Annotated in this window: 62 protein-coding genes, 1 tRNA gene and 2 riboswitches (2 of these 65 running past the window's edge); of the genes, 29 read left to right on the top strand and 34 right to left on the bottom strand. The window is 46.5% G+C overall.

The annotated features are described in order from the left end of the window. Both ACQKD4_RS06165 and ACQKD4_RS06160 read right to left on the bottom strand, forming a co-directional pair. On the bottom strand, positions 1–861 hold the 5' portion of the coding sequence (locus ACQKD4_RS06165; protein WP_427372769.1) for a S8 family peptidase. Its footprint begins 588 nt before the window's first position; 861 of the gene's 1,449 nt are visible here — the first part of the coding sequence; it begins with the start codon at positions 859–861; its stop codon lies beyond the left edge, outside the window. A gap of 94 nt (positions 862–955) precedes the next feature. Further along, positions 956–1,363, bottom strand: coding sequence for a hypothetical protein (locus tag ACQKD4_RS06160; protein WP_074034380.1), 408 nt, complete (start codon positions 1,361–1,363; stop codon positions 956–958). A gap of 169 nt (positions 1,364–1,532) precedes the next feature. Here ACQKD4_RS06160 and ACQKD4_RS06155 point away from each other — a divergent pair, with 169 nt between their 5' ends. The 5 genes from ACQKD4_RS06155 to ACQKD4_RS06135 all read left to right on the top strand — a co-directional run bounded on the left by ACQKD4_RS06155 (position 1,533) and on the right by ACQKD4_RS06135 (position 6,221). Beyond that, complete coding sequence (locus tag ACQKD4_RS06155; protein WP_427372768.1) at positions 1,533–2,426, top strand: hypothetical protein; 894 nt, start codon at positions 1,533–1,535, stop codon at positions 2,424–2,426. A gap of 70 nt (positions 2,427–2,496) precedes the next feature. Further along, on the top strand, positions 2,497–3,162 hold the full coding sequence (locus ACQKD4_RS06150) for a response regulator transcription factor (RefSeq protein ID WP_427372767.1): 666 nt from the start codon (positions 2,497–2,499) through the stop codon (positions 3,160–3,162). After that, positions 3,159–4,505, top strand: a complete 1,347-nt coding sequence (locus ACQKD4_RS06145; protein WP_427372766.1) for a sensor histidine kinase — start codon at positions 3,159–3,161, stop codon at positions 4,503–4,505. The genes ACQKD4_RS06150 and ACQKD4_RS06145 overlap by 4 nt, the downstream gene beginning before the upstream one ends. Before the next feature lie 67 nt (positions 4,506–4,572). After that, positions 4,573–5,586, top strand: coding sequence for an ABC transporter permease (locus ACQKD4_RS06140; protein ID WP_427372765.1), 1,014 nt, complete (start codon positions 4,573–4,575; stop codon positions 5,584–5,586). Beyond that, positions 5,583–6,221 carry an ABC transporter ATP-binding protein gene (locus ACQKD4_RS06135; protein ID WP_427372764.1) on the top strand — a complete coding sequence of 213 codons (639 nt, stop codon included), beginning with the start codon at positions 5,583–5,585 and terminating at the stop codon, positions 6,219–6,221. Before ACQKD4_RS06140 ends, ACQKD4_RS06135 begins: the two co-directional genes overlap by 4 nt. Here the strand turns inward: ACQKD4_RS06135 and ACQKD4_RS06130 are convergent. Further along, complete coding sequence (locus ACQKD4_RS06130) at positions 6,211–6,660, bottom strand: hypothetical protein (RefSeq protein WP_427372763.1); 450 nt, start codon at positions 6,658–6,660, stop codon at positions 6,211–6,213. The two genes, ACQKD4_RS06135 and ACQKD4_RS06130, sit on opposite strands and share 11 nt — an antisense overlap. A 140-nt stretch (positions 6,661–6,800) precedes the next feature. On the opposite strand from ACQKD4_RS06130, the gene ACQKD4_RS06125 reads away from it, so the two are divergent. Then, positions 6,801–7,724, top strand: a complete 924-nt coding sequence (locus ACQKD4_RS06125) for an alpha/beta hydrolase (RefSeq protein ID WP_427372762.1) — start codon at positions 6,801–6,803, stop codon at positions 7,722–7,724. Here ACQKD4_RS06125 and ACQKD4_RS06120 read toward each other — a convergent pair. Then, entirely contained in the window at positions 7,657–8,352 is a 696-nt protein-coding gene (locus ACQKD4_RS06120; RefSeq protein ID WP_427372761.1) for a CPBP family intramembrane glutamic endopeptidase, read from the bottom strand. The two genes, ACQKD4_RS06125 and ACQKD4_RS06120, sit on opposite strands and share 68 nt — an antisense overlap. A gap of 86 nt (positions 8,353–8,438) precedes the next feature. On the opposite strand from ACQKD4_RS06120, the gene ACQKD4_RS06115 reads away from it, so the two are divergent. Together ACQKD4_RS06115 and ACQKD4_RS06110 are read left to right on the top strand one after the other, a co-directional pair. After that, a complete protein-coding gene (locus ACQKD4_RS06115) occupies positions 8,439–9,122 on the top strand; it encodes a lytic transglycosylase domain-containing protein (protein WP_427373279.1) in 684 nt (227 codons plus the stop codon). Positions 9,123–9,150: 28 nt separating this feature from the next. Next, positions 9,151–9,741: a DUF1643 domain-containing protein gene (locus tag ACQKD4_RS06110; protein WP_074035263.1), complete on the top strand. Its 591-nt coding sequence runs from the start codon at positions 9,151–9,153 to the stop codon at positions 9,739–9,741. A 14-nt stretch (positions 9,742–9,755) separates the two neighbouring features. Here ACQKD4_RS06110 and ACQKD4_RS06105 read toward each other — a convergent pair whose 3' ends face one another. The 7 genes from ACQKD4_RS06105 to ACQKD4_RS06075 form a co-directional block, all read right to left on the bottom strand. After that, positions 9,756–10,490 carry an energy-coupling factor transporter transmembrane component T family protein gene (locus ACQKD4_RS06105; RefSeq protein ID WP_427372760.1) on the bottom strand — a complete coding sequence of 245 codons (735 nt, stop codon included), beginning with the start codon at positions 10,488–10,490 and terminating at the stop codon, positions 9,756–9,758. Continuing rightward, complete coding sequence (locus ACQKD4_RS06100) at positions 10,472–11,815, bottom strand: ABC transporter ATP-binding protein (protein WP_427372759.1); 1,344 nt, start codon at positions 11,813–11,815, stop codon at positions 10,472–10,474. The genes ACQKD4_RS06105 and ACQKD4_RS06100 overlap by 19 nt, the downstream gene beginning before the upstream one ends. Beyond that, positions 11,808–12,383 (bottom strand): ECF transporter S component, encoded by a 576-nt coding sequence (locus ACQKD4_RS06095; RefSeq protein WP_427372758.1) that lies wholly within the window; start codon positions 12,381–12,383, stop codon positions 11,808–11,810. Before ACQKD4_RS06095 ends, ACQKD4_RS06100 begins: the two co-directional genes overlap by 8 nt. After that, the gene (locus ACQKD4_RS06090; protein WP_427372757.1) at positions 12,376–12,966 is read right to left on the bottom strand and encodes a YkoF family thiamine/hydroxymethylpyrimidine-binding protein; all 591 of its coding nucleotides are present in this window, start codon (positions 12,964–12,966) and stop codon (positions 12,376–12,378) included. The genes ACQKD4_RS06095 and ACQKD4_RS06090 overlap by 8 nt, the downstream gene beginning before the upstream one ends. An 82-nt stretch (positions 12,967–13,048) precedes the next feature. Then, positions 13,049–13,149, bottom strand: a riboswitch (TPP riboswitch). Between the two features lie 59 nt (positions 13,150–13,208). After that, the gene (locus tag ACQKD4_RS06085) at positions 13,209–14,408 is read right to left on the bottom strand and encodes a GTP-binding protein (protein WP_427372756.1); all 1,200 of its coding nucleotides are present in this window, start codon (positions 14,406–14,408) and stop codon (positions 13,209–13,211) included. A 111-nt stretch (positions 14,409–14,519) separates the two neighbouring features. Next, complete coding sequence (locus tag ACQKD4_RS06080) at positions 14,520–14,786, bottom strand: hypothetical protein (RefSeq protein ID WP_427372755.1); 267 nt, start codon at positions 14,784–14,786, stop codon at positions 14,520–14,522. A gap of 12 nt (positions 14,787–14,798) precedes the next feature. Continuing rightward, positions 14,799–15,680: an SMP-30/gluconolactonase/LRE family protein gene (locus ACQKD4_RS06075; RefSeq protein WP_427372754.1), complete on the bottom strand. Its 882-nt coding sequence runs from the start codon at positions 15,678–15,680 to the stop codon at positions 14,799–14,801. Between the two features lie 148 nt (positions 15,681–15,828). Between ACQKD4_RS06075 and ACQKD4_RS06070 the strand changes: the two genes are divergently transcribed. After that, a complete protein-coding gene (locus ACQKD4_RS06070) occupies positions 15,829–16,428 on the top strand; it encodes a methyltransferase domain-containing protein (RefSeq protein WP_427372753.1) in 600 nt (199 codons plus the stop codon). 39 nt (positions 16,429–16,467) lie between these two features. On the opposite strand, the gene rlmN is transcribed toward ACQKD4_RS06070, so the two are convergent. After that, positions 16,468–17,529, bottom strand: a complete 1,062-nt coding sequence (gene rlmN / locus ACQKD4_RS06065) for a 23S rRNA (adenine(2503)-C(2))-methyltransferase RlmN (protein ID WP_224861224.1) — start codon at positions 17,527–17,529, stop codon at positions 16,468–16,470. Positions 17,530–17,594: 65 nt separating this feature from the next. Continuing rightward, complete coding sequence (locus ACQKD4_RS06060) at positions 17,595–19,001, bottom strand: amidase family protein (protein WP_427372752.1); 1,407 nt, start codon at positions 18,999–19,001, stop codon at positions 17,595–17,597. 113 nt (positions 19,002–19,114) lie between these two features. Here ACQKD4_RS06060 and ACQKD4_RS06055 point away from each other — a divergent pair, with 113 nt between their 5' ends. The 4 genes from ACQKD4_RS06055 to ACQKD4_RS06040 all read left to right on the top strand — a co-directional run bounded on the left by ACQKD4_RS06055 (position 19,115) and on the right by ACQKD4_RS06040 (position 21,038). Further along, positions 19,115–19,276, top strand: a complete 162-nt coding sequence (locus ACQKD4_RS06055; RefSeq protein WP_214692576.1) for a hypothetical protein — start codon at positions 19,115–19,117, stop codon at positions 19,274–19,276. 44 nt (positions 19,277–19,320) lie between these two features. Then, positions 19,321–19,420: riboswitch (SAM riboswitch) on the top strand. A 68-nt stretch (positions 19,421–19,488) separates the two neighbouring features. Continuing rightward, positions 19,489–20,013 carry a peptide-methionine (S)-S-oxide reductase MsrA gene (msrA, locus tag ACQKD4_RS06050; RefSeq protein ID WP_427372751.1) on the top strand — a complete coding sequence of 175 codons (525 nt, stop codon included), beginning with the start codon at positions 19,489–19,491 and terminating at the stop codon, positions 20,011–20,013. Positions 20,014–20,113: 100 nt separating this feature from the next. After that, positions 20,114–20,635 carry a DM13 domain-containing protein gene (locus ACQKD4_RS06045; RefSeq protein WP_427372750.1) on the top strand — a complete coding sequence of 174 codons (522 nt, stop codon included), beginning with the start codon at positions 20,114–20,116 and terminating at the stop codon, positions 20,633–20,635. A 145-nt stretch (positions 20,636–20,780) separates the two neighbouring features. Further along, complete coding sequence (locus ACQKD4_RS06040) at positions 20,781–21,038, top strand: hypothetical protein (protein ID WP_427372749.1); 258 nt, start codon at positions 20,781–20,783, stop codon at positions 21,036–21,038. Between the two features lie 117 nt (positions 21,039–21,155). On the opposite strand, the gene tnpB is transcribed toward ACQKD4_RS06040, so the two are convergent. Next, entirely contained in the window at positions 21,156–22,244 is a 1,089-nt protein-coding gene (tnpB, locus tag ACQKD4_RS06035) for an IS200/IS605 family element RNA-guided endonuclease TnpB (protein WP_427372748.1), read from the bottom strand. 127 nt (positions 22,245–22,371) lie between these two features. On the opposite strand from tnpB, the gene ACQKD4_RS06030 reads away from it, so the two are divergent. Further along, a complete protein-coding gene (locus ACQKD4_RS06030) occupies positions 22,372–22,788 on the top strand; it encodes a DUF6678 family protein (RefSeq protein ID WP_427372747.1) in 417 nt (138 codons plus the stop codon). Positions 22,789–23,551: 763 nt separating this feature from the next. On the opposite strand, the gene ACQKD4_RS06025 is transcribed toward ACQKD4_RS06030, so the two are convergent. Both ACQKD4_RS06025 and ACQKD4_RS06020 read right to left on the bottom strand, forming a co-directional pair. Beyond that, positions 23,552–23,974: an SRPBCC family protein gene (locus ACQKD4_RS06025; RefSeq protein WP_427372746.1), complete on the bottom strand. Its 423-nt coding sequence runs from the start codon at positions 23,972–23,974 to the stop codon at positions 23,552–23,554. A 199-nt stretch (positions 23,975–24,173) separates the two neighbouring features. After that, positions 24,174–25,037, bottom strand: coding sequence for a GRP family sugar transporter (locus ACQKD4_RS06020; protein WP_427372745.1), 864 nt, complete (start codon positions 25,035–25,037; stop codon positions 24,174–24,176). Between the two features lie 123 nt (positions 25,038–25,160). Here ACQKD4_RS06020 and ACQKD4_RS06015 point away from each other — a divergent pair. From ACQKD4_RS06015 to ACQKD4_RS06005, 3 genes are all read left to right on the top strand, one after another. Beyond that, positions 25,161–25,233, top strand: a tRNA-Ala gene (locus tag ACQKD4_RS06015). Between the two features lie 112 nt (positions 25,234–25,345). Then, positions 25,346–25,678: a four-helix bundle copper-binding protein gene (locus tag ACQKD4_RS06010; protein WP_427372744.1), complete on the top strand. Its 333-nt coding sequence runs from the start codon at positions 25,346–25,348 to the stop codon at positions 25,676–25,678. 61 nt (positions 25,679–25,739) lie between these two features. Continuing rightward, entirely contained in the window at positions 25,740–26,306 is a 567-nt protein-coding gene (locus tag ACQKD4_RS06005) for a 3'-5' exonuclease (protein ID WP_427372743.1), read from the top strand. Positions 26,307–26,329: 23 nt separating this feature from the next. Here the strand turns inward: ACQKD4_RS06005 and ACQKD4_RS06000 are convergent, their stop codons facing one another. The 5 genes from ACQKD4_RS06000 to ACQKD4_RS05980 form a co-directional block, all read right to left on the bottom strand. Continuing rightward, positions 26,330–27,391, bottom strand: a complete 1,062-nt coding sequence (locus ACQKD4_RS06000; RefSeq protein WP_427372742.1) for a glycosyltransferase — start codon at positions 27,389–27,391, stop codon at positions 26,330–26,332. Positions 27,392–27,482: 91 nt separating this feature from the next. Beyond that, entirely contained in the window at positions 27,483–28,472 is a 990-nt protein-coding gene (locus ACQKD4_RS05995) for a sodium:calcium antiporter (RefSeq protein ID WP_224861247.1), read from the bottom strand. Between the two features lie 187 nt (positions 28,473–28,659). Continuing rightward, positions 28,660–29,508, bottom strand: a complete 849-nt coding sequence (locus ACQKD4_RS05990) for an HD domain-containing protein (protein WP_427372741.1) — start codon at positions 29,506–29,508, stop codon at positions 28,660–28,662. A gap of 100 nt (positions 29,509–29,608) precedes the next feature. Then, complete coding sequence (locus ACQKD4_RS05985) at positions 29,609–30,313, bottom strand: SDR family NAD(P)-dependent oxidoreductase (RefSeq protein ID WP_427372740.1); 705 nt, start codon at positions 30,311–30,313, stop codon at positions 29,609–29,611. Positions 30,314–30,353: 40 nt separating this feature from the next. Further along, positions 30,354–30,899: a glycerol-3-phosphate responsive antiterminator gene (locus tag ACQKD4_RS05980; protein ID WP_427372739.1), complete on the bottom strand. Its 546-nt coding sequence runs from the start codon at positions 30,897–30,899 to the stop codon at positions 30,354–30,356. Positions 30,900–31,014: 115 nt separating this feature from the next. Between ACQKD4_RS05980 and ACQKD4_RS05975 the strand changes: the two genes are divergently transcribed. Both ACQKD4_RS05975 and ACQKD4_RS05970 read left to right on the top strand, forming a co-directional pair. Next, entirely contained in the window at positions 31,015–31,440 is a 426-nt protein-coding gene (locus tag ACQKD4_RS05975) for a GNAT family N-acetyltransferase (RefSeq protein ID WP_427372738.1), read from the top strand. A 25-nt stretch (positions 31,441–31,465) separates the two neighbouring features. Beyond that, positions 31,466–32,635 carry a cation:proton antiporter gene (locus ACQKD4_RS05970; RefSeq protein ID WP_214874462.1) on the top strand — a complete coding sequence of 390 codons (1,170 nt, stop codon included), beginning with the start codon at positions 31,466–31,468 and terminating at the stop codon, positions 32,633–32,635. A 39-nt stretch (positions 32,636–32,674) separates the two neighbouring features. On the opposite strand, the gene ACQKD4_RS05965 is transcribed toward ACQKD4_RS05970, so the two are convergent. Further along, positions 32,675–33,298, bottom strand: coding sequence for a DedA family protein (locus ACQKD4_RS05965; RefSeq protein ID WP_427372737.1), 624 nt, complete (start codon positions 33,296–33,298; stop codon positions 32,675–32,677). A 95-nt stretch (positions 33,299–33,393) separates the two neighbouring features. Between ACQKD4_RS05965 and ACQKD4_RS05960 the strand changes: the two genes are divergently transcribed. The 7 genes from ACQKD4_RS05960 to ACQKD4_RS05930 all read left to right on the top strand — a co-directional run bounded on the left by ACQKD4_RS05960 (position 33,394) and on the right by ACQKD4_RS05930 (position 40,457). After that, on the top strand, positions 33,394–33,951 hold the full coding sequence (locus ACQKD4_RS05960) for a DNA-3-methyladenine glycosylase I (RefSeq protein WP_427372736.1): 558 nt from the start codon (positions 33,394–33,396) through the stop codon (positions 33,949–33,951). A 120-nt stretch (positions 33,952–34,071) separates the two neighbouring features. Next, positions 34,072–35,559: a sodium/proline symporter PutP gene (gene putP / locus ACQKD4_RS05955; RefSeq protein WP_427372735.1), complete on the top strand. Its 1,488-nt coding sequence runs from the start codon at positions 34,072–34,074 to the stop codon at positions 35,557–35,559. 112 nt (positions 35,560–35,671) lie between these two features. Next, positions 35,672–36,814, top strand: a complete 1,143-nt coding sequence (locus ACQKD4_RS05950) for a CapA family protein (RefSeq protein WP_427372734.1) — start codon at positions 35,672–35,674, stop codon at positions 36,812–36,814. A gap of 126 nt (positions 36,815–36,940) precedes the next feature. After that, on the top strand, positions 36,941–38,155 hold the full coding sequence (locus ACQKD4_RS05945; RefSeq protein ID WP_339962847.1) for an argininosuccinate synthase: 1,215 nt from the start codon (positions 36,941–36,943) through the stop codon (positions 38,153–38,155). After that, positions 38,148–39,533: an argininosuccinate lyase gene (argH, locus tag ACQKD4_RS05940; RefSeq protein ID WP_427372733.1), complete on the top strand. Its 1,386-nt coding sequence runs from the start codon at positions 38,148–38,150 to the stop codon at positions 39,531–39,533. Before ACQKD4_RS05945 ends, argH begins: the two co-directional genes overlap by 8 nt. 132 nt (positions 39,534–39,665) lie before the next feature. Further along, a complete protein-coding gene (locus ACQKD4_RS05935) occupies positions 39,666–40,196 on the top strand; it encodes a biotin transporter BioY (RefSeq protein ID WP_214692643.1) in 531 nt (176 codons plus the stop codon). 63 nt (positions 40,197–40,259) lie between these two features. Beyond that, on the top strand, positions 40,260–40,457 hold the full coding sequence (locus tag ACQKD4_RS05930) for a hypothetical protein (protein ID WP_214692645.1): 198 nt from the start codon (positions 40,260–40,262) through the stop codon (positions 40,455–40,457). A gap of 22 nt (positions 40,458–40,479) precedes the next feature. Here ACQKD4_RS05930 and ACQKD4_RS05925 read toward each other — a convergent pair whose 3' ends face one another. The 5 genes from ACQKD4_RS05925 to ACQKD4_RS05905 form a co-directional block, all read right to left on the bottom strand. After that, positions 40,480–41,328 (bottom strand): sulfite exporter TauE/SafE family protein, encoded by an 849-nt coding sequence (locus ACQKD4_RS05925; protein WP_214692647.1) that lies wholly within the window; start codon positions 41,326–41,328, stop codon positions 40,480–40,482. Between the two features lie 69 nt (positions 41,329–41,397). Next, the gene (locus ACQKD4_RS05920) at positions 41,398–42,285 is read right to left on the bottom strand and encodes an alpha/beta hydrolase (protein ID WP_427372732.1); all 888 of its coding nucleotides are present in this window, start codon (positions 42,283–42,285) and stop codon (positions 41,398–41,400) included. 28 nt (positions 42,286–42,313) lie between these two features. Then, positions 42,314–43,096, bottom strand: a complete 783-nt coding sequence (locus ACQKD4_RS05915) for an aminoglycoside N(3)-acetyltransferase (protein WP_427372731.1) — start codon at positions 43,094–43,096, stop codon at positions 42,314–42,316. A 5-nt stretch (positions 43,097–43,101) separates the two neighbouring features. Next, positions 43,102–46,110, bottom strand: coding sequence for an AAA family ATPase (locus ACQKD4_RS05910; RefSeq protein ID WP_427372730.1), 3,009 nt, complete (start codon positions 46,108–46,110; stop codon positions 43,102–43,104). Further along, positions 46,107–47,213: an exonuclease SbcCD subunit D gene (locus ACQKD4_RS05905; RefSeq protein ID WP_427372729.1), complete on the bottom strand. Its 1,107-nt coding sequence runs from the start codon at positions 47,211–47,213 to the stop codon at positions 46,107–46,109. The genes ACQKD4_RS05910 and ACQKD4_RS05905 overlap by 4 nt, the downstream gene beginning before the upstream one ends. A 108-nt stretch (positions 47,214–47,321) precedes the next feature. Here ACQKD4_RS05905 and ACQKD4_RS05900 point away from each other — a divergent pair, with 108 nt between their 5' ends. Genes ACQKD4_RS05900 through ACQKD4_RS05890 form a run of 3 tightly spaced genes read left to right on the top strand, consistent with a single transcriptional unit; the run spans position 47,322 to position 50,194 of the window. After that, positions 47,322–49,052 carry an ABC transporter ATP-binding protein gene (locus ACQKD4_RS05900; protein WP_427372728.1) on the top strand — a complete coding sequence of 577 codons (1,731 nt, stop codon included), beginning with the start codon at positions 47,322–47,324 and terminating at the stop codon, positions 49,050–49,052. Then, positions 49,049–49,921 carry an NAD(P)-dependent oxidoreductase gene (locus tag ACQKD4_RS05895; RefSeq protein WP_427372727.1) on the top strand — a complete coding sequence of 291 codons (873 nt, stop codon included), beginning with the start codon at positions 49,049–49,051 and terminating at the stop codon, positions 49,919–49,921. The genes ACQKD4_RS05900 and ACQKD4_RS05895 overlap by 4 nt, the downstream gene beginning before the upstream one ends. 45 nt (positions 49,922–49,966) lie before the next feature. Next, entirely contained in the window at positions 49,967–50,194 is a 228-nt protein-coding gene (locus tag ACQKD4_RS05890; RefSeq protein ID WP_074033180.1) for a hypothetical protein, read from the top strand. Between the two features lie 19 nt (positions 50,195–50,213). Here ACQKD4_RS05890 and ACQKD4_RS05885 read toward each other — a convergent pair whose 3' ends face one another. The 7 genes from ACQKD4_RS05885 to ACQKD4_RS05855 all read right to left on the bottom strand — a co-directional run. Continuing rightward, positions 50,214–50,858, bottom strand: coding sequence for a DUF975 family protein (locus ACQKD4_RS05885; RefSeq protein WP_427372726.1), 645 nt, complete (start codon positions 50,856–50,858; stop codon positions 50,214–50,216). A 72-nt stretch (positions 50,859–50,930) separates the two neighbouring features. Further along, a complete protein-coding gene (locus tag ACQKD4_RS05880) occupies positions 50,931–51,584 on the bottom strand; it encodes a copper homeostasis protein CutC (RefSeq protein ID WP_427372725.1) in 654 nt (217 codons plus the stop codon). A gap of 13 nt (positions 51,585–51,597) precedes the next feature. Next, positions 51,598–52,368 (bottom strand): DeoR/GlpR family DNA-binding transcription regulator, encoded by a 771-nt coding sequence (locus ACQKD4_RS05875; RefSeq protein ID WP_074033183.1) that lies wholly within the window; start codon positions 52,366–52,368, stop codon positions 51,598–51,600. A 174-nt stretch (positions 52,369–52,542) separates the two neighbouring features. Then, complete coding sequence (plsY, locus tag ACQKD4_RS05870) at positions 52,543–53,163, bottom strand: glycerol-3-phosphate 1-O-acyltransferase PlsY (RefSeq protein ID WP_074033184.1); 621 nt, start codon at positions 53,161–53,163, stop codon at positions 52,543–52,545. A gap of 11 nt (positions 53,164–53,174) precedes the next feature. Beyond that, positions 53,175–54,050, bottom strand: a complete 876-nt coding sequence (locus tag ACQKD4_RS05865) for a M15 family metallopeptidase (protein ID WP_274664342.1) — start codon at positions 54,048–54,050, stop codon at positions 53,175–53,177. 78 nt (positions 54,051–54,128) lie between these two features. Continuing rightward, positions 54,129–54,545 (bottom strand): acyl-CoA thioesterase, encoded by a 417-nt coding sequence (locus ACQKD4_RS05860; RefSeq protein ID WP_074033186.1) that lies wholly within the window; start codon positions 54,543–54,545, stop codon positions 54,129–54,131. Positions 54,546–54,576: 31 nt separating this feature from the next. Continuing rightward, positions 54,577–55,634 carry the 3' end of an AAA family ATPase gene (locus ACQKD4_RS05855; protein ID WP_427372724.1) on the bottom strand. The gene runs 1,201 nt beyond the window's last position, so 1,058 of the gene's 2,259 nt are visible here — the last part of the coding sequence; its start codon lies off the right edge, out of view; it ends in the stop codon at positions 54,577–54,579.

Here is a 55,634-nt window from a genome sequence, read left to right as displayed (position 1 = left end):
AGAACGTGGCATTTTTGCGATCAGGGCATCCACCTCGTCAGGTGTTAAAAATGGATTGATTGATTTGACGAGCGCGAGACTCGCTGTGACCATCGGTGCGGCCATAGAGGTACCATCCATATAAATAAAACGATTATTCACCCCGAGTGAGAGAATATTCACACCAGGAGCAACGATTTTTACACTCGCATCCATGTTGCTGAAGTCAGCAACTTGATGACGAGAGTCAATCGCACCGACAGCAATCACTTCTTTCATATTCGCCGGGAACGACGTTTTAGTCATCCCATCGTTACCTGAAGAAGCAACTACGATTACACCTTTGGCTCTCGCCTGTTTGATGGACGCAGCTAAGCGACGATCATAGTCATCTCCACCAAGTGATAAGTTGATAATCGTGGCACCTTTTGCGACGGCAGTATCTACAGCTTTTGCCACCGTCCATGAGTCTGTATATTCAGAGTTTCTTCCATAGAAAACATTATAAAAATGATATCGCACGTTCGGGGCGAGCCCGGCAATTCCAAAATGATTATGCTTTCCTGCCATGATGCCGGCAGTATGCGTCCCATGGGTATCTGCGCTATAGGGACCTTTCATCGAATTCACGACGCGTGGAACATTTTTTAAATCTGTATGATTACGGTCGGCAGATGAATCGATTAGCGCCACGACGATATCCGAGGCACCTCTCGTTTTACTCCACGCCAAGTCTGTCCCGATTTGTCGTACATAATATTGATTCGTGATTCGTGGCTCTGAGACGACGTAGCCATGTTTTTCAAGCACGACAGGTTTCGCTGCATCCACACCTACAGGCAATAACAGCGCAATCGCTGTCAAAAGGGCAATCTTTTTCATTCCTTCCGCTCCATTCCAAACTGATAAAGTGATTTCATTATCTCAAACTTTGGATTAGATTTCCCTTTTTTTGAATAAAAAGTTGTCGACAAGTTTACCAATAGCTTGGTTCATCAGGATGTAACATCTCATATTCGACAATTCGCCCGATGGTCAAATACGTATAATACCGCGCCAGTTCAACTCGACTTGAGTCAGGACGAAATCCTTCTAAATCTTCTCCGAGCGGAGAGCCGTCGATTGTCTCAAACTGCTGACAAAAAAAAGACTCTGTTTCCGCATCCCAGACGATACGATCCCCGATATATCCACTTCCAAAGCGAATGTAATCGATGATGGACGGGACGATGACTTCAGCTGGTAACCGTTCACTCATCCGTCCGACTAGTTCGTATCTGATCCGGTCTGCCTGATCCGCTTCTTCGAGGGAGACACATTTTAATACTTCTTTATTGATTTCAATCAAGACAACATAATCACCAGGTTCGATGGAAAGCTTCATCGCCTCACCTCACTTTTCATTCCTTCATCCGATTCTCTACACGTTACTATTCGTGATGGGATGTGGAAATCCTGTCCATTCCGTATCATTTTCCAAATCTCAGTTGAATTCGCAACGATCGCTTGGTTTTTGATATACTATTCGTATGAATCTAGAGAGGAAGTGCACCATGGCCAAACGACCGTTGACCCCTCGTGAAAGTGAATTGATTGCGACCGCTTTATATGTCGTCGAGACGATTCCATACGCAGGATATATCGATCGTCTCGAATCTCTCACGCTACGAGACATCGCTGATGACTATTTGAATGGTACACTACCTGCCGCAGACGCGATTGACGCGCTTGACCAATATATTTATGTGCGACGCCATCGTTTCAAAAATGTGACACCCCACAACCTTTGGACGTTGGATGATCGCACCGAACAAGAAGCGCTGAGACACATTTCAAAACGACCTGAGTTGAAAAAAGGACAGACGCTGAATAAGCGGAATCAACCGTTTCAAGTCGGACAAGACATTGAGTTCAAAGTGGACAAACATGTCGACCGGGGGCAGTTCCGAATTTATATTGGAAAACAACAAGGATATACATGTAAAGCACAGTCTAAAGAGCGGGACAAAATGAAATCAATCACGGGATGGGTCACTCATATCGACCCAAAAGACCGATTGGTATTTGTCAACGTCACGGATTTTGGACGCTTGCCGATGGAACAGTCGATGAAGCAGGAGCTCGAATCGATGAGTGGCTCATTACTAGGATGGTTCGCGACGGCGACCCTACCTTCCGAAGAAGAGGCTCTACTTGCAAAACAAATGATTGCCACCCTTCAACGCCGCGATCAACCGTATTGGTTTACGTTGACAACCGCCCTTAATCATCCAAGACCAGAACACGTCAAGCGTTGGGGAACAGTCGTGAATCTGCTCTTAAAAGCATCAACGGGTGATCAAAAAGCGATTCAGACATTAGAGACACAAGAAGACAAGTACTTCAAAGATGCATTCATTCGTGCACTTCGAGCTTTGCACGAGGAAATGACGAAACAATTGAACTGATTCGACTCGAGGTGACGCCGTATGGGTCACCTCGTTTCACGTGTAAGTTTTATAGAAAGGAACGATTGACATGCGTTTACTCATCGTGGAAGATGACCCTTCAATTTTACGTCTTGTGAAAGAGACGTTTGAAGATGCAGGTCACGATGTTTTCATTGCAACAGACGGGAAGTCAGGCGAGCAGCTATATATGACTCAGCCGATTGATGCAGCCATTATCGACATTATGCTACCAGGTATAGATGGTCGGAAATTTTGTCGCCGCCTGAAAACGGAACTTGATATTCCTGTCATCTTATTGACGGCACTCGGCGAATGGGAAGATAAACGTCAAGGGTTTGAGCACGGGGCAGATGACTATATGACAAAACCTTTCATCCCAGAAGAACTACTATTCCGATTACAAGCCGTTTCAAGGCGATACAAGCGCTCATCTGCTTCGCGTATTCAAGCAGGACCGCTACAGTTGGATTTAACCGAATATGAAGTGAAACTCGACGATCAATTGTTCTATCTTCCCAAAAAAGAGTTTGAACTATTGTTTCAGCTCGCTTCATTTCCAGGCAGGGTATATCGTCGCGAAGAGTTGATTGAACTCGTATGGGGATTTGATTTCGAAGGAGATGAACGAACGGTCGATGTGCATATCAAACGACTCCGTCACAGGTTCGACCACCCCGCACTCTCGATTCGGACAGTGCGCGGTGTCGGGTATTCACTCGAGGTATTGAAATGAAGACATTATATACTCGAATCATTCTCACCATGTTTTTCATTTTACTCATTTCTGGAGCCATCTCGTTATTGATTAGTAATGTCGCTTACTATACGTGGTGGCAACCTTCTTATAGTGAGAAGACCGAGACAATCGCAAAACAGGCGTCGACCTATTTCTCAGAACATACAGATGCAGACGAAGACGCATTTTATTCGTTTTTGGCTGCGACAGGTTACCAATTGGTTGTGATTGATTCGACAAATACACAATCGCGCTATGGTGGTTCGTTTAGAGATGAATCGATTCCTGACGAGGTGATTTCATCTGTCCGTGCAGGCACACCTTATCAAGGAATGCGTGATTTCCCATTTCACCTGTTCCTTTTAGGGCTATTTGATAATGAATTGACGAATACGTACGGATGGACACTCGACAACGGAGATGTCGTCTTCATTCGACCTGACCTGAGTGCCCAAATCCGAGAGCTTCACCTTTTTGTTGGCATGTTCTTCGGACTCGTAACCATTCTCGCGTTCAGCTTGATTGCGATGTCGACTCGTTCGCTCGTTCGACCTTTAAAAACGCTCACAGCCGCGACGACTGAAGTGGCCATGAGGCAAGAGCCGAAACATCTGCCTATTGAACGAAAAGATGAAATCGGAACGTTAGCGAGACAGTTCCAAGAGATGACGAATGTAATCAAGCAGACCGAAGCACGACAACGTCGATTCGTCTCGAACGTCTCTCATGAGTTTCAATCACCCTTGACGTCACTCGTCGGCTATGCGGAAAAGTTGGCTGAAGGTACCGACGGTGTATCGAAAGAATATGCACGTGTCATCGAACAAGAAACAAGACGTTTATCTCAATTGACCAAACAACTCTTATTGTTATCGCGTCTAGATGAACATCCACCGACCCTTGCGTCGGATGTGAACGTGTTACAGTCTATCTCAGAGGTCATACAGATGAACGCATTTTTGCTCGACCAAAAAGGGATTGCCGTCATGACCGACATCCAGCCTGATGTCGAATTGAAAAGTGACCCTGTCCTTCTCGCACAAGTGTGGAACAATGTATTAGTCAATGCTATCCATGCCTCACACGATGGTGGGACGATTCGGATCACATGCACCGTCAATCCTCGGATATGTGTCTCCTTTATCGATGAAGGAATTGGAATGGATGAGGAGACGAAATGTCATTTATTTGACCGGTTTTTCAGAGGCGATGCCGCACGAACGACTCAAGGAACCGGGTTAGGCCTCGCCATCACATCAGACATCATCGCTTTGCACGGTGGACAGATTACCCTTGAATCGACTAAAGGAATCGGGACGACGTTCCATCTTCATTTTTGATGCCGTTCATATTCCGTTCATATTGAACGATTACACTTCCTTCATAGAACTTGAAGGAGGTTTTTTTATGCAATTAGGATGGAAAGAAATGTGGCGACAAAAACGAAAGTTTTCGATGCTGTTCGTGATCACCCTCATGATCGTCATGTTAACGACCTTGATCACGGGGCTTGCCGACGGACTAGCATATGACAACGGTTCTGCCTTACACGAATTGAACGTTTCAACGTATAGACTGGACAAAGATTCAGATGGTCAGTTGACGCGTTCCTTCTTGGACGTCCCAGCTGATGCTTCAACTGAAACGATGAGTGTCCGCCCGCTCACGATCACAATTGATGGAAAGAAAGAAGAGGTGACCCTCTTCGCCCTTCCTAGCGGGTCCAAGATTGGACCAGTCGAAGGTCTACGAAAAGGTGAAGTGGTCTTCGATTCGAGCCTTTCGGAGAACGTAAAGATTGGCGATACGCTGACCGACTTCGTGTCAGCGTATGACTTTACAATCGCTGGTGAGGCCCTTGGAAGATACAGCCATGGGCCCGTCCTCTATACGACGAATGAAACGTGGTTCGATTATTTACGTTACTCCGAACAACGTCCATATGTATCTGCCGAGATTGGAGCAAACGCTACGGCATCCGATACACTCACGATGAGTCAACAGGAAATCATCGAATCTGTTCCCGGTTATAGCGCCGAGCAGAGCACATTTACGATGATGCGGGCATTCTTACTGGTGATTGGAACCTTTATTTTGACCGCATTCTTTTATCTGTTCACCTTACAAAAGCTACCGGAACTCGGTATTTTGAAAGCAATCGGTCTCTCCCCACGAATCATCGGACAGGCATTGCTCTTCCAAGTCATCGTCATCGTATCATCCGCTGTCGCGGCGTCCATCGGGATGATGTATATCGCTGATGCCGTGATTCCATCGTCGATGCCATTTATCGTCGACATCGGTCACGTTTCACTATTTGGTTCCATGTTCATCATCTTATCGATTCTTGGTGCATTCCTTCCGCTCTGGAAGCTTCGCCAAATCGACGCGATTGAAATTATAGGAGGGAAAGCATCATGAGACTAGAGCATATATCTCATCAATTCGATGGACAACTCGTTCTAAATGATATTCATTTACACGTGTCACCTGGAGAATGTATCGCCATCGTCGGTCCAAGTGGGAGCGGGAAGAGTACGTTATTATATATTCTCGGTCTGCTCCGAAAACCAGATCAAGGAACATTCTCCATGAATGAACAAGATGTGTTTGATTTGGATGAAGAACAGCGACGGCTTCTCCGATTACATGAAGTCGGGTTCGTATTTCAGCAAGCACATCTGATCCCTTATCTGACAGTGCTTGAACAGCTCGAGCTCATTCAAGAAAATAAGGATGCCGACGCAAAACAACTGCTAGTGAAGCTTGGATTAGAACATCGATTACATCATCTCCCGACGACACTCTCTGGAGGAGAAAAACAACGCGTCGCCGTCGCTAGAGCCTTGATTAATTCGCCACAACTCATTTTGGCGGATGAACCGACGGCGAGTCTGGATTACGAGAACGGACGGCGTGTGATGGAGTTGCTGTCACAACAAGCACATCGTGAAGGACGTAGCGTCGTCGTCATCACGCACGATGAACGTATGCTCGATGTATGTGATCGTATACTGCGCGTCATCGATGGTACGTTGACCGAGGTCAATAGCTGAGCATCGGTTTACGCTGACAGATTTGACGAAGCTGATGCGTAAGCCAGCCACCAAAACGTACGGTGACCCCGATTTCCCCCTGCCGAGAGATTTTGGCACCTTCAATGGTCATGAACCGCTCCGCAATATGATTTGATTCGAGTCGCATACCCGAGAGACAGGCAAACGCACGGACGACCTCTTCTGGTCGACATCCCGTCGACCTTGCGATTTCCTGAACCTCGGTGTGTAGGCTCGTTTTGTTGTGTAGAAAATAACGATCGAGCAACAAATCAAACACGAGACCGACGATTCGTTCGTCACCGTCACATGTCCATTTAAAGGTCACACCGCTTTCGAGTGTTCCATTTGAATTACTCAACACACATTGAATCATTCGATAGCTATCCGCTCGTTCCATCACTGTTCCGATCCCCTTTATAGATTGTTTATCGATCATAGCGTGTATCCTTATGTGATGCGAGAAGAGTATCGTCATACAAACTTTGAGGTTATGGCACGTAAGAGCACAACTTACGTCAGAAAACAGCACGATTTCTCTTCGTTTCGGGTACAATTACGTTGAAAGGAGTCGATCATATGCAACGAAAATGGCAAATCGGATTAGCTTCACTTTTCACTGGTTATTACGCAATCAGCTACTATGCTTTCAAACGGATGACTCGAGGGAAACGGAAAACACCGGAGATGTTACTTGCTCCATACACGGAAGAGGACCGTGCTTTCTATCATGATGTCCCATTTGAACACGTCTCCATACAGTCGAGGGACGATTTTCGACTCTATGGTCGAATTTATCGAAATGACGCTTCGACGAAATGGATTGTGTTTGTACATGGTTATACCGCTTCACATAGCTTCATGGCGCCTCATCTAGCCATGTTCCATCGTCTCGGATATAACTTGCTTGCTGTCGACTTAAGGTCACACGGGGAATCCGAAGGCGTTTATGCCTCTTATGGATATCATGAAAAAATTGATATGATTGATTGGGTCGAATGGTTGAAAACGAATGAAACAGTCGAACAAATCGGTCTTCACGGAGTCTCGATGGGTGCAGCGACGGTCCTTCAAACGACTCCGCTCACAGACGTCGATTTTGTCATCGCAGAATGTCCGTTTGACGATATGGGGCAATTGATGCGATACCAATTGAAGGAATTGCATCGGATACCGGCAGAGCTCTTCCTTCCCGGAATCAATTATTTCTTATGGTCTCGTGCCGGGTTCACCATGAAGCAAGTACAACCAAAAAAGGCCGTCACTGAAACGACGACCCCAATCTTATTCGTACACGGCTCAAAAGATGATTTTGTCCCGACGTGGATGTCAGTCGAGATGAACGCGTTGAACCGCCAAAACGATTTGCTCTTGATTGACGGAGCAGAACATACAGATTGTATGATCAAGGACGCCCCTGCATATGAAGACGCAGTCAATCGCTTTTTGCACCGACATGGATTGGTCCAGCAATCAAGTCAAGCAGTACATGCAAGACCATGACCGGCCATAAGACACCCATGCCTAAATATAGTAGACCGAGACCGAAACCGACAATGCCCGTCGTCAAGATTCCTTTGACGCCTTGATAGGCATGCGCGATGCCAAAGAGTGCTCCACCAATAAGTGCAAGAGTGATGTTCGACCCATCGATATATAGTGTGATCGTATAAAGTAGAACGCCTCTAAAGATGAACTCTTCAGTCACACCTGCTGTGACCGAGACGGCACTCCACTCCTGTTCCTCTTTCTTCGTTCTAGGCAGGAGAAGCTTTTCTAAATCAAGCTCATAGTAAGGACGCAGGACACCTCGTAGTCGGGATGAGGTCTTGACTAACAAATAAAAAACGAGTGTCACTGTGACGAGAATACATGATAGGAAAAAGACTTGCCACGCCTGTTCGTTGCCTGGTTCTGGCGAAAATGTCAAACCTATTTTCGATGGCGGTACTTGAAATAAAAAAATGAGAGCTACAATCAACAAGGTCAGTCCCCATGCTGATTTAACGGTTTGGTCGTATACCCACGTCCGTCCTTTCGTCTCAATCAATGGACGAATCAGTTTTGCGTTAAAGATTTGGACGACCAACATATACCCAATAATGGCTGTAAAAATCAATCGTTCGAGCATCCATATCCACTCCTGTCCTTCCTCTTAGCTATATGCTACACTATTCGGGTATTGTCTAAAAGCTAGGAGGCGGTATCTTGAAACGTATGATGCTGCGACTGACCGGTTTCATCATTGTACTCGTGCTTTTGCTCGGGGCAATTGGCTGGCTCGGTCAACATGATAAAGTAAACAATGGATTGTATCGAACCTATTATGGCGAGCACGGTGTACCGAACGCTAATCTCTCTGTGTATCAGGACGCCGCGGAGGCATATGACGTAGATTGGCGTCTGCTTGCTGCTGTACATCGCGTCGAGACGATCTTCTCACACAGTTCTTCGATGCGCTCCTCTGTTGGCGCAATCGGACCATTTCAATTTATGCCTCGCACTTGGCTAGGTTGGGAATATGATACGGATGATCAAAAAGGCGATGTTCCAGAAGACGAAGTCGATCTGACAGATCTGGCTTTAATCGATCAATACGGAGGTCTCGGGCGTGACGGAAATGGCGATGGCAAGGCAGACCCGCATAGTCTTGTTGATTCTGCCCATACGGCGGCGTATTATTTAAGTGAACACGGCGGGAAAAAGACGGATTCAGTCACATCGATACGGAACGCCATCTTCGAGTACAATCGAAGTGAGCAGTATGTCACTGATGTCATGACATACTATGAGAATTATGAATCAAGTGTGACGGTCATCCCGGATGAACGGAACACCTTCAGCCAACATGTCGCCTATTATACGATTCGATACGTCGAGTGGTTTAAGACACTCGGCTGATGCTTACATGAAAAAGTGAGGAATGGAAATGAATACGCATATAGAAGAAGTAACCATCCGCGTAAAATCGATTTTCAACGAAGACAAAACGAAACGTTATTTGCGAACGTATGAGTTTACGGATGTCGAGGATGGAGTGATTTGTGCCGTCATCATCTATTCACCGCGCATGAGCGATGCCTTTTTATCAGGTACGACAACGCAACGTGCTTATATGTTGATGCAAAATCATTTGTCGCAACCGATTCGAGAGATGCGTGTCATCAGTCTCGTGCCAACACTTGCCATCAATGATAATCTTCCCTACGTGGAATCGCAGCTCGACGAGACGAATTATCACTATGTCGAAGAGACGTTACAAGAGGTGGAGGCGAGCGGCGGGATGATCATCGTCGGTTGGGGCTCGCCTGGTCGATTGATGCACCATGCGACATCCTATAAATCGCTCTTTGCCGATTACGAGTCGAATATGTACTGTATCGGTACGACCGCTAAAGGTGAACCGCAACAAATTCGTATGGCCAACGAGAACACGGTACTCGAGGCGTTCAACAATGAATCGGTAAAACCAAAGTTTCGGATTGTGAAGGAAACGAAAAAGGAAGATGACTCCATGTGAGTCACCTTCCTTTTTTATATGCCCGCCCAGATGGCGATTCCAAATAACGTGAGTAATACACCTGACCAAACAAAATCACTTGATTTGACCTCAACCTTGTCATAAATCGTTCGTTTTCCACTCGTGAACCCTCTCGCTTCCATCGAAAAGGCGATGCGTTCTGCCCGTCGGATCGAACCTGCCAGGAGTGGCAACAGTAATTTTGGAACGTGCCGTAGGCGTCCCCATTTCGTGTTGAGCGAAATTTCTCGCAACTGATGTGCATATTGAAGTTGCTGTAGCTCACGCTGCAACAAAGGGATGAAGCGGAACCCGACAAGGGCACTATAGGCGATTGTTGGCGATAACTTCGCCTGTTGCATCAAACTCATAACGAATCGCTTTGAATCTGTTGTCATCATGAAAAGAAGGGAGAGGACCGTGAACGCCAGGACGCGAAGACTAAGGGCAACGGCGACACGTCTCTCTTCGATTGTGATGTCCTGACCGAGTATGGTCATCCACGTCTCTCCCTCAAGATTTTTCCCAAACACGAGCGTCGTCCAAAACGTGCCGAGCGCCGTGATGAGAAATGGGATTAAGAACAGCCCCCATCTTTTCCACGATACGTCTGTCGCCACCAGCTGAATCAGTAGCGTACCGACAATGATGACAAGCGGGGTCCATGGGTTGTAAAACAGTGCCAGACCGAACATGATGAGCGTTAATGTCACAAACTTAACCGTCGGATTCATGTCATGGAGTGACATCGTTCTCCCCTCCCTTGCAATCGATAATCAAGGAGCATCTCTGTGTTCTGCCATAGTTCATCCCCGAACGGTCCCGAAAGTTCCCCATCCTTCATCAAATAGAACGTATTGGCGATATTGACGAACGATAGGTCATGGGTTACGAACAGGATGGTCTGCCCTTGTTCCGCATGCCGCTTCATCAGCGCCTCGAGTGCATGGAGTGACGCTTCGTCCTGACCTGCAGTCGGTTCATCGAATGCAAGCAATTGCTTATTCGATAGCGACTGGATTCCAACTGCGAGCCTCCGTTTTTGACCATGGCTAAGGGATAACGGATGGAGGAATCTCTGATTATGAAGCTCCATGTCAGATAACACGGTCTCAATTGATGTTTCGTGACCAAACTGCAACTCTTGCTCAACGGAGTTCATAAAAAATAGATGTTCTGGTGATTGTGGCACGAGCCCGACCCGATGATCGTGTTCGGTTAAGCTTCTCAAAAATGTCGACTTCCCGCTCCCATTCGGTCCGAGAACGGCAATCACTTCTCCTGACCTGACATGAAGTAACGTTTCCTTAAGCTGAAACGAATCACGTCTGACCTCTTTAACCTTGTAGCGTTGAATAGCTGAGAGTGACGCGTTCGACTTCACGAATGCAAAATCCTCGACCGGACGGAATGATTCATGCCTAACGATACACCCTCGCTCTAACTCAATATGCCAGTCAAAGTAATCTCCCCATAGATGAGGACGATGCTCGACGACAATGACATTCAGATCTTTCATTTTGTCGAGCCATTTTACAAATTCTTGCGCGGTCACTGGGTCTAGATGCGTCAACGGTTCATCGAGCAGTAGCCACTGAGGCCTTCCGACTAAAGCGCAAGCGACAGCGATCCGCTGTTTCTGTCCGCCTGACAACGAATCAATTTTGCGGTTTCGATAATCACTCAACTGTAACGATTCGAGGATTTCCGTCACGCGTTGTTCGATGTCTGAGACAGGTGTCGACAAGTTCTCAAGTGTGAAAATCAGTTCTTCTTCCACCCGCTCCATGACAAATTGCGTATCCGGGTCTTGAAACACCGTTGCGACCTGCTGATTGATCTCGCCAGGTGCATAGTCGTCGTATGATCGTCCAAGTAGTTCGAGTCTACCATCAAGGATTCCGTCACAATTCTCCGGATAGAGACGGTTGAATAGCGCGAGAAGCGTCGATTTCCCGCTTCCGCTCGCCCCACTAAGAATCGTACGACCTTGACGGATTGAAACGGTCACGTCTTCAAGAATCGCCTCAGAACTCTCTGGGAATCGAAAATGAAGTGACTCTGTCTCAACCATGGACGTTCCCACTTCGTGAAATCGCATAACCGCGAAGTGATCCTGTCTTCAGCAATAGGTCACTGAGCAACTTCCCACCGATTCCAGCGATGACCATCCCACTGACGGCTCTCAGCCCGAACATCGTCGCCACATAGCCTGGCTCTAACATCGCGAACCCACTCATGAAATATGTATAGACGAAACTCGTGACAGCCGACCCAAATCCGGCCAGCATAAGAACCCATGGCTCATAACGTCTATAGCCCGTCATCGCAAAGACGGCTTCTGCCCCTAGACCTTGAACGATGCCGACCAAGATGATGCGTGGCCCAATGGCATTCCCAATCAACATCTCAATCGTTGCGGCCATCACTTCTGAGATGAATGCCGCCCCCGGTTTTCGAATGATGTATGCGGAAATAATCGATACGATAAACCAGATGCCAAAGATCCACTCGTAGGCGATGGGACCGATCAACCCTGCCCACAAGTTACCGATATGAACGAACAATAAATAGACGACCGCGAAGACAACAGATAGTACGGAGACAAGGACGACTTCTTTCAATTTCCACGATTTAAGCATGTCGCCCTCCATGTGACGGACTATTTACGCTGAACGTCACCGTCATGACAACGTGTCGGTTCTTTTCGCGCGTCCGCTTAAAGGCCGCCTCGTAGTATGAGAACACGTCATCTAAGTTCCCATGGATGCCTGATGCATAATGCATCGACTCGTTATAGACACCAGCCTGTTTTGCTTGTTCGATTTCCTCATAGATAAGCTCCATGTAATCGTCAGCACCCATCGGATAGAGTGCGAACTGCGATGACACATACTGGTCTCTTGATGCACCGTTTAATGGTTCGCTCGGAGCCTTGAGCATCTCATCTCCCGCCGAATCCCCTGGACAACCGACAGAGAACGTTCCGCTCATTGAGACATGCTTCCCTTCTTCCGAAGCAAGACTCAAGACCGTTCGAGCGACGTCAAACACATGCTCGACTCGTCCACGGATGACCGTCGACACGTCATCCGTATGTCTCCACACACCTGACAGATCCGTTCGTTTTAGTGCACCTTTGATTGTCCCGACAAAATCGTCTGTCATCGGGCTTAGTGTGAATCGAAACCCGACAATCGGACTCGTACCACATGATTCATTCATTCTATTTCCCCCTCTAAATGTGTTTGCATAAAAAAAGCCGCATTCATGAGAATGCAGCAACAAAATCTATACAAACTTGCATAGAGAAAGTGCCGCACTTCCTCACGCCAGTATTATCTGGATCGAGTTATAAGGGATCGGAGCCGTGCTCTCATCTCAGCCGAAGCACCCCTAGTGCAGTCTTAGATATGCGGTTACTTATGCAGTCACAGTATAGCGATGTTTTAATCTTTTGTAAACGGTCAATCTGAATATGTGACGTATTGACCCGTACCAGGGAGCGGGTCATGGAGCGTGTCCCACGATGTTTCCATCTCCTCATCCGTCAACAAGCAAGCGTCAAGTGAACGCTCTACAGTCTCCCGGTCCATTCGTTGACCGATGAGGACCAATTCGTTCTGTCGGTCTCCGTACGGTTCGATGTAGTCTTCGCGCAGTTCCGGTTCGGTTGCAAACATAGCCTCTCGTTCGCTCTCCGGAAGTGTCGCTAACCAACGCCCCGCATGTTCGAGCGTTGATGCATACCCAGCTTGTGAAAACAGACAAGCAAGGTCGTTTCGTGTCGCAATCCATAAGAAACCTTTGGCACGAACGATTTCTTCAGGGTAATGTTCCATCCAATTCATCAAACGCTCAGGATGGAACGGTCGGCGCCGACGGTAAACGAACGAACTGATGCCATACTCTTCTGTTTCCGGCGTATGTTCTTCCGACTCGAGTTCTTGAATCCAACCTGCAGCGCGCATCGCTTGGTCAAAATCGAACAACTGGACGTCTAGTAAGTCGTCTAACGCCACATTCGAGTAAGTCGACGTCAACAACCTAGCACTCGGGTTGAGCGTTCCCAGTAAGCCCTTCATCTCCTGCAGTTCTTCTTCAGATACCCGGTCCGCCTTGTTCAATACGATGATGTCCGCAAACTCGACTTGGTCGACGAGTAGGTCGACGACTTCACGCACGTCACCTGTATCGACGGCTTGTTGACGTTCCATGAGCGATTCACCGGAATTGAAATCTTTGAAGAAGCGGTACGCATCGACTACGGTGACCATCGCATCGATATAGACATGACTCGACAAATCGATCCCGAGCGCATCGTCGGCATACGTGAATGTCTGCGCAACGGGAATCGGCTCTGAAATCCCAGAAGACTCGATAATGATGCCATCGAGCTCGCGATCTTTCGTTAATTCATAGACAGCTGTCAACAAATCTTCTCGAAGCGTGCAACAGATGCATCCGTTCGAGAGCTCGACTAGCTTTTCATCCGTCCGGGAGAATCCTCCTTGCTCGATCAACTTTTCATCGATATTCAGTTCACTCATATCGTTCACGATGACCGCATATTTTTTGTGATCTCGGTTATGTAAGATGTGATTAAGCAGTGTCGTCTTGCCGCTACCAAGATACCCCGAGAGTACCGTAATTGGAATTCGTTTCATGATATATCCTCCATTTAAATCGTAATGATTACTTTTTATATAATGGAATGGGAACATCTTTTTGTCAACAAAAAAACACGCCACACGGACGTGTTTTCGAAGAAAGTATAATCATTCTTCCAACGCTCTTCGTTCTGCCTCTGAACGCGGGTAAGTATTCGCCTGCCATTCAGCCCGATAAATCGAGTCGAGTTGAGTCAATCCGACTTCATCCTCATCTTTGTCTGAATCGACGCTCGGCACCTCATCCCACTTCGGGTCGAGGTAAGAATGATCTTCTTCACGTGCTCGATTTTCTTGAATCTTTTGAATCCCCATCTTAACTGCTGCAGCAACTGCCAACCCAATACCTGCTCGAACCAACAGTCGTTTCACCATCGTATTTCCTCCTCAGCGACCGAAACGATACAATGGCATTCCTTTCACTTCTGTGTCGATAATAAATACCGATCCCGCATCCGGATATTCGGAAAGTGCCTCTTCATCCATTCCTTCACGAGCCGTCGTGATGGCTAATCGATTAAGCCCATCCCCGATAAAGGCACATGAAGTGACATTCGGCGCAGGAACATGCACTTCCAATAATTTTTTACCTGTCGATGGGTCCCAACGTGACACTCTTCCACCAGCATAATGTGCAATCCATAGACAGCCTTCAGAATCGGACGTCATCCCGTCAGGAAAACCTTCTTCCTCGGAAAAATCAACGACGACCTCTCCGTTCGAGAGCGTTCCTGACTTCAAATCAAAATCATATTTCCGAATTTTTTCAGTCGGTGTATCGATATGATAAAATACGGAATGGTCAGGCGACCATGTCAACCCGTTCGAAAGTGTCAATTCATCCAAGAGTGTTGTCGTCGTTCCATCTCGATCGACTCGATACAATGTCGCTTCGTTTTCTTCATCCTCAAGATGGAGCGTACCTGCAAAAATGCGACCATATGGATCGGCTTTCCCGTCGTTGAAACGTAATCGACCATCAGGGTCATCCAACTCGACAATCTTATTTAGATCTCGATTAATTTCATCCCATTCATAGATTCCATCCTTCAATCCAAGGACGACACCGTCCGTCACTTTTGGTATGACAAAACCGACCTGTTTTCCGACCTCGAATGAAGAAATCTCGTCTTCTCGCTCGTCATACCACCATAATGTATGACCTTCGATATCTACCCAATAAAAACGCTTTAACTCAGCATCCCAACAAGGACCTTCACCAAGCGTATTTCGTACCCGAATCCACAGCGACGCATCTACTCTCTCCATTACTTAGCCTCCACTCTATCCATTAGTTCAGAAATCTATTCCCTTCTCCCATCTGGACTATGCATGAATTCGGAAAATCGTGATGGATTTTCACCGTCACTTGTTCGATTTGCTATAGTGAAAGAAAAGTAGAGAGGAAGTGAATGTCTTGTCAAAATGGGATGAACGATTTAGCTCGGAGGATTATGTGTATGGGACAGAGCCGAACGAGTTTTTACAAAAATGGATCACCTCTCATCAAATCGAAGGAAAACGTGTATTGGCCATCGCTGAGGGGGAAGGTCGAAACGCAGTCTGGCTCGCCACGCTCGGCTTCGACGTCGAGATGTGGGACGCTTCGAAAGTGGGACTCGAAAAAGCGAAGCGCTTGGCGACTTCACGAAACGTCTCCCTTCAGACGAAGCAGATTGACTTGAATGAAGCGGTCTGGTCGCAAGAAACGTATGACCTAGTTATCTGCATCTTCGGCCACTTTCCTCCACATGTCAGAGAAAAGGTGCTCGCCGGTATTCAAAAAACACTGCGACCTGGTGGCGTATTCCTGACCGAGGTGTACTCTACACATCAACTCGCCTACAGGACAGGTGGACCAAAAGACGCCCCACTTCTTTACACTGTAGAGATGTTCCACCAACTCGAAGACAATTTCATTCCTCTCGTTTTAAATGAGAATGTCGTATGGCGAGAAGAAGGAAGACTTCATCACGGTGAATCAGCTGTGATTCAATATGTCGGACAAAAACGATAAGCGAATGGCCTCCCCGAAAAATTCGGAGAGGCCATTTGATTACTTCGCGCCTTCGACGTTCATATGCTTACTGCGGAGCTGACCGCAAGCTGCATCGATGTCTGTCCCGTGTTCGAGACGGACACCCGTATTGACGCCACGCTTTTTCAAGATATCATAAAACGCCATGATATCTTCCGGTGTGCTTCGCTCATATTGGATATGTTCATTGACCGGATTGTATGGAATCAAGTTGATGTAAGACTTGTCTTTAATGTCTTCAATCAAGTCCGCGAGTTCTTCCGCGTGTTCTGGTAAATCGTTTACTTTCGAGAGCAAGATATACTCGAATGTGATTCGTTTATTCGTCTTCTCGACGTAATAGCGAATCGACGGCATGAGTTTATCAAGCGGGAACGCCCGGTTGATTTTCATGATGCGTGTACGAAGCTCATCGTTCGGCGCGTGAAGAGATAGCGCCAAATTGATGCGTAAGTCGAGGTCCGCAAACTTATAGATCTTGTCCGCAAGACCACTCGTCGACACGTTGATTTTACGTGGGGCGATTGCAAGACCACGCTCATCTTTGACGACGCGCAAGAAGTCGACCAAGTTATCGAAGTTATCAAACGGTTCACCGATTCCCATAACGACGATATGACTGACACGGTCCCCTTCTCCTTCTTCATCGAGGAAATGTTGGACAGTCATGATCTGCTCGACAACCTCACCAGCTGTCAAATCACGTGTCTTTTTCAACAAGCCGCTCGCACAGAAGCTGCAGCCGATGTTACAACCGACCTGTGTCGTCACACAGACCGAGCGACCATATTTATGACGCATGAGCACCGTCTCGATATAGTGACCATCATGCAATTTAAGTAAGAATTTGACCGTTCCATCGCCCGCTTCTTGTTTGACGAACAGTTCTTGTGTCGAGATGACGTATTTCTCAGTTAAGTAATCGCGTACTTCGTCACGGACGTTCAACGCGTCCATCGATTTGACCCGGTCGATGTAGAGCGAGTCCCAGACTTGACGTGCGTGGAAGGCACCATATCCTGCTTCCGTGCACTCGTTTGTGAGCTGATCGAACGTCAACCCGTATATAGATGATTTCATTCTAACCTGTCCTTTCTCTAATCCGCATACGTACCATTGTAGCGGACGTCAGAGACGGGTGCAACTTAGGAATAATCTGGAGGCGTCGGTCGTGTGATGAACTGTTCGAACGCATAAGCGACACGAATCAAATCTCGTTCTGCAAAGCTCGTTCCCGTGAACGATAGACCGAACGGGGCCCCACTCTCTTTTCGTTTATAAGGGACCGTGATTGTCGGGTGTCCTGCTTTCGCAGCCATGTCATAGTTCATGTCATGTGGCAGGACGATCGCGTCCAGTTTTTGCCCTTTTAATAGCTCATCCATTCCGTCCACTTTTGCGAAATGAACATCATCAATCCGACGGTCGAGATAACTAGCTTCGACGAGACGCCCTGAACGTGCATCTGACTGTTCAAAGATGGTCTGCCCGTGCGGAATCGATTCGGGGTGGTCCGCGTTCCATTCAATCAAGTCTGAAAGCGTCTTAAATGACACAGTTGTGTTCGCAAGATACGCCTCAATCCCAAGCTTGAATTCATCAAACAAAATATCTGCCTGTTCTAATGCATCGTGTTTCGGTAACGAGATCTCGACGAGTTCAACCTCGGCTTGACGCAACAATCGAAGTGCCTGTTCATACAACCCGACTTCTTCGTCTGAAATAGTTGGCTTGATAAATCCGACACGCATCCCGACCGCTTGACGGACATCGAGACATGTCACATAAGGCGGTCCGACTGGAGTTTCCCATGTCGCAGGATCAGCCGAATCTTCACCACACATTGTCTGCAAGGCAACGACCGCATCACGAAGGGTACGCGCCATCGGTCCAGCCGTATCCTGAGAACGTGAGATCGGAATGATGCCTGAACGACTGATCAAGCCGACGGTCGGCTTGATTCCGACGATACTATTATGCACACTCGGGTGTACAATCGAGCCGCTCGTCTCAGATCCAACGGCAAGGAGTGTCAAGTTTGCCGCAACCGCCGAAGCCGATCCAGAACTCGATCCCCCGACATCTAATTGGTCGCCATAAGGGTTCTTCGTTTGTCCGCCAACAGCACTCCAACCATTCGGCATATCTTCCGTTAAAAAGTTCGCCCACTCGGACAGATTCGCTTTTCCGAGAATGATGGCCCCGTCATCCCGCAATCGTTTCACGAGCTCGGCATCTCGACCTGCAAAATGATGTCGCATGGCGGCGGCACCTGCTGTCGTACGCATCAGACCGGCTGTCTCGATATTGTCCTTAATTAAGACGGGGATGCCGAGGAGCGGTTTGCGTACTCCTTTTTTATAGGCCCGGTCTGCCGCCTCTGCCTCGAACAGGGCGTCCGGATTTACCTGTATCACGGCATGAAGTCGCTCATTAAATGCAGCAATCCTTCTAAGATAATACGCTGTTATGTCTCGTGCCGTGAATTGTCCTTCTTTATACCCACGATGTGCACGTTCAATCGTCAGTTCATGTAATTGGATTTCTTCCATCCTACATTCCTCCTTTATCTCTCCCACTTTATTCGTGCTCTATGCCTGATTTCCTTTTCGTATCGCCAAGTCGATGTGTTCTTGTTACACTTAAGAAAAAACAGGAGGTTCCTATGACACGCTCCTACATATTCGTTCTACTCGCTGTGTTCGGTCTATTTTTCTTGCAGTTATACGGAGAAAATGTGCCGTATGGTCCGTTCATTTCGATTGGGTTGATTGGATTTATCATCGTCTTGACGATTTTTCAGTTGAAGCGAAAACCGAATCATTGACGAAAGTATTTTGAGGGTGGTATGATGCTCTCACCAACTACATATCGATATCAAGAGTGAACGAGAGATCTGGCTCCATGACTTCACAGCAACCTGCCATTGGCAAGGTGCTACGACCAGCAAGGGAAACCTTGGACGATATGACGAGAGCGCTCATGTCATCCGACGTGAGCGCTTTTTTTGTTGAAATACGATTTGGAGGGAACGACAAGATGGAAAAAGCAACATTTGCAGGTGGCTGTTTTTGGTGCATGGTAACACCTTTTGAAGAACTACCAGGGATTGAAGGAATCGTATCCGGCTATATGGGCGGACAGATCGACAATCCGACGTATGAAGAAGTCAAAACTGGAACGACTGGTCATTTAGAAGTCGTTCAAATCACATATGATCCATCTCTGTTTTCATATGAGCGTCTCCTCGAGCTATATTGGATTCAGACCGACCCGACCGATGAAGGTGGTCAATTCCAAGACCGCGGGCCACAGTATGCCCCAGCCATCTTCTATCACACGGAGGAACAACGAATCGCGGCTGAGGCGAGTCGAAACGTATTAGCGGCAAGTGGTCGCTTCACGGCACCTATTGTCACAAAAATCACTCCGGCGACGACATTCTTCGAAGCGGAAGAGTATCACCAGGATTACCATAAAAAGAATCCGAAACACTATAAAGAAGACCGGGCCATCTCAGGACGGGACACGTTCATCGAAGAGAACTGGACCGAAACCGTATAACGGTCATCAGACGCGAATTTTAACATTCGCGTCTTTTATAAGCCCAATAATCGGGAAAAGGCTATTAATGGTTCATACATCCGAAAAGGAGGACTTATACATGAAAACAAGTACGAAACTTATCATCGGTGTGATCGGCGTAGCCGTGATCGCCGTCGCCTGGTGGCTCATCTCACCGCTTTTCTTGACAGAGACCGTCGATGAAGGATTACCACCGACAGCTGTTGAGACGCCTGCTTCAGAAGAAGAAACAGAGGAAGAGACAACTGAGACACCGGAAGCACAACCGAGTCAAACCGAAGTAGCGGGTGTGTTCATGGACGGGGAGAAAAATTATGAAACGACGGGCACGATTCGCTCCGTCGAGGCAGAAGACGGGACGTACCTCCGATTTGAGGAGTTTGAGACGACAAACGGACCTGACTTATTTGTCTATTTGACGAAGCCAGGACAAGAGACAACCGAAGGCGTCAGTCTAGGATCGTTAAAAGGAAACATCGGGAATCAAAATTATTTAGTCCCTGCGGATGTGAATCTAGAAGAGTACAACACAGTCGTCATCTGGTGCCGTGCGTTCAGCGCGACGTTCGGGACTGGAGAACTGGCTGTAACAAGTGAATGAATTGACTGAAGGGTGGCTGAACAAATTGGCCACCCTCTTTTCAATTGAATTTGCCTAAAAAATAAAGACCAATCATCCAACATTAATTGAGAATATGCTATCATATATGTAAATAAGTGTAATTAAATTGAGGAGGTACACGATTATGGAGCAGACATTCTCACAACCATACAAACACTACTTTTGGAAACGTTTCTTTCTTTTCTTCATTCCATTGATGATGGTCGGTATATTATCCGAACCGATGATTATTCAAAATCCATTTGAAAAGCTCGAAGACTATGGAGAATTTGTGTTATTCTTGGCAATTTATATCCTTGTACTCGGTGGATGGGCGGCGTTTATAACGTCGATGATGTGGCGTATTAGACAACGCAAGTTGAAAAAAGAGGAGAATGAGTGAACTACTCGCCACTTATTTGCTTTGCAAATTGAAGTGGGAGCTTCTTGGGAAGACCGTGCTCTTATTAGCCACGGTTGTTTACCAAGCTCGTTGGGCAGTCCCTGCCCTGAAGGATTGTCAGTCGGCCAACATCAATAGGTTGATGCTCGCGTTGATGTCACGGTCATGATGCGCGCCACAGACACATGTCCATTCACGCACGTCCATCGCCTTCTTCTCGCCCTTTACTCCGCAAGTGGAGCAGATTTGAGTGGATGCGTACCAAGGGTCTGCCTTGATGAGCGTCCGTCCGTAGAAGTTTGATTTGTATTCGAGTTGACGGACGAACTCGTACCAACTGACATCGCCAACCGATTTGGCTAAGCGTCGGTTCTTCATTATGTTGCTCGATTTCAATGTCTCCACGACGATGACTTGGTTCTCGTCAACGATCCGTCTTGACAGTTTGTGAAGGAAGTCCTTGCGTTGGTTGGCAATCTTTTCGTGTTTCTTGGCCAAAAGTAATTTTGCCTTTTCACGATTCTTGCTTCCGATCTTCTTTCGCGACAGCGCCCGTTGCGCCTTCTTGACCTTCGCTTCGGATTGTTGAAGGAAACGTGGGTTTTCGATTTTCTCCGATACCATCGCGTCGTTCGTCATGACGGCGAAGTGTTCCAGACCGAGATCGATCCCGACCTTGTGCTCGGCTGGGATCCATGGTTCATCGTCCTGTTTGACGAGGATGGAGACGAAGAACTTGCCCGTCTTGGTCATCGAGACCGTCGCCGACCGGATGACGCCCTCGAACGGGCGATGTTGGGTGAACCGCACGAACCCGACCTTCGGCAGACGGACTTTTCCCGACTCGATGCGGATCGTGCCATGCTGGTTGTTCGTCGTGTAGGAGGCACGCGACCGTCGTCTCGATTTGAAGTTCGGGAAGCCGCCCGTCCCGGCGAAGAACTTCGCGAACGCGGTGTCCAGGTTCAGCTTCGCATTCGCGAGCGCGAGACTGTCCGCCTCGGCGAGGAACGGGAACAGGGGCTTGTAGGAGGCGGGTGTCGCCGGTTTCCGTCTCGTTCCGCTCCCCGTTTTCGCCTCCTCGCGGATGGCGATGCGGTCCTCGAGCAGCTTGTTGTAGATGAACCGGGCGCAGCCGATCGTCTTGATGAGGAACTCGGCCTGTGCAGGCGTCGGGTGGAGCCTGTATGTGTAACCTTTCAGCATGTCCGTCCCTTCTCCCTCCAGCAGATCGTGATGTGTCTTCCTCATCCGTTACCCGCGGAGGGGGAGGGAGAATCTGACGGAATCACGAACTTTTGTTCGTCATATCTGTCACAGGAGGAGAAGACTATTGGACCGGGCGATTCATCTCCCGCCTACGCTGGGCTACGCCCCGAGACGCTTAGAGGAGGGAGAATTCTCGCCTGATTTAGTTAAAATGACCTCTTATTACTCCCATCCAGTGATGAATAATACAAAGTGGGAAGAAATTAGAGAAGCAATGTGCAATACTCCTACTCACTTCCAATGGCGGACAAAAGATATTGAAACCGGCTATATTTCAATGTGGGATGTTGAGTGGTATTATCATTTCAGACTTGGGGACTACAAATACATTGAATGGTTAGAAATCAAGGCAGATACCGAGGAACTCCGAAAAGACCTTTTAGATATCCTTGAAAAAGTTCATGTTCCTGGAAAGATTCTTGAAGATGCTATTCGAGTTTATGGATATGCTGATACCGGATCTTATGTTGACTATATCTAGTAGAACTCACTATGATCAATTTACACTTTTCGCTCTTAATTTCAATTAGGGCGTAAGCAGACGGCCCAAATCCTTGTATTTGACTTTTCTCTTGCGTTCCGTGCCTCCCGTCGGAAAGGTAAGAAATATATTTCTTATCGGCGACACACGCATCCACTCGGAGTGTTCCATCACTCCCGAGAACGAGAACACCGTCCGGACGAACCGATCCAATCCTTCGAACGTATAGTCATCAAGTAGTCATTCGTTCATCACGTCTAAAATTCTTCCCATTCTCTACAGAACGACTTCTCTCAAAAAGTCCATTCAGTCCACCTACGGAAGTTTATCGCCAAAATCATCGGCGGAAGTGCAAAAAAGGGGTCTAGCCACCAAAAATTGATGACCGAACCCCTCTTTTTTTTAAATCTCCCCAATAGTATATGAGTCCTTTCGAATTTCCCTATCGATTTGAAGAAGGTACAGCGAGTCAACTTGAGCGCACATTCAACAGGAAAATGTTCGAGCTGAGCGACTTCTAACGCATCGAGAAAAGAATGAACGAAATAATTTAGTTGACGAAACTCTACTAACAAATTCGGACAAGCCCATTTTGCACGTATATGAGCGCCCACCACAACGGACCATGTGCACAGATTTATTTACTCCAACTTGATGAAAGACGCTTAAACACCACTCAAAATCATCGCATCGCTCAGTATTCTCCAAAACCTTGTTCATATCATTGAAAAGGGAGCTGCTGTTCAAAGCATCTGTTTATCTTTTATACACTCTTACCATTTGCATATCGAGTGAAATTATCGAGAATTGCCTGCCAGCCTTGTCGTTGCAATTCAACCGGATTCATCGATTCTGTATCAAATACCTCGATCACTTTCGTCTGATTCCCTTCTGAAGCAAATGAAATTCTAACTCTCCGTTCATCGTCAAGACGATACTGAATGAGCTCATTTACTTTAACTTCTTCATACACTCCTTCAAAATCAAAGCCCATGCTCTGATCTTTTGCTTCCATCCGACTACGAAACTTCCCACCGATCCGTAAATCGTTTTCCGCTTCGGTCGTATGCCAATCGTCAGACGCATGATTCCATTGTTTAATATGATCTGGGTCTGTCCACAGTTTCCAGACAGTGTCGATTGGTGCATCGACGAGCGCTGATATCGTCACTAAATTTGATTCCATGATTCGTTTCCCCTTTATTCTACATTTTTCTAATCAATCACGAATGCGCTGCCCCTCCTATATGACGAACGCAACATGAGATTACTTCCCTATCGGTCACATCATCTCCTGCTCTCCCTTAATATCGGTAACCAAAAACCCTGAATGGCACGCTAGCACGAGTGCGCATTCAAGGTTCTTATCATTTCATCATCGAAATTTAGCTCTTGGCAATCCCAAGCATAAATCCGGCAACGACAATTAAGCCAATTCCCATAAAGACATAGACGCGTTCTTTTGTCGTCTTCTCCTCTTTTAAGAGGTAGATCCCACCGAGTGTCGCCACGACGACGTTCAATTGAGATAAAGCGAATGAAGTCGCAATCCCCACTTCTCCGCTCGAGACGAAGAGACCGAAGTTCCCGATCCCCCAGGCAATCCCGGCTAAAATATTCTTGAACGTACGTGAATCGATTTTCTTGACGTCCTTCTCACGAAGACTGAAGAGAAGTGCTGCGATGAACATCCCGACCGATTGTGGAAGAATCGCGGTGATGCCTTCTACTTCAAAGTAGTTCGTCAAGACCGCATACGTGACGTAACCGATACTTGAAACGAATAAGACGAGTAACCCCTTCTTCAACGCACCGGCGCTATCTTTGTCTTTTTTCTGTTGATACGAAGTCATCGTCGCCCCGATGATGATCAAGACGAGCGCTGAAAATCCTAACCATAGCTCTGTCGTCGTCTGCCAGTCCCCGAGCACGATGACCCCAAAGAGTGATGTTCCAACGAGCTGCATTCCTGTACTGATTGGCATCGCTTTGGAGACGCTTAGGATTTGGAACGATTGGAACTGCAAATATTGACCGAGCGCCCAGAACGCCCCTGAGATAAATCCGGTCACGATGGCGAGTGTCGTGAATTCCGGTCGGAATACGAGGGCAATCACGGCCGCCATGATCATCGCCCCAATGGTCGTTCCGATTAACTGCTGAATCGGTTTTCCTCCCACTTTCGACACGATAAGTGGGATACTTCCCCACATGAGTGCCGGTAAGAGTGCCAAAAGAATCATTTCCATAAAGCACACCTGCTTTCTTAATATAACGTCTAACATGAAATTCCCACGTCTCCAATTTTATAAACCTAAATTGCAAAAGGGAATTGCCATGTCGAATACTACGATGATATAATGATTTCGAACGGGGCATTAGCTCAGCTGGGAGAGCGCTACGCTGGCAGCGTAGAGGTCAGGGGTTCGAGCCCCCTATGCTCCATTAATCTGTCACATCTCTTAAGAGATGTGACTTTTTTATTGGTATGGTGCGATTCAACCTTTATATGAACGGGTAATGAAAGATAGACTTTTTCATACAAGGGGGAATTTTGATGGAACGCACATCTGTAGAAGAAACATTGGCGAGCGTGATTGAATGTATGCGCGCTTGTAACCATTGCTTCTCAAAAAGTTTACAAGAAGAAGATTTACACATGTTCACTGAATGCATCCGATTGACACGTGAGTGTTCCGACATCTGTTCGCTCGCATTGAAAGCCTTAGAAACAGATTCGGCCTTCTCTAAACCAATTGTCGCCTTGTGCGCACAGGTTTGTGATACATGTGCCGTCGAATGTGGCCGTCACTTGCATGACCACTGTCAGGCTTGTTCAAAAGCGTGCGAGCGCTGTGCCGAAGCTTGCCGTACACTCGTCGCCGCTTAAGCACGACATTCGTCTAACTTTCTGTTAGACTTTTTTTATTGCAAAAGAAAGAAGGTAAATTATGAATCATACCATTCTCGCTCTCGATGTGGAGACCGCTAATCGAGATAGCCGTAGCATCTGCTCAGTCGGGTGGAGCATCCTGCAAAATGGAGAAGTCATCGATACTGATCAACGACTCGTCAATCCAGAGGAAGATTTTGATATGGGGAACATACGGGTTCATGGCATTCGTCCGAGTGACGTATGGGATGCCCCTGCGTTACCGGAAGTACTTGCCTCTCTTTACCCGATTTTACGAGAAGTCGACCTCGTCATCGCACATAACGCCTCATTTGATATGGGTGCCTTAAGAAAGGCAATTGTGAAATATGATCTATTCGATTTCCCTACAATTGAGTACGGATGCACTGTCAAATTGTCACGTAAACTGTATCCTGGACTCCCGAACCACAAGTTGAACACGATGGCAGAATACCTGAACGTGCCTTTTATTCATCATGATGCAGCAGAAGACGCTCGCGTATGCGCTCTACTCATGCGTGATATGATGCAGAAAACCGGCATTACAAGCCCGAGAGAGCTACATCGCTATACGTCAGTCAAAACAGGAACACTCGCATATTAAACCGGTCATGAGCCCATGACCGGTTATTTTTTGAAAATCCATCGTTTTTGGACATAGTAACTGACAAAAAAGAGAAAGCTGTCGACGATAATTTTTAGGATGACTTCTCCTTGTCTAAATAAAAGAAAAAGAAGATAGACCAACAATGCCGAGGTTACCATCTGGAGAACGACGAGCGAAAAATATTTGGAAAGTGATCGTCGCGCTTTTGAATGAAAGACGACTTTCCGATTGAGGAAATAATTGAATAGAGAGGAGATAATTCGAGCGATGACCGTCGCGATGACGACGTGAGCCGTATCGAAGTACGGTGATAATAAAAAGATAAAACCTGCATACATCCCAACGTCGACAAGAAATGAAGCGACGGACGATGCCGAATACATCAAAAACATACGATAGATTAAAATCGAATCTAAAATCGGTCTAAAATGGGATGAAATGTTTTCGTTTTCATATACCGTCTGGATGGTCGTCTGTTGAATCGGAACCTGTAACCGCTTTGTGAACGTCAGCATATTCATCTCGAACTCATATCGATTCCCTGGAATGTCAATCAGTTGTCGTGCGTATCGCATCGGGATGGCACGAAGTCCTGTCTGAGTATCTTTTAACTTCAATCCACTCCCGATCAACATGACGAGTCGTGTCGCCTGATTGCCGAATCGACTTCGGAGCGGAATCTTGTCCCCACTGAAGTCACGGCATCCCATGATCAGATGATGCGGCTTACTCACTCCCTCCTCATACACATTGACGACGTCCTCAGGTAAATGTTGTCCATCGGCGTCAACCGTGATGACACCTAACTTGTCGGGATAGGTCTCTGCAATATGCCGCAATCCAGTCTTCAGAGCTGCCCCTTTTCCTTGATTCTGTTCGTGCGTTAGCACTTGGTCAACAAATGATGCCACCTTTTCAAATATGCCTACCGTCGACTCATCACTACCGTCATTGACCACAACGATGGTCGAAAACCCGCTCGCCCTCAGTCTTTCCACGAGTGTGACGAGTGCATCGTCAGGGTTGTAGGCCGGAATCAAAATTGTATACGCTTGGCGTGTTTCTACTTCTTGCACTTGCATCGCCACCCCTCCTTCAATTCCCTTATACCCGAAGCAACGGATTCGCATTCTCAATTAAAAAATGCACCAGTCCTGAGACTGATGCATGAACTCACCCGATAAAGATCAAGTATGACGAAACAAAGTACACGACAACGACGAGCAGCGAAGGAATGACGTAACGTACCTTCGACGTGACATTTTGTCGGAGAACGCTATACATGACGAGAATCGATAGAATCGTAATCCCGACCGCCGACACAAGGTGTGAAGTCGATACGTCTGCCAAAATCGAACCATTACGATAGAACACGTCCGACATGGCGATAATGAGCATGTTGAAGATGTTACTTCCGAGAATCGAACCGAATGCCAAGTTGACGTTTCGAAGTTTGAGCGCCATAAACACGGCGACCGCTTCAGGTAATGAAGTTGATGCGGCAATCAAGAAGCTCCCGACGAAACTAGAACCGAGTCCTGTGACGACGGCGATTTGGTCTCCTGTGATGGAGAGTGCCGTCCCGGCTGCCATGATGACGACAGCGGCAATTAGAAACCCGAATCCAGCTCGTTTCAATGTGATATCTTCATACTTACTGACGACGACCTCTTCTTCCACTTCATGCTCAGCGACCGGCTCTTTCGGTTGCTTCCCGATATAGTAAATCCCAATCCCGTAAAGAAGGGCAATTAAAAGTGCGTCGACACCAATTCCGATGAAGGTCATATCGACTCGGACAATCAAGGCGATCAATGTCGTCACGGTCAGCAACAGACCAAGTCCTGCCGTGTATAGATGATCACGGCTCGCATAGTTGAAGAGTTGCTTTTGACGGAAATACAGGTCGAACATCGCTAAAATAAAGATATTGAACAAGTTAGACCCGAGCATGTTTCCGATGGCGATGTCTGGATTGTCAATCATGACCGCTGATATACTCGTCGTCACTTCAGGTAGTGACGTCGCTCCCGCCAGCAAAACGGTACCGACGAGCATCCCGCCCATTTTTGACTTTTCCGTCATGACATCGGCGTATGTGGACAACTTGATTGCGGCATAGACCGTGATGGCCGCAGCTAATAAGAAATAAACAAATACCATTTTTTCTCCTCCTTGGGTAAACAAAAAAGACCTTTTTATGGACGACAAAAACGCCCATAAAAAGGTCTTGCGGACTTGTAAAAGCTCGATGGACCGAGTGCATGCACACTGTAATGACGACCCATCGACCACGATTGTGGTCGCTACTCCCCTTTTTATCTTCCTTTTGACTATAGCACGAACCTACCTAGTTGACAATCGAGCGACGCATGAGCGTGACAAAGTCCGATGCGTCCATAGCCGTTCGATAACCAAGTTCTTGCATCGCGGCTACCTGAGGCGGTCGCATCGGATAAGTCCAACCCGCTCGCTCTAGTTGCTGTCGAAACGACTCAATCTCTTCTTCATCCACAGCCGTACGAGCAACAATTTCCTTTAATTCATATGCAGTTTGACAGAGTGGTGCTGCCTCTTGGACCCATTCATCTTCGATAAAATGAGTGAGAATCGATTCAAAGAGTCGTGTCACTTTTTGATCTTTTTTATTTTTTTGACCATAAAATAAAGAATAAAGCTCCTGTTCATACAAGCCAATGAGATCTGTTGAACTATGAAACGGTTCGAATGCATGTAATAACTGATGATAGTACCAAGACTGGTCTCGCATCGGGCGTTTGAAACGTTGCCACACTATCATTCCTTCCATCTCTAAATCATAGCGGATGGAACGAAGATTATGTAGCTTATCTGCCACGAGGAGTGCGACCTCATCGAATTGAAGTGATGAGATGTGCTCAAGAGTCATCTGTTTTCGTTGTTCCCATGTTTGATCGCGGTTCTTCTCAGAAACGGCAAGTACAAGGCGAAGTACGTCCGGACCAAATCTAGTCAAGATTTCTTGAGGATCCGTTTTCGTATCCTCAATTAAATCGTGTAAAAGTCCTGCTGCAACGACCGTTGGTGGTTGGTGATCCGTTTCGAGCAACAATGCAACAGAAAACGGGTGTGACAAATATGGAATCGATGACCCTTTCCGGTGTTGCCCTCCATGGCGAATCGATGAAAAGCGTAGCGCTTCTTCTACAAGCGGGTTCATGTCACTTACCCCCTTCTTCCGGATGAAAACTCTTCTAATACTTACCCGGAATTAGGCATAAATAACCTAATATCTTTCTTAAAATAGGTATATAGTCGTATTACTCTTCGTAAATCATTTTCTTCGTCATCCCACCATCGACGACGAGATTGTGACCATTGACAAAGTCGTTGTTCCGATCAATCAGATACCGTACTGCTCGGACGATGTCATCCGCTTCGCCGACACGGCCAGACGGATGCTGACGATGGTCGACTTCACGTAACGCTTCGTCTGATGTATGAATCCAGCCCGGGCTAATCGCATTCACAGTTACCGGTCGATCACTCAATGAGACGGCAAGTGAATGTGTCAAACCGACAATTCCGCCTTTAGAAGCCCCATACGCATCCCAATGCGGTTCGTTTTGCATAGCACGTGTCGATGCCATATTGATAATGCGACCATATGACTCGTCTTTGTTTAATTCCAAAAAGTATTTCGCACAAGTAAACGTTCCTACTAGATTGACGTCGATGACTCGTTTGAACGTATCGATTTCAAGTTCGTCAATCGGTTTGACGAGAGAGGCGATCCCCCCGTTGTTAATCAACACATGGGCATGTCCAAAACGTGACCTTAGGTCTTCGAATACACCCTGTAGCTCTTCCGTCTTGCCAAGGTCAACTTGGTAAAAGGACATCCCTTTTATATCCGGGTCTTCACCGATGTCCAAGCCCACAACTTCATATTGATTTGCGAATTCCTTTGCGAGCGCATAACCAATCCCTTGCGTAACACCTGTAATAATCATAACGTCTTTCATCTGTTCATCCCTCCTAGATGAATGTATACCCGAAAGTGGCTTACTCAGTCCACAGTTTACGATTTGAGGTCGTGATGACACTTGCCCCAGCAGCAAGGGCCGCATTCACTTCTTCCGTTGTCTCAATCAACCCTCCCGCAAATACAGGTATACCTGTTCTCTCCTGGACTAGGCGGATATACTTCGGCACGATTCCAGGTAGCACCTCGATGTAGTCTGGTTTTGATCGTTCAATATGCTTGATGCTCTTTTCCAACGATGTCGAGTCAATTAAAAACAACCGTTGCACCGTCAACACATGATTTTGTTTTGCCCGTACAATCACGTTCCCTTTCGTCGAGATGATTCCAAACGGTCGATACGTTTGACAGACATACTCAGTTGCAAATTCATCCGCTTTCATTCCTTGAATTAAGTCCATATGAATAAAGACTTTTTTCTGATGCTTTTCTAATAATTTGAAAATAGGTTCTAATCGACTCATATGAATTTCAAGTAAAACTCCTATTTCAAGTTCACTCGATAAAAATCGTTCTAAATCGCGCATATCACGTATCGCCGGCAAGATTGATTGACCTTGTATCATCCGATATTCCTCCTGTCTTCTTCCCATTATGCCGACAGCTATTTTCATAAATCAAGGTTTACTCATTCAATATAGCGGGAAAGTAATATTAACTTGTGTAGAGGGGGATTTTAGCATGGTCAATGAAGTCACTGTAAAAGTTGAGACACCGACACCGGAGCAACATCAGTCGTTGCGTGTGAAGGCGGGGATGCCTCGACGCTCAGATGAAAGTACGGTCAAAGGACTCAAGAACACGCTATTTGGCGTCTGTTTATATTTAGATGATGAGATTGTCGGGATGGGGCGTGTCGTTGGGGACGGCGGAATGGTCTTTCATCTAGTCGACATCGTCGTCGATCCAGAATGCCAAGGACTGGGTCTTGGTAAATTAATCATGGAGAATTTAATGGAGTGGATTTTAAAAGAGGCAGATGAGACGGCCATTGTCAGTCTAATTGCCGATATTCCTGCGGATGGCTTGTATCGTCAGTTCGGCTTTGATTATTCACGTCCAGAATCAGTCGGTATGGAGTATCAGTGGAATCAACTAGAAAGTTAACACACTTCAACGAAGGAGATGACTTATGGATGGTTTGAACATCATCGTGTTGCTCGGACTGGCGCTCACGCTTATCTCCGTCTTCAGCCTCCTGATTGAACGTCTATACTTTCCAAGCATTTTAGCGTTTATCGCCATCGGTGTTGGGGTCGGTTTTTTCTGGGACGGAAACGAAGTATTCAAAATTGCCGGTGAAATCGGAATCATCCTTTTATTTTTCCTTCTCGGGTTAAAGTTTCCGTTACGCGAATTGTGGAAGCGAATGCGAAAAGTATGGAAAGCAGGCGTATTAGACATCGTCCTATCGTTCGGTGTCTCATTCGGAATCGCCTTGTTGTTTGGTTTAGACTTTCCACGTGCCTTTTTGATTGGTGCCGTTCTTTACGCGACGAGCTCTTCGATTTCAGCAAAACTACTTGAGCGTCATTCCGAAAAACATGAAGATATTAAAGAATTCGTCCTTGCTCTACTTATTTTTGAGGATATATTCGCACCACTGTTATTGACGATTGCGCCATTCATCATTCAAGAGGAACCGGTCGCCATGACAGATATCGGGAAAGTATTCGCCGGATTTCTGATTTTCGGGGTATTATTGTTTATCGGATCGAGCTTTGTGTCGAAACAACAGAAGTTCTCGAAACACCTTTTACGTCAGGATGATGCGAGTATCGGGCTCATCGGACTCATTCTATTCTTCGCCGGAATCGGTATGGTATTTGGTCTATCTGAGATTTTAGGAGCATTCATTGCCGGAATCATGCTTGCGGATATCCATGACGTTCGTCCGCTCAAACGTTTGACGGTACCCGTTCGTGACTTATTTCTCCCAATCTTCTTCATTTCATTTGGGATTTCAATCAACTTGGAGAAGGGTGTCATCGTTAACACCTTATTCTTTGTATTGATTGTTTGGGGGGTCTTGTCGAAGTGGATTGTTGGTCGCGTCGGAGGAAGAATTTACGGGTTATCTCGTGTCCAGGCGAACGAGGCTGGTTTTTCTCTCGCTCCACGTGGCGAGTTCTCCATCCTGTTTACCGCCCTTTCAAACGGGGCCATCAACTTGTTTGTCGGTCTTTATATTTTCGTGTCAGCCATCGTGGGAATCATTTTATTCCGGTTCTCAGAATACTTGGCCGAAAAGACGGAAAAGACGCTCACAAAAGTATTACCAGAAAAGAAAAACGAAGAGTGAACAGGCGAACCGAATTTTCGGTCCGCCTGTTTTATCCTCTCATTCATTCTTTACTGCCTTTTTAGCATGTCGTTTTTTTCGCCAGAAGAGGTACCCAATCATACCAATCAGCAACAGAGCGTAAATTGTATAAGAATAGGCATCTAGATAGGCAAGTATATCTTGCCAGTTCTCACCGACCTTCATTCCGACCAAGACCAAGATTGTGTTCCAAATCGCTGTTCCAGCAGTGCTGAGAAGCAAAAATTTTAAGAATGGCATATTCGACATACCTGCTGGAATTGAAATGAGGCTTCGAACGACCGGCATCAATCGGCCAAAGAATACCATCCACCCTCCGTACCGATCGAACCAGGCATCTGCCTTTTTGACGTCTTGAATATCAAGACGTATCCACTTCCCATATTTCTTCGTCCACTTCTCAATTTGCTCAACATCAAATAACAGACCTAGTCCGTATAATAAGACTGCTCCTAGTATGGCTCCAACTGTCGATGCCACGATGACGAGCGTGGTGGACAAGTTCGTCTTTACGGCAAAAAAACCACCAAAGAGTAATACGACTTCAGAAGGGATTGGCGGAAAAACGTTCTCAATGAAGATCATGAACGCAATTCCTATGTATCCGTACTGTTCAATAATCGAAATCATCCAATCACTCATTATTGATGCCTCCATTCCCACACATTATACCCATCCTTTCTAATCGATAACCGTTGAGACATGCTACACTTATGAAAAAAGAGGAGTTGATTGAGTTGGAAGAATTATTTCGTTGTCCGTGGTGCGGGTCTGATCCGCTATATGTCCGTTATCATGACGAGGAATGGGGCAAACCTGTCCATGATGACCAAAAACATTTTGAATGCCTGACGCTTGAGAGTGCACAGGCTGGACTCAGCTGGATCACGATTTTAAGAAAGCGTGAAAACTATCGCTCTGCGTATGCGAATTTCGATGTAAACGAAGTAGCACGTTTTTCTGAAGAAGATATCGAAAGATTGATGACTGACAGTGGCATCGTCCGGAACCGACGAAAAATCGAAGCATCCATTAATAACGCGAAACAGTTCATAAAGATACAAGAAGAGTTGGGTTCATTCGATTCATATATCTGGTCATTTGTAGACAACGAAACCATCATCAATGCATGGGATAGACTTGACGAGGTCCCCGCTACGACAGAATTGTCTGAGCGATTGAGTAAAGACTTAAAACGACGTGGATTCAAATTTTTAGGTCCGACCACGGTATATGCCCACTTACAAGCAACCGGTCTCGTCAATGACCATCTTACCTCTTGTGCATTTCGATAAGTTAAGACCAGCTATCAAAAAAATCTTTACATCTCCCCTATTGTTGTGACAATATTTTGACAAAGTGATACTCTATCACTGAAAGCGTTTTCATTTTATTTATCTTTCGGGGGGATGTTGATGAACGGAATTTTAGTGTCCATTGTCGTTTACATGGCACTGATGGTCTTACTTGGGATCATCGCGTATCGAAGAACAAGTAGTATTGGCGATTATATGTTAGGTGGACGAGCACTTGGTCCCGGCGTTGCAGCCTTATCGGCCGGCGCGTCTGACATGAGTGGATGGCTCTTGATGGGCTTACCTGGCGCGATGTATGCAACGGGAATCTCAAGCGGTTGGATTGTCATCGGGTTGACAATTGGCGCCTATTTAAACTGGTTGTTGGTCGCTCCAAGATTACGCATTTATTCTTACATATCGGATGATGCGATCACGATTCCAGACTTTTTTGAGAAGCGGTTCAAAGACTCAAAAGGGTTGTTACGTTCCTTTTCTGCGGCCGTCACCCTCATCTTTTTCACGTTGTATGCGACGAGCGGGTTCGTTGCAGGTGGTCGACTATTCAATGCCGTCTTCGACATCGAATTCGTAACGGGAGTCATTATTCTCGCCTCAATCATCATTTTGTATACGTTCATCGGTGGATTTCTAGCCGTTAGCTGGACAGATTTTGTTCAAGGACTCATCATGCTTTTCGCACTCATTTTTGTACCGGCAATCGCCATCATGGCGACAGATGGTGTGTCGAACGCATTAGACACGGTTCGGGACATCGATGAAGCGTTACTCGACCCATGGACGGGTCAATCGCTCATTGGAATCATTTCTTTATTTGCATGGGGACTCGGCTATTTTGGCCAACCCCATATCATTGTTCGTTTTATGGCAATCGGGAAATTAGAAGACATAAAAACGGCACGTCGTATCGGAATTTCATGGATGGTTTTCACCGTCGTCGGGGCGATGGCGACCGGATTGTTTGGACTTGCCTATTACACGCAACAAGGACTGACAATCGATAATCCTGAAAATATTTTTATTAACTTATCGGATCTATTGTTCCCTGATTTAGTCACAGGTGTATTATTAGCGGCTTTACTCGCTGCCATCATGTCGACGATTTCATCACAATTGCTCGTCTCATCGAGTGCCGCGACAACAGACTTTTACCAAAAATTCTTCCGAAAGGACGCAGGAGACCGCGAACTCGTCATGGTCGGGCGAATCACAGTTATTCTCGTATCGGTCGTATCAATTGTCCTTGCGCTCGATGCAGATGACACAATCTTGAACCTTGTCGGCTATGCTTGGGCAGGATTCGGTTCATCGTTTGGACCGCTCATTCTATTTAGTCTTTTCTGGAAACGGACGACTCGTCAAGGCGCTCTTGCCGGGATGTTGACTGGTGCATTTGTCGTCATCCTTTGGAAGAACTATGCTGCTTCACTATTTGGAACGTTCGGAACACTCTATGAGATGATTCCAGCATTCTTCTTGTCTGCACTCGCCATTTATGTCGTTAGTTTGATGACGCCTCCGCCAAGTGAGGTCATTCAACGTGAATTCGACCAAATGCGTGACATGGTGAAAGAACATATTAAATAATCTTCTTGGCAGGTCTTCTTGACCTGCCATTTTTATGTACAAGGAGTTTTATAGATTTTTAACGAATACTATATATATTGAGATTAATTCCATTTTGAAAAGGAGATTTTTGATGAAACCCTTTAAAACCATCTCTCATCTCACATTCGCTACAAGCCTGATTCTGTTATTCGGTTGTGGTCAATCTTCATCAACTAATCAAGAACCCCCAGTTGAAACCGAAGAGCTAATCGTCGAGACACCTGTAGAAGAGCCCCCTTCCGAACCTGAGCCAACCGTCACGACGGCATCCATCTATGCTATTGGTGATGTATTGCTACACGATTCGGTATACAGCGCAGCCCGTGTCAATGACGGATATGATTTTGACACTTCTTTTGAACAAGTCGCGCCGATTTTAGAACGAGCGGATATCGCAATCGCTAACCAAGAGAGTATGATTGGCGGGAGCGAAATTGGGTTGTCGAGCTATCCGGCTTTTAACAGCCCATTTGAGATTGGCGATGCTTTGCAACGTGCCGGGATTGATTTAGTCACGACGGCGAACAATCATACGCTAGATCGCGGGGTTCGTGCGATTGAGAATTCGATTGGTCACTGGAATGAAATCGGAATGCCTTACACCGGTTCCTTCTTATCTGCTGAAGATAAGGCAAACATCCGTACATTGACCGCGAACGAGATTTCCTTTTCCTTTTTAGCCTATACGTACGGAACGAACGGCGTAATTCCAAAACAGCCATACCACGTCAACTATATCGACCTCGAGCAAATGCGCCCTGAAATCGAGAAAGCAGAACAAACTACCGATTTGACCGTCGTATCCTTACATTTTGGAACAGAATATGAAACGTTACCGAACGAAAGTCAGACTGAGCTTGCTCAAACTCTTTCAGACCTCGGTGTCGATATCATCATCGGTCACCACCCACACGTCCTACAACCACCGAAGATGCTTGAGGGAGCTGATGGCAATCAAACATTCGTCGTGTATTCACTCGGTAACTTCCTATCTGGACAACAAGGCGATGATCGGAATACGGGTGGGATCATCGGAATTGACGTTGTCAAAACGACCGAAGACGATGTTTCAACGTTCGAATTGAAAAATCCGATGTTTTATCCAACATTTACACAGAAATCATCAGAAGGACATTATGAAATCGTCCCGTTACAATCAGCAAAACCCGAGCTCTTCTCTCCTGTCAGCGAACATATGTCGCAATGGTTACCAGAGCTTACAATCGAACAATGATGACCACGAATATCTTTCGTGGTCATTTTTATTTTCAAAAAAAGGTTGCCACATCGGATATTATCCCTTACACTAAGTCGTATATTTATAAACATAGATTAATAATTATTCATAAGGGGTGCTTACATTTTGAAACAGAAACTCGTATTGGCTTACTCAGGCGGACTTGATACTTCGGTTGCAATTAAATGGTTGGATGAACAAGGATATGATGTCATCGCGGTATGTTTAAACGTCGGGGAAGGAAAGGACTTAGAAAAAATTCAACAAAAAGCAATGAAAGTCGGGGCAAAAAAATCAATCGTTATCGACGCGGTCGATGAATTCGTGACCGACTTCGCACGCTACTCGATGCAGGCGCATACGCTGTATGAAGGTGTATATCCACTCGTATCTGCTCTATCACGCCCACTCATCTCGAAAAAGTTGGTCGAAGTGGCACAAGCAGAAGGTGCAGTCGCTGTGGCCCACGGCTGTACAGGAAAAGGAAACGACCAAGTCCGCTTCGAAGTGTCCATCCATGCACTCGATCCGTCACTTGAAATTGTTGCACCGGTACGGGAATGGAAATGGTCTCGTGAAGAGGAGATTGCATACGCAGCAAAACACAATATCCCAATTCCAATCGTTCAAGAAGAACCTTTCTCTATTGATCAAAACATTTGGGGACGGGCGATTGAATGTGGCATTTTAGAAGACCCTTGGGCGGCACCGCCGGAAAGTGCTTATGAGTTAACAGCAGCGCTTGAAGATACACCTCATGAACCGACATATCTTGAAATCGAATTTAAGAACGGTGTACCGGTAGCCATCAATGGGAAGAACCAATCGTTCACAGATATTTTAAAGGAGCTGAATATCGTCGCCGGAGCGCATGGAGTCGGGAAAATCGACCACATTGAGAACCGTGTCGTCGGCATCAAATCACGTGAAGTATATGAGGCTCCTGGTGCGATGACGCTGATCACGGCCCATAAGGCCCTTGAGGCATTGACACTCGTACGTGAAGTGGCTCATTTCAAACCAATCGTCGAACAAAAATTGACTGAAACGATTTATAACGGACTGTGGTATTCACCTCTCACAAAAGCACTACTCGCATTCATCGATGAGACACAACAGACTGTCACAGGTACAGTTCGGATGAAACTCTTCAAAGGTCAAGCAATCGTAGACGGTCGTAAGTCACCGATTTCACTATATGATGAGGAGCTTGCGACATATACTTCGGCGGACACGTTTGATCAACAAGCCGCTGTCGGATTTATCAAGCTTTGGGGCTTGCCGACAAAAGTTCAGTCAGAGGTATTGATGGAAAAAGGAGCGTTCATTCATGAGTAAATTATGGGGAGGACGTTTTGAAAAGACGGCCAGTGATTGGGTCGATGCGTTCGGCGCCTCGATTGAGTTCGACGCTCAACTCGTCCTTGAAGATTTAGAAGGTAGCATGGCACATGTGACGATGCTCGGAGATCGAAATATCCTCTCAAAAGAGGAAGTCACTCAAATTCTTGAGGGATTACAAAAACTTAAGCAGAAGGCTATCGCTGGCGAATTGGCGTTCGAAGTGTATCATGAAGACATCCATATGAATTTAGAGGCATTGCTTCATGAAGAAATTGGACCGGTTGCCGGAAAAATGCATACGGCACGTAGTCGTAACGATCAAGTTGCGACAGACATGCATCTTTACTTGAAAGCACGTGTGAAAGAAGTGATTCAATTGATTGAATCACTTCAACGTGAGTTGCATGCACACGCTTCAGTAAACGTAGAGACGATCATGCCTGGCTATACGCATCTCCAACGTGCACAGCCAATCTCTTTGGCACATCATTTGCTCGCCTATTTTTGGATGCTCGAACGCGACAAAGAACGCTTCACAGACAGTTTGAAGCGAATTGACTGGTCTCCACTTGGAGCCGGTGCGCTCGCAGGGACGACGTTCCCGATTGACCGAGCCCGTTCAGCTGAACTTCTCGGCTTTGACCGAGTCTATCCGAACAGCTTAGACGCAGTGAGCGATCGCGATTTCATTCTCGAATTCTTATCGAACGCGTCGATGCTTATGATGCACCTCTCGCGCTTTTGTGAGGAGTTGATTCTTTGGGCTAGTGAAGAATACCGCTTCATTACTGTGTCCGATACATTCTCTACCGGATCGAGTATGATGCCACAGAAGAAAAACCCAGATATGGCTGAACTCGTACGTGGGAAATCGGGACGCGTCATCGGAAACTTGATGGGATTGTTGACACTTATGAAAGGACTTCCGCTCGCTTATAATAAAGATTTGCAAGAGGATAAAGAAGGCATGTTTGACACGGTTAAGACTGTTCAAGGCTCACTCAGCATCATGGCCGGGATGATGAACGAATTGACGTTCCATCCAGACACGATGAAGCAAGCAACAGAGCGCGACTTTTCAAACGCCACTGAATTTGCTGATTATTTGACAGCTAAAGGCATGCCGTTCCGTGAAGCGCATGAAGTAACTGGGAAACTCGTCAAATATTGCGTCGATGAACGCTTATATTTACGTGAGCTTCCATTGTCTGTGTTCCAAACACATTCTGACTTGATTGAAGAGGACGTGTATCACGCTTTGACCCCTGAACAAGCGGTCGCGCGTCGCAATAGTTATGGCGGTACAGGCTTCGATGCCGTTCGCGAACAGTTGAAAGAAGCTTCGGAATGTATGAATGTCATACCTTCTTAATGACCCTTGTCTCAGTATGATTGCTGAGACGAGGTTTTTTCTTGTTGACCTAGACTTAAGAAATGACTTGCCAACTTTTTAATCTCATGTTAACTTTTATATTGTTAACGTTAACTGAAAAGGGGTTTACATATGAAGATTCAAGATATGACTCAAATTGCCTTCGGGGCAGCACTTATCGCAAGTGTCGGTTTCATCGAAATACCGATCGGACCCGTTCCGATCACTCTTCAAACACTGGCCATCATGACAATCGCCGGCGTATTCGGTGCACGAAAAGGATTTTTGGCAGTCATCGTCTACCTCCTACTCGGCTTAATCGGACTTCCCGTACTGAGTGGTCAAGGAGGTCTTGCTCCCTTCGTTGGACCAACCGTCGGATATTTAATTGGATTTCCAATCGCCGCTTTCTTCATTGGCTGGTTCAGTGAACGGCATCGCTCCATCCCAGCATTGATTGGCTACAACTTGTTATTCGGTTTGGGGCTTGTATACCTACTTGGAAGCATCGGGCTCGAGATCGTTCTCGGTATGTCGTTCATTGATGCGCTCAAGGTGAATATCCCGTTTATTCTTGGAGATTCACTCAAAGCCGTACTTGCTGCGATCTTAGCTGTGAAAATTTCTCAGAACGTTCAAATTCGTCGTTCCCTCGCTTCTTAAACGTTCGAACGTTTCGCCCGTTTCCATATGTGGAATAAATGAAGTATGGAAGGGGGTGTCCCTATGAGCGACTCGACGTTTAAAAAACGCTTACAAAAAGCGACCCACTTTTATCAACGCTCTGACAAAGGGCAACGTCAAGGAGTTGACAAGTCGTCTCATGAGAAACGTGACACAGAAGCATTTGAGCGCAGACTCCGCGAAGCAAAAGCGAAAGTTGGAGAGATTCAAGAAAACATTGACCATATCGCCAGACGTTAAAACCCCGTCCAAAGACGGGGTTTTATTTTTTGCGTGGTCGAATGATGAGCGTGATGATAAAGAGAAGTGCTAGTGTGACGAGAAGTATAAGTGAAGCTGTATTCCATCCGACTAAATTGAGCGCCACACTAAATGCGACCGTGACATAGAAGCCACCTAATGCTTTTTTGACATGTTGTGAACTGAAACGCTGTAACTGTTTGGCTCCGAACGGAGATCCAATCATCGCACCTGCGATTAATGCGAGTCCATGCCAGTAATTCGTTTCAGCACCTGCCACGGCATAACTGATCACGCCTGATATTACGATGAGGAGAGCTGCTGAAATACTCGTTCCGACCGCTCGCTTCATTTCAGTGTTCAGTAGCTTGACTTGGAGCGGCGTCAATACGAACCCCCCACTTACCCCCATCAAAGAAGAGATAAATCCTGCAAAGACACCGATGATCCCAAGTCGTGGTACAGAAGCTGTCCCGACACTCCCTTCGACATGCTGTTTCGACCGGAAGAATGAAATCGCAAAGTACGTAAGTAACGCAATGTAGACGAGTGAGATGATCAGTGTCGCGCCGTCCACCCCTTCTAAGAAAAAGACGAGCGGAGTGGCAATCCAAGTCCCGACAATCCCGAACACACCAATCCATAACGCGTGTGACACGTTTACGTTTCGTAAACGAATGTGCGAGATTGTCCCTGCCGTCGTCGAACCGAGCGTCAACATGAGACTAAGTGCGATTGCCGCACTTGCTTCATAACCGAAAACAAGGAGGAGTGGCGTGAGCAAGATGCCACCACCGATTCCGAAGAAGCCGCTCAATATCCCGATCAATGTACCGAGCAAGAGAAACTGTAATAGTTGTAATAAGTCCATTTTGCACCCTTCTTTCATTGTTCTCGTTTGCAATCATATCAAAAAGGGGCGCCAATTGCGCCCCTTTGCTCACAATGATCGTTCTAGAAAATCGAAAATCTTTTGACGGTATTCAGTCTGGAATGATTGATACGATCCGACATGACCATCGTTTTCCGTCACCCATAGTTCGACACCATCCTGCGCGCTTGCAAGCTTTTCACTTTCTGAGACAGGAATCGCATCGTCACCTTTACTATGAATCAATAAAATCGGTGCTTCGATTGATTTGATATCTTGAATCGGTGAAACAACCTCCGCATCCAGTCCAGTGAACCAAGGGGTCACTGTCATGATGACGGGTGTGAATGGAACGTTCGGGAGATCACTCCATACGGGGAGATTTGTCTCAAGGTAGTTCCGTAAATCACTGAACGGACTGTCTGCGATGACTGCGGCTACTTCGACATCATCTGCCGTAGAGAGGGCCGTCGCTGCTCCCATAGAAATTCCGTAAAGTACGATTGGACCCTCTGATCGACCTTTTGCATATTGGATGGCTGCTTGTAAGTCCGATTGTTCTTTCGCGCCGACCGTTACCCGGTCTCCTTCTGAAATCCCAGATCCACGAAAATCGAACGTTAAAAATTGATATCCTTGCTCATGAAACTCGGGAATCAACTCTTTTAACGGGAGATCCTCCTGTTCTCGGTTCTTTCCATACCCATGAGCAAATACGATTGTCGCACGTGGCGTAGGATGGGGAATCCACCACCCATACAAGTCATGCCCTTCTTCTGATTGAATGGTCACGTTCTCATACTTCAATCCAAGTGACTTCGGCGTGTACGTCAACGTCTCTCGCTCAGGTGATGTTAATTGGTCACCGATATGTGCCGAGATCCCACCGATTGCCAATCCGGCCACCAGTAAGATGACTAGAATCGCAATACTCAATAGTTTCATCCAACGATTCATCTATTTCTTCCCCTCGATTCTACATTCATTATCTTAACCAGCTTCGAAGTGCGATGAGCGCATGTTGCACTGGCTCCCATGTATTAGCTGGAATCAAATAGCACTTCGCATCATTAATGGTAAACGTATGGACATCTTTCTGTTTGACGATATTTTCGCCGATTGCACCAAATGGATCACTATTCACATCTGTATGTTCAAACGTTCGCCACACGCGTTCGCCTTGTTCGATTACAGCACAACCGAACATTTTTGTCGGACCATCAATCCCATACTCCGCATAGTGCCAAAGTGTCGTTGCATCAAGTGGCGACCCGAGATGAAGAACACGTGCATTTCGTTCAATCATTCGTTCGATTGGTGAACCTGGACCGAAGCCGACGTCAATCGAATGACCAGACACAATTGTTTGTGCCTCTTCACCCCATGCGGCGACTGACCACATCGGATGTGCGCTTCGATAAACGTTCGGATAGTTCCGGAACAGTTCCGGGACACGCCCCATCCCACGGGTTGATGTCTTTTCTTTTTCATAAGGTGGCATTTCGGCACGAATCGTCTGCCACCACTCAACCGGAACAGGCGGTGCTTCCCATTCAGCCGGATCTGAATTGTCTCCGGTTTGTGTCGCCATCATGAGAAGTCCTGATGGTCCCACCACTTCTTGCAGTGCCTCGATGACTGTCTGCGCACCACCACATACCCATCCGAGTTTTGAAAGCGAGGTATGAACAAATAAAGACTCTCCTCGTTGAATTCCTGCTTCTTTCAAATGATTGATGAGACTTGACTTCGTCACCATCTGTTTCATTTCGATCACTCCACAATCAGCTGGATCGTTGACCCGCTTCTAGATTTTTTCACTTCGATTCGGGCATCGACGCGATCTTTCAATTCTTGGACATGACTGATGACCCCGACAAGTCGACCTGTCGCCTGTAGCGACATCAATAATTCGATTGCCTGGTCTAAAGATTCGGCATCAAGCGTCCCGAATCCTTCATCGATGAGCATCGTTTCAAGACTCACACCCCCGCTCAACTGTTGCACCACTTCTGCTAGACCAAGCGCGAGTGAGAGAGACGCTTTAAAACCTTCCCCTCCGGAAAGGTTTTGCACACGGCGTGATTGACCGGTGTACGCATCGAATACGAGAAGTTCAAGTCCGGACTTAGCATTGCCTTTTGCTGTCTCCACTTTTCGCTCTAGTCGAAACTGACCGCTCGTCATCTGGTCCAAATGAATGTTCGCCGCATGTAAAATCTGGTCGAAGAACGCCGTTTGTACATATGTTTCAAACGTCATCTTTTGCGGATTGACGCCCTTTCCGGTTTCTGCAATCAACTTGATGGTTTCTAACTTCTGTTCTTCACGTGCTGTGTCCTTACGAAGCGTATCCCACTCGGAGATGATTTGACGGTGTCTAGACAAGGCTTCTTGTGAGGTGATGAGATGTTCTGATGCTCGCTCGTATAATTCCTTGGCTTCGTTCACCTTCGTTTCAATCGACTGAAGGTCTGGTTGTGCTACATTTCCTAATTTCCCCTCAATCATCTGGATGCGGTGTCGTAACCGGACGCCTTCCTCTTCTTCACGTTGTAAGTTCTCACGGATATTCGTTCGCTGATCAATTCGATCAGCTAGTTGTTCGTACCGCTCCTGGTTCAACTGAGCGACTTCTAATTGCTTATTCCAGGTCGTCTTTTGTGAATCGTATTGCTCCATCGTCTCAGAAAGCTGTTGCCGCATTAAAGTGAGCCGCTCTTCTTCTTTCCACGTTTCCTTTTTGACGATTTCAAAGTCATGGTCGAACGCTTCAATTTTTTTCGTAAGTATGTTGAGACGATGTTGTCGGTCTGTCCGCTCGGTCTGTAATTGTTCTAACGTTGTTTCCTCTGTTTGACCGAGCGCATTCAGTTTTTGTTGTATCGCTTCAAGTTCTGTGAGGACACGTTGACGCTCTTCAAATTGGTTACGTCGCTCTTCTTCAAGTTGTCGCATTTCACCGGTGAGTTGGCGAAGCGTTCGTTCATTCTCGAGACGCGTCCGTTCTTCACGTTGTAGGCGATCCACATGCGCTTGCCATTTCTTGACTTCTTCTGATAACACTCCATCCACCTGAATATCTTTCGAAACCTCATCAAATTCTCGTCGAGCCTCTTCAAGCCGAGAATGGAGCGAACGATAATCGGATCTCGCTTCAATCAATTGAGTCGTCAATTCCTCAAGACGTGCCTTCGCCTCCACTTCTTCATCCATAGATTCAAGCAAATCTTCGAACTGTGGGACATCATGGTGACGAGAGCCGCACACCGGGCAAGGCTCACCTTCTTCAAGGGTTTCACTCAGTTGTCTTGCCGCATTCATTTGTTCTTGTTGTTTGTACTTTGTCATTACTTCTTGCTGGATGGCATGCAGTCGCTGCACTTCTTTTCCGGACCGCTCACAAGTGACGAGTTGATTTGATAACTCATTCACTTTTGTCTCAAGCTTGACCAAATACATCAATCGGTCGACATATCGCTCCGCATCAACTGCACGTTCTTCAGGTTCAATCGACAATGTTTTCAATAATTGTTGTTCGTGGGTTTGAAGTTCTTGGAGCCGACCCTCTTTGGAAAAGGTGCTTAATTCCGTCGCACGCTTCATCAATTGTTCACGTAATGTTACGTATTCTGCCCGCTCTTTCATTCGGGGTAACATCTCATCAATTAACCGAAGTCGCTCTTGAAGGGATAAGATTTCTTGTTTATTCTCTTCAATTGCAGATTTCTGCTCCGATAGTGAAGATTGCTTTTGTTGTAATTGTTCGAGTTTTTTAGAAGATGCTTGTTCTTCCGTCGTCAGTTGATGAACATGTTTCTTCATTTCTAATAATCGGTCATAGACTGGACGAATGTTCGCTGCTGCCTCTAAATGTCGCAACAACTCATGACGTTCGTTTCGTTCTGTCTCGCCTTTTAAAAATAAATCAAGAGCTTGCATGGTTTCTTGCTGTTCTTGAAATAAACTGACAAGCGCTTTCGCTTGTTCTAATTCGGTACGCGCCTGTTCGAGCTTCTTCGAATGATCCTGTTTCTGTTCTGCTGCCGATTCAACGGTTGTAATCAAACGTTGTTCGCGCTCGTCTAGCCACTGATGGATCACATCAATCGATTTCGTCGAAATTTCTTCAATCGCTTCATCTTCGAGCTCTAACAACTTAAGTCTTGTTCGTTCGACTGCCCATTCAACTTGTTTCCGGTATGTGCTGAGACGTTCTGTCCACTTCTCCTGGAAAGCACGATACGCCTCCGTCTTGAAAATAGATTGCAAGATTTGTTGTTTCTCATTTGAGTTCGAATCGAGCAATTGTCTAAATTGGTTTTGAGGGAGTAACAAGATTTGACTGAATTGTTCATATGAAAGTTGTAAAATCGACTCGACTTCCTCTTGAACCTCGTTCACTTTTGTCGCGATTGGCTTCCAACTATCCTCCCATTCATAAAGAACGGCCTCATGTGGGATCGGTGTCTTGTTTTTCGGGTGAGGTTGTTGAGGTTGTCTCACGATTCGATAGTGTTCACCGCGAATCGTAAACGAAAAGTCGACCTCCGTCTTCAACTCAGGTTGTGCGAATTGACTTCTGAAATCACTGGCATTGCGAAGCGTCCCGCTGGCCCGTCCGTATAATGCGAACGTCATCGCATCAAAGATGGTTGTCTTCCCTGCACCCGTCCGACCACTCACAACAAACATCGAGCGTCCAACTAATTGTGTGAAGTCAATCGTTTCTCGTTCCGCATACGGTCCGAATGCTTGAATCTTCAATTCGACTGGTCTCATCTGACATCACCTTCTTCAATCATTTGTTTGACGGCATCCGAGGCTGTTCGGTCGTGTACAGCTTCAAAGAACTGTAAATATACCTCTTCGACAGATTGTCGTTCGAGCGTTTCCCGTTCAAATGTTGACGTCTGTTCTTGGCGTCGTAACAGTTCCAGTTCAAGATGAAGAATGTTCGGATAAACAGTCCGAAGCTTTGCCATCGGATCAAAAAGTGCTTTGTCATCGGTCAACACAATTTTCAAATAATCATCGGTTTGTTGCTGTTGATAAAACGAAGGTGCGAGTAACTCATCCAACGTTCCTGTGATCTGTCTCATGTCCCGTTCTGGCGTCAACGTTCGATGTCTACGTTTCCAGTGTCCGTCCCACTCCAAAATATCTACCGATTTCTCATGATTGACCTCAGAGAAAGAATATTTCATGAGAGAACCACTGTATGCAATCCGTTCTGAATGGATTGCATCACGATTATGTAGATGTCCAAGAGCCGTGTATGAGAACGGGTCATATAGCCCTTTCGCGACCTGTCCGGCGGTACCGACCGATAACTGACGCTCCGAATCGGTCTCAAGTCCTCCTGCGACAAAACTATGGCCCACTGAGACCGCATTCTTCTCAATGGTTCCGTATGCTTCAATGACGGCCTCCAACGCGTCATGGTGCGTGCGAATTGTTTCGTTCCCTAATATGTGCCGAACACGAGCCGGCTCAAGAAATGGGATTGGGTAAAACGGAATCCCGGCTACTTCAAGCGGACCAGCATCCGGGTTTAATTTACCGATGATATGTAGTCCTACTTGTCTCAACAATTTTGAACTATATTCGAGACGCTCCGCTGAGTCATGATTTCCCGCGATGGCGACGACCGGGATTTCTCGCTTCAACACCAATTCTCGCCACATCTCATCGAGTAAATCGACAGCCTCGACGGGTGGTACGGCCCGGTCATACAAATCCCCAGCGATGATGACCGCATCTGGTTTTTCCTCATCGATGATTTGTAAAAACGAATGGAATAAAATATTTCGTTGATCTTCTGTCATATGACGACCATGGACAATCTTACCTAGATGCCAATCGGCCGTGTGAATCCATTTCATCACGTATCACCTCTCTTTCTTATTCTAGCATGACTCAATCGTTCGATTCGACGTCTTGACACCTGATTTTGAAACAGCGAAAGTAAAGAGAGAGGAGGTATGTTCAAAATGAATTCATCGACGTGGAAAACGTTTTTCCAACTTTTTAAAATCGCGAACCCTCCTAAAGGATTGTTTGTCGGAGCGATTCTGATTTCGCTCCTTCAAGCCGTTGCATCGTTAGCGATTCCACTCATTCTTCAACGCGTCGTTGACCGTTGGAGTAGTGACCTGTTGACGCCTGAATGGATTGCATACTTTATCATTGCCTTTCTCGTCCAAGTCATTACGAGCGCGTTATCGATTTACTGGCTACATATTGTCGGTCAACGTGTCGTCGCCAATCTTCGGACGACATTGTGGGACCACCTCATCAAACTGCCCATCCCTTTTTATGATGGGATCAAATCGGGAGAACTCGTCTCCCGCTTGAACAATGACACAACGACGCTACAACAGCTGTTGTCCGAGCAAAGTGTCCGCTTGTTGACCTCTTTTGTTTCGGTCATCGGTGCCGTCGCCATCTTGTTCACGCTCGATTGGCAAATGACACTCGTCATCTTGTTTTCAGTGCCGACGACGCTTGTCATCGTCATCCCACTCGGCCGAAAGCTTCGAGTCATTGCAAAAGAAACGCAACAGGAGCTAGGTAACCTGTCCGGATTTTTCGCGGAACTGCTCGGTGAAATCCGTCTCGTCAAGTCGCAGGCGACAGAACAAATGGAAGTGCGGACCGGGAAAGTGAAAATCGAAACGTTGTTCGATTATGGTGTGAAAGAAGGACGGATTCAAGCCATCCTCATCCCTCTCCTTAACGTGACGTTGACGGGGATGTTGATTGCCATACTCGGATTTGGAGCGTATCGTGTCTCGACAGGGGCCTTATCGACGGGTGAACTACTCGCTTTCATGCTCTATGTATTCCAAATCATCACTCCACTGATCACCATGAGTGAATTTTTGACGAGACTACAAAAAGCTCGTGGCGCAACTGAACGAATCGCTGAATTATTAGATGTCCGTCCTGAACCGTACAGCACATATCAAGAATCCATCGAGCAGGCTGACCTCTCTTTCGAGGATGTGACCTTTCATTATGGGACGGAGCCCGTTCTTCAAGGACTATCTCTTCACGTTTCACCGGGCGCAACGACCGCCATCGTCGGTCGAAGCGGCGCCGGCAAAACGACACTTTTTTCGCTCGTCGAACAATTTTACACACCAACGGAAGGATCAATCCGGTACGGTAATCGCGACATTCAAACATATGGCCGGGACACATGGCGTCAAATCGTCGGTTATGTCGCTCAAGACTCTCCCGTCTTGTCGGGTTCTGTTCGGACAAACATCGTCTATGGTCTTCAACGTGAAGTAAGTGATGAGGAAATCAAAGAGGCGTGTGAAATGGCAAACGCATGGTCATTTATCGAAGTGATGCCGAATCAGCTCGAGACGGAGATTGGAGAACGTGGTATTCGCTTGTCAGGTGGACAACGACAACGTCTTGCGATCGCCAGGGCATTATTACGTAATCCGCAAATTTTACTACTCGACGAAGCGACGTCGAGTCTGGATTCAGAATCCGAACGCGTCGTCCAGGAAGCGCTCGATCGCCTGATGGTCGGGAGAACCACACTCGTGATCGCCCACCGCTTATCGACTGTCAGACATGCCAACCAAATCGTTGTGTTAGAAAATGGACGCATCAGCGGGATTGGGAAACACGAGCAACTATTAAGCGAGAACGCACTTTATCAGCGTCTCGTCTCACAACAATTACTAGGGGGACAATCTACATGAAAACAATCGGGTTTATCGGTCTCGGGGTCATGGGCCAATCCATGGTACGAAATTTGATGAAGCATGGTTTTGACGTAAAAGCTTATACGAGAACGAAAGAGAAGGCTGCCTCGCTATTAGAAGAAGGTGTAGTATGGTGCGAAACGATCCGAGAGGTATGTCAAGATGCTGATGCCGTCATCACCATCGTCGGTTATCCATCAGATGTCGAGTCGATTTATTTCGGGGAAGGAAATATCCTTGATTCAGCAGAACCAGGTACGCTCTTGATCGATATGACAACCTCTTCACCAAAACTTGCTGAACGAATTGCCGAAACGGCCATTGAACGAAGTCTTCTTCCGCTCGATGCACCGGTCACCGGTGGAGATATTGGTGCAAAAAATGGGACACTTTCCATTTTGGTCGGAGGCGGAGAATTTGCCTTCAATAAGGCAAAACCTTTATTCGAAGCAATGGGACAGTCCATTGAACGGATGGGATATGCCGGGAGCGGACAATATGCGAAACTCGCCAACCAAATAGCCATTGCCGGAACGATGATGGGGAATGCGGAGATGTTAGCGTTCAGTAAACGAGCAGGACTTGACCCGGAAGCGCTCATCCGCACGATTCGTGGAGGAGCAGCCGGTAGCTGGACGCTTGAAAACTTGGTTCCACGGATGATTGTTGAAGATTATGCTCCAGGTTTCTTCATCAAACATTTTATTAAGGATATGACACTCGCCATCGAGAGTGCAAACGAACTTCAAGTGAAATTACCTGGACTTGAGCTTGCTCATCGACTCTATTCGATTCTCGAAGAAAATGGATACGGGGAGAACGGGACACAAGCGCTTATCGAGTATTACCTTCATCAAGACGTTTGAATCATGCCGTTTGTGGAATTAGTAGGAATGAAGGAGGCGATTTTCGTGCCATGGAACATGAAAGATTATCCAGAATCACTGAAAAACTTCGATCCACTTGTAAAAAAGAAAGCCATTGATATTGCGAACGCACTGCTCGCACAAGGCTATTCTGAGACGAAAGCGATACCAATTGCTACTGAACAAGCGAAAAAGTGGCATGCGGATGCGTCTGAACAAGAAAAACAAGATTTTGAAGACGCCCCTAACCCGAAAAAGACAGATCAGCATTGAACGTAAACAACCGGTCGGATTATCCGACCGGTTGTTTTGCGAGATACGACGCCTTCATTTCTAGATAGAGACCTGAAATGGCCGTCTGTAAGTAGGGCGTGACAAAGATGTAAGCAAGTCCCCCAGTAAGAAGGACAAGCGCGTACCATCCGATGAAACTTGCGAATAGCTTTAACATCGTCTGTTTATGCCCTTTCATCATCAAACGACTTTTACGCATAGCTTGAAATGCTGAAAGTTCTGGTTCGTCCCGCATGATGAACGGTGTGATGCGATACGTCAAATAAAACCAGACGCCAGGCACAATTAGGAATAACATCAACACGTTCAGTCCTAAATAAAACACCGCGTAATAAATCACCGCTCGTGAATAGTCTTTCAGTGAGCCGAACGCTTCAATCAATAAGCCAAACTTAGGCTTCTCGTCTTTAGCGACCTGAAGAAACACCCAATTCTTCCCGAGCTCGATTGGAGCGAGAAGGACTGTCGCCCCATACAATAGTGCCACAGAAGTCATGAGAACTTCAGAGTCATTCGTTGATAGGTCTAGACGTGTCGTGATCATCGCCTGAATGACCATGACGGTCAAAACGACGAGTAATGATATGCCCCATTTTCCTGAGAGCATTCGAAGCGCATATTGTTTGTAAACGGAAGATTGCATGAGTTCACCTACACTTTGTATTTTCTTTCATTATAGCAAAAAAACAGTCTTTCGACTGTTTTCCGCTTTGACTCATCCACGAAGTTGTTTAAATTTAGCCCCATCCAACTGTCCGTTTGTTCGTACGCCATTCCCGACGTGTACCATGTCGACGTTGAGTCGTTCCTGTAAGGATGGCAAAGTTTCTGTCGTGATACCGGCTCCAGGCAATATAGTCATCTCTGCTTGCTCGTTCAGTCGGATCAATGTTTCGATACCTTCTAACGCAGTGTTCGCACCACCTGATGTCAATAAGATATCGATTTCCGGGAAATCATTTAAGACATCCAGCGATTCATATACATCACGCGACGCGTCGAAGGCACGATGGAACGTTAGTGCCATCTCACCTTTATGTTTGATGACTTCTCCTAAAATCCGCTCATCGATTGCACCGTCTTTTGTCAATGCACCAAAGACGATTCCATTCACCCCGAGTTCACGGCACAGACCAATGTCTGCAAGCATCGTCTCCACATCATCTTCGTTGAAATGGAACGAACGTGTATGAGGTCGAATCATAACATGTACCGGGATGGATACGTGCTCGATCACGTTCCGAATCATCCCGAAACTTGGTGTGATCCCGCCATTTTCCATATCTGCAATCAGCTCGAGTCGATCTGCCCCGAGTTGCTCCGCCTCGATTGCTTCAGATAACGTTGTGACAATCACTTCTACTTTCATACAATCGCTCCTTTTACGGCGCGAACTTCCAGTCCACACCATGTTCGGCTAAGACGCCTTTAAATTCTTGTGGTTCCGGAAAATCTGAGATAATTGCCGTCACCTTTGAAAAGTCGCACACCCGATATCTTTTTTGTTGGTTCAACTGGGTATGGTCGGTTAATAAGAATGTCTCGCGACTTTGCGACATCACCGATTGTGTGATACTAGCGAGTCCGAAAGCATCGCACGTCAAACCAAGGGTTGAATCGACCCCTTCAACAGATAAGATGGCAAGGTCGAACATATAGGTTTGGAGTTGTGCGAGAACTTGTTCGCCTGTCGTTACGAGATGTTTCGGATCGATTGTACCACCTAACAACTGGATTTCGCCACCGAGCACACCTTTCGCCCGTTGTTCAAACAACGCTTTGGCGACCGTTAGAGATGGAGTGACCACCGTCACATTTCGTCCTCGTATACGAGATGCTACTTGTTCGGCTGCAACCCCATGACCGATATAGAGTAACGTATCGTCTGGAATCAATTGAAATGCCGTATACGCGATACGGCGGATGCCATCCATGTTGGCAATGACAATCGGCTGAAAAGACATGCTCTGATGAAGAACCGCACCCCCATAAACACGCTTGATCCGATGTTCTTTCTCTAGTTCTTCTAGATAACGTCGAATCGATTCCCCTGATACATTCAATCGTTCAATCAATTCGCTCGTCTTCACTTTACCTTCTCGTTCGATCCACTCGACAATTTTTTGTTTACGTTCTTCACCGATTAAAGACACGTCCCTGCCTCCTCCACTAAAATCTTTCCTTTTCTAGTGTAACGAACGCATGTAAATTTAACGTAAATTGAAAGTAAAGAACGAGCAAATCCAACATGATTTCGCTTCTTTTTTATGTAAATCAACAACAATGCACAAAAAAGGTGCGTCTTGATCGGACGCACCTGAAAGAAATTAAGATTTATGCTTGTTTTGAAAAAGTGGCACTTTTGGTTCTTTCCCTGCGCGTATTCGTTGCCAGTTCGTACGATGTTTAATGATAATAAACAAGGCGAGTGGAACGATGACAATGAGAGGTAACCAATCTTTCGTCAATACACTGTACGTTGTTGCCGTCACGAGACCTACTGCAGCGGCAGCCATCGAGGAGAGGGATACCATTCGTGAAATGAGAAGTGTCACAATAAACGTGCCGACGACGACAAAGAAGAACCACGGAAACGCTGCTAGAAGTACGCCGCCGCTCGTCGCGACCGATTTTCCACCTTTAAACTTCGCAAAAATCGGATAAGAATGTCCAATGACTGCCGGAATTCCTGCAAGAAGCAAACTCATCTCACTTCCGAATAATAGAGGTAGTAGTGCAGCAACTAGTCCTTTCCCCATGTCACCAAGTAAAACAAGAATCCCCGCTTTTTTCCCGAGAACTCGAAACGTATTCGTTGTACCTAAGTTGCCACTCCCATGTTCGCGAACGTCTACACGATAGCCGAGCTTGCCGATGATGAGCGCAAACGGAATCGCACCGAGTAAATAACTTAAAATGATAATCATGATTTCTGTCACATATGGCATCGCAATTCCCCTTACTTCATATATTCCTCAATGTATCGGTCATATGGCTGATTCAATGTGTGTACCGCTTTTGCATGTTCAGTACCGATATAACGTAAGTGCCACGGTTCATACATATAGCCAGTTTCTTTTTCAAACGCTTTTTGATAGCGAATGATAAAGCCATACTCGTGAGCATGTTCTGCGAGCCATTTCCCTTCAACCGTTTCACCAAGGCTTTGTGTGAGTTGATAATTGACTGAAGCACTCGAAACGTCGATTGCAAGACCCGTCTGATGTTCAGAGTGTCCGGGTGGAGCAGAATATTTCATCGCTTGTTCCTTACCATCCCGCTCAACGTAAGCATTAAATAGCGTCACCTGATAACCGTATGAACGAAACGCACTCGTCCCTTTCAAATCGATACCAGACGCTTTTGCTTCACTCATCAATTCTTCGATTGCACGTGCCGCCTCTTTTCGCATCATCCGACGCTCACCGACCGCTGAATCGACAAAATCGATATTTGCCTCAACTAAGTCGCTCGGCTGATAATTAGCCGGCAATGCAATTTGCTTATTTACGAGAATTAATTCTTCTAATTCTAAGTTTGCGACACCATCGACTTCAATCGGTTGGACAGGTGTAGTCGGTTCTTCAGCTGCTGGCGGTGTCGGCTCAGCTGGTTGTTCTTCGACTTCCGGTTCAGACTCCGTTGTTTCTTCGTCTGTCGGTGACTCGGTTTCCACTTCTTGATCCGAGGTCGGTTCGTTTGGTTCTGATTGTGGTTCATCTATTGTTGATGACTGTGTCGTTGGTTCTTTCGGTTCAACTTGCTCGTTTGTCGTACAACCGGCTAACATGAACGTCAAGGCGCCGCAAACCATCAAGACTGATGGATAACGCATGCGATTTTCCCCTTTCTAGATAACAAAAAGTACCGTCAAGATATGATACCATACTGACGGTACGAAGACAGAAGATTCTTAGACAGGATTCATGACGTTCATGTACATATCATGCCATTTCGGGAACTCTCGATCAAGACGAATCGGTTTGAAATCTCCTCGTTTGACCACAACATGAGTCGTCTTGGCTGTTCCCACGAGCTCACCATCTTGGTTCGTCAACTCATACCCATAAATCGTTCTGATCTTTGAATATTGGTCGACCCATACGCGCACATGAACCGTATCGCCAAACGTTACGCTTCGCTTGTAATCCATCGATACGTTCGTCACCGGCGAAACGAAACCTGCTTCTTCCATGTCTTTGTATTCGACACCGAGCTGACGTAACAGTTCGGTGCGAGCAATCTCTAGGTATACTAAATAGTTGGCATGATAGACGATTCCCATCATGTCCGTTTCTTGATATCTAACTGGAATTTGAATCGTATGCATTGAATCATCCTTCTTTCCTGCTACTAGTGTATTATAGTTTACTCTTAATATCTACTACTAATAATTGTTGGAGTGATGTCTCGTTCTCTTCCTCCGACATGAGTCGGTACGATTGACGAGCGATTGACTCATCGATCACAGACAAAGCCGTCCGTGCATTCGCGTGTTTGATTTCACTCAATCGAATCGATAATGCTTCAATCGCTTGTTCGTCCAGCTCGTATCCGAATTGGTTCGCATAGTTCACAGCAATATCAACTAGTTGTTCTTGCGAATAATCTTCAAAATGAATCGTGCGTTTCATGCGACTGCTTAGTCCAGGATTCGATTCAATCAACCGTCTCATCGGACCTTCATACCCCGCAAGGACGACAACAAGGTTTTCGCCATGTTTCGGCATTTCATCGACAAGTGTATCGATTGCCTCTCGACCGTAGTCATTCGCTCCTCCATTCAGGCTGTATGCCTCGTCAATGAGTAATACGCCACCGAGTGCATCACGAATCGCCGCCTTCGTTTTTTGTGCGGTCTGTCCCACATAGCCACTGACCAAATCCGCTCGACTGACAACGTTGACGTGTCCACGCTTCAAATAGCCTGTACGCTTCAACATTTGAGCATACAGATATGCAAAAGTGGTCTTACCCGTTCCACTATTCCCCGTGAGTGTCATATGAAGTTGGACGGGTGCCGTCTTCAGACCGAGCGCTTTTCGTCTCTTTTGGATGTTCACGAGTGCTTCAATCTCTGCCAATTGAGCTTTGGCATCTTCCATACCGACAAGGTCGTCCAACGATGTTGGACTCGCATCTTCTTCGGGTTGATCAAAGTCTTCTTCGGTCAAAAGCGCCATCTCGTCTAGAGGGGCATCTGCACCGAAACGAGATCCTTTTTTAAACATCGCATCGAGTAAGATGTTATGAACCGTTCGCGCATTCCCGAAGGTCGAATCGACACGTTCACGGTCGATCCGTGTCAGAAGTGACCGTTTTGCTTCCTCCGTCAACACATAATTATTTTCCTGTGCCACTTTTTCACCGATAGCGACTAATTCCTCATCCTGATAGTTTGGCAACTCGTAATGATTCG

Origin of the sequence: Exiguobacterium sp. NPDC077395 (assembly GCF_050269125.1) — a bacterium.
GTDB lineage: Bacteria > Bacillota > Bacilli > Exiguobacteriales > Exiguobacteriaceae > Exiguobacterium > Exiguobacterium aestuarii_A.
Note: the sequence above shows the minus strand (reverse complement) of the source record. Positions and strands in the feature narration are given on the sequence as shown.

Excerpts from the sequence above, each read along its gene's own strand:
- ACQKD4_RS06125 (WP_427372762.1), top strand. The coding sequence starts at position 6,801 with ATGCAACGAAAATGGCAAATCGGATTAGCTTCACTTTTCACTGGTTAT.
- ACQKD4_RS06155 (WP_427372768.1), top strand. The coding sequence starts at position 1,533 with ATGGCCAAACGACCGTTGACCCCTCGTGAAAGTGAATTGATTGCGACC.
- ACQKD4_RS06095 (WP_427372758.1), bottom strand. The coding sequence starts at position 12,383 with ATGCTTAAATCGTGGAAATTGAAAGAAGTCGTCCTTGTCTCCGTACTA.
- ACQKD4_RS06000 (WP_427372742.1), bottom strand. The coding sequence starts at position 27,391 with ATGCAAGTGCAAGAAGTAGAAACACGCCAAGCGTATACAATTTTGATT.
- ACQKD4_RS06085 (WP_427372756.1), bottom strand. The coding sequence starts at position 14,408 with ATGAAACGAATTCCAATTACGGTACTCTCGGGGTATCTTGGTAGCGGC.
- ACQKD4_RS05910 (WP_427372730.1), bottom strand. The coding sequence starts at position 46,110 with ATGAGACCAGTCGAATTGAAGATTCAAGCATTCGGACCGTATGCGGAA.
- rlmN (WP_224861224.1), bottom strand. The coding sequence starts at position 17,529 with ATGAAATCATCTATATACGGGTTGACGTTCGATCAGCTCACAAACGAG.
- ACQKD4_RS06105 (WP_427372760.1), bottom strand. The coding sequence starts at position 10,490 with ATGTCACTCCATGACATGAATCCGACGGTTAAGTTTGTGACATTAACG.
- msrA (WP_427372751.1), top strand. The coding sequence starts at position 19,489 with ATGGAAAAAGCAACATTTGCAGGTGGCTGTTTTTGGTGCATGGTAACA.
- ACQKD4_RS06060 (WP_427372752.1), bottom strand. The coding sequence starts at position 19,001 with ATGGAAGAAATCCAATTACATGAACTGACGATTGAACGTGCACATCGT.
- ACQKD4_RS06005 (WP_427372743.1), top strand. The coding sequence starts at position 25,740 with ATGAATCATACCATTCTCGCTCTCGATGTGGAGACCGCTAATCGAGAT.
- ACQKD4_RS05885 (WP_427372726.1), bottom strand. The coding sequence starts at position 50,858 with ATGCAATCTTCCGTTTACAAACAATATGCGCTTCGAATGCTCTCAGGA.
- ACQKD4_RS06055 (WP_214692576.1), top strand. The coding sequence starts at position 19,115 with ATGACACGCTCCTACATATTCGTTCTACTCGCTGTGTTCGGTCTATTT.
- ACQKD4_RS05995 (WP_224861247.1), bottom strand. The coding sequence starts at position 28,472 with ATGGTATTTGTTTATTTCTTATTAGCTGCGGCCATCACGGTCTATGCC.
- ACQKD4_RS05935 (WP_214692643.1), top strand. The coding sequence starts at position 39,666 with ATGAAGATTCAAGATATGACTCAAATTGCCTTCGGGGCAGCACTTATC.
- ACQKD4_RS05860 (WP_074033186.1), bottom strand. The coding sequence starts at position 54,545 with ATGCATACGATTCAAATTCCAGTTAGATATCAAGAAACGGACATGATG.
- ACQKD4_RS06135 (WP_427372764.1), top strand. The coding sequence starts at position 5,583 with ATGAGACTAGAGCATATATCTCATCAATTCGATGGACAACTCGTTCTA.
- ACQKD4_RS05975 (WP_427372738.1), top strand. The coding sequence starts at position 31,015 with ATGGTCAATGAAGTCACTGTAAAAGTTGAGACACCGACACCGGAGCAA.
- ACQKD4_RS06075 (WP_427372754.1), bottom strand. The coding sequence starts at position 15,680 with ATGGAGAGAGTAGATGCGTCGCTGTGGATTCGGGTACGAAATACGCTT.
- ACQKD4_RS05905 (WP_427372729.1), bottom strand. The coding sequence starts at position 47,213 with ATGAAATGGATTCACACGGCCGATTGGCATCTAGGTAAGATTGTCCAT.
- putP (WP_427372735.1), top strand. The coding sequence starts at position 34,072 with ATGAACGGAATTTTAGTGTCCATTGTCGTTTACATGGCACTGATGGTC.
- ACQKD4_RS06160 (WP_074034380.1), bottom strand. The coding sequence starts at position 1,363 with ATGAAGCTTTCCATCGAACCTGGTGATTATGTTGTCTTGATTGAAATC.
- ACQKD4_RS06090 (WP_427372757.1), bottom strand. The coding sequence starts at position 12,966 with ATGAATGAATCATGTGGTACGAGTCCGATTGTCGGGTTTCGATTCACA.
- ACQKD4_RS06145 (WP_427372766.1), top strand. The coding sequence starts at position 3,159 with ATGAAGACATTATATACTCGAATCATTCTCACCATGTTTTTCATTTTA.
- ACQKD4_RS05965 (WP_427372737.1), bottom strand. The coding sequence starts at position 33,298 with ATGAGTGATTGGATGATTTCGATTATTGAACAGTACGGATACATAGGA.
- ACQKD4_RS05950 (WP_427372734.1), top strand. The coding sequence starts at position 35,672 with ATGAAACCCTTTAAAACCATCTCTCATCTCACATTCGCTACAAGCCTG.
- ACQKD4_RS06080 (WP_427372755.1), bottom strand. The coding sequence starts at position 14,786 with ATGGTGAAACGACTGTTGGTTCGAGCAGGTATTGGGTTGGCAGTTGCT.
- ACQKD4_RS06130 (WP_427372763.1), bottom strand. The coding sequence starts at position 6,660 with ATGATCGATAAACAATCTATAAAGGGGATCGGAACAGTGATGGAACGA.
- argH (WP_427372733.1), top strand. The coding sequence starts at position 38,148 with ATGAGTAAATTATGGGGAGGACGTTTTGAAAAGACGGCCAGTGATTGG.
- ACQKD4_RS06110 (WP_074035263.1), top strand. The coding sequence starts at position 9,151 with ATGAATACGCATATAGAAGAAGTAACCATCCGCGTAAAATCGATTTTC.
- ACQKD4_RS05880 (WP_427372725.1), bottom strand. The coding sequence starts at position 51,584 with ATGAAAGTAGAAGTGATTGTCACAACGTTATCTGAAGCAATCGAGGCG.
- ACQKD4_RS06045 (WP_427372750.1), top strand. The coding sequence starts at position 20,114 with ATGAAAACAAGTACGAAACTTATCATCGGTGTGATCGGCGTAGCCGTG.
- ACQKD4_RS06010 (WP_427372744.1), top strand. The coding sequence starts at position 25,346 with ATGGAACGCACATCTGTAGAAGAAACATTGGCGAGCGTGATTGAATGT.
- ACQKD4_RS05970 (WP_214874462.1), top strand. The coding sequence starts at position 31,466 with ATGGATGGTTTGAACATCATCGTGTTGCTCGGACTGGCGCTCACGCTT.
- ACQKD4_RS05895 (WP_427372727.1), top strand. The coding sequence starts at position 49,049 with ATGAAAACAATCGGGTTTATCGGTCTCGGGGTCATGGGCCAATCCATG.
- ACQKD4_RS06140 (WP_427372765.1), top strand. The coding sequence starts at position 4,573 with ATGCAATTAGGATGGAAAGAAATGTGGCGACAAAAACGAAAGTTTTCG.
- ACQKD4_RS06040 (WP_427372749.1), top strand. The coding sequence starts at position 20,781 with ATGGAGCAGACATTCTCACAACCATACAAACACTACTTTTGGAAACGT.
- ACQKD4_RS06115 (WP_427373279.1), top strand. The coding sequence starts at position 8,439 with ATGATGCTGCGACTGACCGGTTTCATCATTGTACTCGTGCTTTTGCTC.
- tnpB (WP_427372748.1), bottom strand. The coding sequence starts at position 22,244 with ATGCTGAAAGGTTACACATACAGGCTCCACCCGACGCCTGCACAGGCC.
- ACQKD4_RS06020 (WP_427372745.1), bottom strand. The coding sequence starts at position 25,037 with ATGGAAATGATTCTTTTGGCACTCTTACCGGCACTCATGTGGGGAAGT.
- plsY (WP_074033184.1), bottom strand. The coding sequence starts at position 53,163 with ATGCCATATGTGACAGAAATCATGATTATCATTTTAAGTTATTTACTC.
- ACQKD4_RS06025 (WP_427372746.1), bottom strand. The coding sequence starts at position 23,974 with ATGGAATCAAATTTAGTGACGATATCAGCGCTCGTCGATGCACCAATC.
- ACQKD4_RS05980 (WP_427372739.1), bottom strand. The coding sequence starts at position 30,899 with ATGATACAAGGTCAATCAATCTTGCCGGCGATACGTGATATGCGCGAT.
- ACQKD4_RS06150 (WP_427372767.1), top strand. The coding sequence starts at position 2,497 with ATGCGTTTACTCATCGTGGAAGATGACCCTTCAATTTTACGTCTTGTG.
- ACQKD4_RS05865 (WP_274664342.1), bottom strand. The coding sequence starts at position 54,050 with ATGCGTTATCCATCAGTCTTGATGGTTTGCGGCGCCTTGACGTTCATG.
- ACQKD4_RS05930 (WP_214692645.1), top strand. The coding sequence starts at position 40,260 with ATGAGCGACTCGACGTTTAAAAAACGCTTACAAAAAGCGACCCACTTT.
- ACQKD4_RS05985 (WP_427372740.1), bottom strand. The coding sequence starts at position 30,313 with ATGAAAGACGTTATGATTATTACAGGTGTTACGCAAGGGATTGGTTAT.
- ACQKD4_RS06120 (WP_427372761.1), bottom strand. The coding sequence starts at position 8,352 with ATGCTCGAACGATTGATTTTTACAGCCATTATTGGGTATATGTTGGTC.
- ACQKD4_RS05925 (WP_214692647.1), bottom strand. The coding sequence starts at position 41,328 with ATGGACTTATTACAACTATTACAGTTTCTCTTGCTCGGTACATTGATC.
- ACQKD4_RS06100 (WP_427372759.1), bottom strand. The coding sequence starts at position 11,815 with ATGGTTGAGACAGAGTCACTTCATTTTCGATTCCCAGAGAGTTCTGAG.
- ACQKD4_RS05900 (WP_427372728.1), top strand. The coding sequence starts at position 47,322 with ATGAATTCATCGACGTGGAAAACGTTTTTCCAACTTTTTAAAATCGCG.
- ACQKD4_RS05990 (WP_427372741.1), bottom strand. The coding sequence starts at position 29,508 with ATGAACCCGCTTGTAGAAGAAGCGCTACGCTTTTCATCGATTCGCCAT.
- ACQKD4_RS05915 (WP_427372731.1), bottom strand. The coding sequence starts at position 43,096 with ATGAAACAGATGGTGACGAAGTCAAGTCTCATCAATCATTTGAAAGAA.
- ACQKD4_RS05920 (WP_427372732.1), bottom strand. The coding sequence starts at position 42,285 with ATGAATCGTTGGATGAAACTATTGAGTATTGCGATTCTAGTCATCTTA.